Raw genomic sequence first — 57671 nt, forward strand, 5'->3', positions numbered from 1 at the left:
ATAATCTACGCCTGAGTAGATAGTAAAGAATAGACAGATATACAACATGATAGCAGCCATTGGCAAGCCGATACCTTCAAATGGTAGATTATCAACTAGCAGTAAAATAATTGCAACCATTTGAGTGGCCGTTTTAATTTTTCCTGGCCATGCAGCGGCTAAAACTGTTCCGCCTTGTTCCACTAATAGTAACCTTAATCCAGTAACTGCCAATTCTCTACATACAATAATAGAAACGACCCAAGAAGGAGCTAAATTTTGTCCAACTAAAATAATTAAAGCAGTCATAACTAGCATTTTATCAGCTAAAGGATCGGCAAACTTACCAAAATTTGTTACTAGTCCTTGCTTACGTGCAATTTTTCCATCTAGCCAGTCTGTGAAACTTGCTAAAGCAAATAAAACAGCACCTATCAGTTGGGTGACTTCAATCGTAGAACCTAAAAGATGAATAACTCCCCAATCAAATGGTGCTAATACGATAATAACAAATAGTGGAATCATAAAAATTCTCAGTACTGTAAGTTTATTCGGTAAGTTCAATTTTTTTGCTTCCTCTCTTGATCAATAAACATCAACTATTTATAAAAACTCTTCCCGCAAAAAGTTCTTGCTAGATAAAGCTCTCTTTTACGAGTTTACTCAAATTTAAATTCAATTTCTTGTCGGACTGAATTCTCTGCTTCGGGAGCATAAGGAACATCTTTGCCATTAAAATTAACTTTTGTTGCAGGTGCGTTTCCAATTATAACGACTAAAGACGAAGTTCCGTCTGGAATTTCTGTTTCTAAATTAGAGCCATCCGTTATTAACTGAGCATCAATCGTAGTTCCGTCTCCTTCAACACTGACCCATGAATCTCCACCTGAAGCTGTTAGTATCAATGAACTTCCTTCAAAAATTCCTGTAACAGAATAAGTTGTTGTCGATCCATTAGAAGATAACAGCTCTATTCCTTGAGCTTCTTCACTCTCTTCAGACACTGCTGACTCTGAAGATTCCTTTACTGATTCTTCTTCTGAAATAGAATCAGCACTAGAGACAGTTATTTCATCAGACTCTTTTGTAATCATGTCTTCATTTCCTTGATTATTTGTTTTAATTACAGCAAAATAGATAGCCGCTACAATAGCTACCGCTAAGAGGCCAATTAAAATTGTAGGCAAATACTCTTGAACTTTTGTCAAAAAGACATTTTCAGTATTCTTTCCAGAACGTGTTTGATCCGTAGAGACTTTTTCTACATATTCCTCATCATGAGTATGCGGCACTGCATCCGTATATTCTTCTAGTAGTTGATCTCCATTTAAACCAACAGTATCTGCGTATTGTTTAATAAATGCACGCGCATAAAATTTTCCAGGCATGACATCATAATTACCTTCTTCAATCGCAATCAGGTAACGTTTTTGGATTTTTGTCATTTGTTGCAAATCATCTAACGTGTATCCTTTTGCTTTTCTTGCTTCTTTTAATTTTTCACCAATTTCATTCAACTGTCTCACCTACCTGTTCTCTTTATTAGAGAGAAAATCTCATATCATTTGCATTATAACATACCTTTTACACTAGAAACATTAATTTTTCCTTATACCGTATAAGAATAGTATCTTTCTACTTTAACCAGCCACCACTGACAACAATTGATTGTCCCGTCATATACGCACTTCTTTTATCGACTAATTGAGTGACCCAAAAACTGATTTCAGAGACATTTCCTAGTCGACCTAATGGAATTTCACTTTCCAATTCTTCTACTTCAGCTGGAGTAAAGTCTTGATTCATTTTAGTGGCAATAGCTCCAGGAGAAATAGCGTTCACTGTTATCCCTAAGCTGGCCACTTCTTTACTATAAGCTTTAACAAAGGCTAATTGAGCACCTTTTGTTGTGCTGTAAAAAACTTCCATTGCGCTCCCTATTTCCCCATAGATAGAACTGATAAAAATAATTCTGCCATGTGTTGAATGAGCTAGCTTATCTTGCAAGTGTTGAACCAATAAAACGGGCGTTTTAACGTGTACTCTCCACATACGATCCATATCCGTTGAAGAAATCTCTGTCAATAATTGATAGGTAGTAAAACCACTAGCAAAAACAACTACATCTAACTGATAGATGGATTGAAGAAAAAGAGAAATCCCTTCTTCTTCAGTCATATCTAGAGGCAACGCAAAAAAATCTTGTTTGGGATAATCCATTTGATAGTTGCGTATTTGTTCCTCTACACTCTTAGGATTGGAATGATAGTGCAAATAAAGTGACCAACCTTTTTCAGCCATTTCTTGTGCAATGCCTTTACCAATATCGCCGCTTGCTCCCATAATCAACGCAAATTTCACGCCTCATTCTCTCCTTTTGGCAAAATATGGAATGTGGTCATATGATCTTCAACCATAAATTCATCAGCTGCTTTTTTTATCTCTGTCAATGTAACACTTTCAATGATAGGAACAACATCAAATAAAGTTGCCTCGCCATATGAAGGTTGACTAAATTGATTAGCAATATATTCTAAAGAATTTAAAGACTGCAATTCTTGACCAATCATTCGTTTTTTTACAATCGTTAGATTTTCTTCTGTTAGCTCTGAGCTATTTTTAGCATCTAGCAATATTTTTTTAATTTCATCACTAAAAACAACAGAATCTTTCGTATCTCCACCAATGTCAACAAAATGGAAAGTACGGTCTAAATTAAATTCATAAGAGAAACTATCATCTATTATTCCTTTATCATATAGATTCAAATAATTCGCTGATGTAGGACCAAACAATAATGTCAATAATAGATCCATTGTCGTTTTGTATGCTAAAGCTTTTACACCACTCGGTATCTCAGTTACCCCTTTTACGCCAACAATACTTTTTGGACGATTAACTGACATTTGAATAAAGTCATATGGTTTAATATCTTGTATGGTTTCTTCGGGAAAAATACGTTCAATTGGTTCAACTGGCAAAAATTCTTTCTTTGATTGGTTTTCTCGAATCAACTGCATCGTTTCTTCAGGATCTAATTTTCCTACTACAAATAAGCTCATATTACTTGGATGATAAAAAGTTGCGTGATTTTCGTATAATAATTCAGGCGTAATGTCCATGATACTATCTACTGTTCCAGCAATATCGATATGCAATGGGTGTTTAGGATACATATTGCCTAAAACGCCAAAATACAAACGCCAGTCTGGTTCGTCTTCATACATTTGAATTTCTTGAGCAATAATACCTTTTTCTTTATTGACCGTTGCATCTGTAAAATAAGGCTCTTGAACAAAATCTAATAAAGTATTCAAACTTTCTGAAACATGGTTCGTACTAGAAAATAGATAAGCTGTTTTAGTGAAACTTGTAAAAGCATTAGCTGACGCACCTAGTCGACCAAAAGTATTAAATACATCTCCATCTTCTTTTTCAAACAGTTTGTGTTCTAAAAAATGAGCGATGCCATCTGGAACTGTAATCATTTCTGTTTTCCCACGAGGAACGAATTGATTGTCGATTGAACCAAAATTCGTAGAAAATAAGCCATATGTCTTATGAAAGTCATTTTTTGGTAATAAAGTTACTCGTAAGCCGTTCTCAAGCGTTTCTGTATAAATCGTTTCTTGTAATTGTTCATAAATTTTTTTATCCATTATTTCGCCTCCGCTGTTAAAAAGAATGTTGCTTTTAATTTCACTTTGTTGGCCACTTCAATAATATCTTCTTTTGTAACTTTTTCAATTCTAGCTACCCACTCGTCGATTGAAAGAATCGTTTCTTTAGCTAATTCTAACGCATAGATACGCTCAATAACGGCACCAGCATTATCTTCTGATTGAAATAGTTGATTTTTCAACATTTCTTTCGTTTGAGAAATAGCTTCATCTGTAAAGTTACCAGCCTGCATCTCTTTCAATTGTAGAGCAATTATTTCTCTAACTTGATCAACTTTTTGACCATCAATACCAGTTTGAACAGTCATCATGCCTCTGAATGTGTCCATAGAGCTAGAAGCATAATAAGCTAAACTTTCTTTCTCACGCACGTTCATAAACAATTTCGAATGCGGAAAACCACCGAATAAACCATTGAAGACTTGTGCAGCATAATACAGTGGATCGTGGTAAAAAATCGCTGTTGTATAACCCAAATTAAATTTAGCTTGGGTTATTTCTTGTTGCTCCGTCTTATTTTCAACTTCGTTAGCTGCTGGTTCATTGTAGAAACTACTTGATTTCAATACTTTGCGAGGAGCAAACTCAAATTGCTCAAAAGCAGACCGAATTTCATTTTCATCAACATCACCTAGGACATAAATATCCACCTTATCATGATTTAATACATCTTGATAATACTCATATAGCGATGCAGCTGATATTTCTTCCAAATCTTCTTTCGAACCTACACTTGGCGTTTGTTGATCCACATTTTCAAAAAAGAGCTCTTGCAATGCAAGACTAGCATAAGTTTGTTTGTCATCAAAAAGTGAATCATAATAATCGACTAAATTCGCTTTTTCTCTCTTAAAGGTTTTATCATTAAACTGTCCATCTGTTACATTTGGTTGGAAAATTATTTCTTTCAAAAAGTCGATACTTTCTTGCAAAACATTGTCTCCTTTTGAAAGATACTTTTCATTGACTAAATTTATACTCATTGATAGGATATGCGTATTTCCTTTTTTGCTTACGCCTGTTCCAAAGCTAGCTCCATACATATTGGAAAGAGCACTTCTTAATGCTGTTTGAGTCGGGTACTTTTTACTATTTGTTTCTAATAAATTTGCTAACATAGCTCGCTTTGTAACGGTTTTCTTATTTAACGGTGCACGAAATTTCAACATTATTCGAATTGTTTTGTATTTCTTGGTGGGGAGTACATGCAAATGGACCCCTTCATTTAATTGAATGGACATAATTTATTCCTCCTCTAACTTAAAAAAACGTTCAGTATCTATCTTAAAATAAAAAGTAAAAAAAAGAAAGCAACAACGGACATAGAAGTCCGTTGTTGCCAAAATGTGGCTTATTTTGATTTAATATATGTTTTACCGCCTGCTGCTGGTCCTTCAGATTTACCAATTACTCCGACCAATACAATAATAGTGATCACGTATGGTGCGATTTGTAGCCATACACTTGGAATATCTTGGATGATTGGTATATAGTTTCCAATAACCCCTAGACTTTGAGCAAAACCAAAGAATATAGCTGCTCCCATTGCACCAAGAGGATTCCATTTACCAAATATCATTGCTGCCATTGCGATAAACCCTTGTCCCGCAATCGTTGAAGCTTGGAAACTTAATGAGATAGACTGAGCTTGAATCGCTCCTCCCATACCACCTAGTAAACCAGATAGCATTACACCTGCATATTTCATTAAGTAAACATTAATTCCTAATGTATCCGCTGCTTGAGGATGTTCTCCCACAGATCTTAGGCGTAAGCCAAAACGTGTTTTAAAGAGCACTACCCAGCAAATAATTGCAATTAAAATACCTGCAAAAGCTGGAGCTGAAGTTCCTTTAAAGAAGATATCGCCAATGATTGGAATACGATTTAATAAAGGAATCGTTACTTTACCAAAACTTTCTGTAATTCGGTCTGTTTGTCCAGCTCCACTATACAATACTCGTGTAAAGAAGATGGCTAAAGCTGGAGCCATTAAGTTGATAACTGTACCAGAAATAATGTGATCTGCTCTTAAATTAACTGTCGCTACTGCATGGATTAATGAAAAAACCACACCCACTAATCCACCAATTAGAGCTGAAATCCAAGGAGTCATATCCCCAAAAGCACTCGCAAAGGTTAAGTTAAATACAATAGAACTAAAGGCACCCATAACCATTATTCCTTCTAGACCTACGTTAACAACACCACTACGCTCAGAGAATGTTCCACCAAGGGCTGTTAACACAATAGGAGCTGAATAAACAAGTGATGATGAAACAATAAGTTGAAGCAATTGTACGATATCCATCTTATTTCACTCCTCCTTTGTTTACTCTTGCTCGTTTATCAATAAAATAGCGAATTAAGTAATTAGCCCCTACGAAGAAAATAATAGATGCGATTACAATATCTACAACTTCAGTTGGTACTCCTGAAATCATTGGCATACTATTTCCACCAATTTTCAATGCCCCAAACAAAATAGCTGAGAAGATAATCCCTACAGGATTACTTAATCCTAGCAAAGCTACAGCCATCCCATCAAATCCAATGGTTGGCATTGCACCTTGAGTAAAAATGTTTTGGAAATTCCCAAGACCTTCCATTACGCCGCCTAAACCAGCTAAACCACCACTGATTAGCATTGAAATGATAATTGTTCGTTTAGAACTCATACCAGCATATTCAGCAGCACTAGGATTTAATCCAACGGTTCTGATTTCAAACCCAGATGTTGTCTTTTTCATTAAGAACCATACAATAATAGCCATAGCTAATGAAATAAAGATACCAGCATGAAGAGTAGAGTTACTCGTTAGCTCGGTTAACCATCCTGCTCTTAAACTAGCACCCTCTGAAATACGAGGAGTTGCGTCTGCTGAATCAGTTAATACGTTACGGATCAAGTAATTTGTTGTATATAGAGCCGTATAGTTCAACATAATTGTGACAATAACTTCACTAGTGTTAAAATAGGCTCTTAAAAAACCAGCAATTCCGGCCCAAAGTGCACCAGCTAATACTCCTCCTAATATGCTTAAAGGAAGTAAAATTAAACCAGGTAGATCTGAGAAGATATTAGCTACCCAGACAGAACATAACCATCCTAGCAAAGCTTGTCCTGCAACCCCAATGTTAAAGAATCCCGCATTGTACGCCACAGAAAAACCCAAGGCTGTTAGAATAAGCGGTGTCGCTTGTCTTAATGTTTCACCAATATAAAATGATGATCCAAAAGCACCGTTTATCATTGCTGAATAACCATCAATTGGATTGTATCCAAAGATAACCATGATAATAGCACCCAATACAAATCCCATAACCACAGATAGTAGTGGCACTAATAAATTATTTAGCGTATCTTTTCTATTAGTCAATTCGAACACTCTCCTTTCCTTTTCCTTGTTTGATCAAAGAGCGAGCTTGTTCTAAAGAAGTACCTGCCATTAATAAGCCAAGTTCTTGTTGAGTTGTTTCTTTAGGATCTACAATGGCTACAATATTGCCTTCGTACATAACAGCGATTCGATCGGAGACGTTTAAAATTTCATCCAATTCAAAACTCATTAACAAGACCGCTTTACCATTGTCGCGTTGTTCAATTAAACGTGAGTGAATGTATTCAATTGCTCCTACATCAAGTCCACGAGTTGGTTGAGCAGCAATCAGTAATGACGGATCACGACTGATTTCTCTAGCAATAATCGCTTTTTGTTGGTTACCACCAGACAACGATCCAGCAGGAGTTGTTTCATTTTGTGTCCGTACATCAAATTCTTCAATTAATTTTAATGCAAATTTTTTGATTTCTTTTTGATTTAAAATACCATTTTTACTTAAAGGTTTTTTATAATAAGTTTGTAATGCGATATTCTCTTCTAATGACATCGGTAAAACTAAACCATATTTATGACGGTCTTCAGGAATATGCCCTAAGCCTAATTCGGTAATTTTACGAGGTGTTTTATTTTGAATTTCTTGCTCATTTAAAGTGATTTTTCCACTTTCAACCTTAGTTAATCCTGTTATCGCATGAATCAATTCACTTTGACCATTTCCGTCGATTCCGGCTATACCTACAACTTCACCAGCTCGTACTTCTAAGTTCAATCCTTTAACTGCATCTAATCCACGATTTTCTTTAACAGTAAGGTTCTCGATAGACAAAACAGTTTCTTTTGGTTGTGAAGCCTTTTTTTGTGTTTTAAAGGAAACAGAACGTCCAACCATCATATCTGCTAATTCTTGAGGAGAAGTTACTGAGACATCGACTGTATCAATACTTTTCCCACGGCGTATAACCGTACAACGGTCAGCAACAGCTTTAATTTCGTCAAGTTTATGTGTGATTAAGATGATTGATTTCCCTTCTTTTGTTAGGGCTCTCATTATACTTATCAGTTCATCAATTTCTTGAGGAGTCAATACTGCAGTTGGTTCATCAAATATTAAAATGTCTGCTCCGCGATAAAGTGTTTTTAAGATCTCTACCCTTTGCTCCATGCCAATTGAAATAGATTCTACTTTTGCACTAGGATCAACAAGCAAGCCATATTTTTCAGATAACTCTTTTATATCTTTTTTAGCCGTTTCTCTATCTAAAAAACCATTTTTTGTTTGTTCCATTCCTAAAATGATATTTTCAGTTACGGTAAATTTTTTCACTAACATAAAATGTTGGTGAACCATTCCAATACCTAATTTGTTTGCTACACTAGGTGAACTTATGTTTACCACCTGTCCGTTCACTAAAATTTCTCCAGAAGAAGGTTCTAATAACCCTGAAAGAATATTCATTAAAGTGGACTTCCCTGCACCATTTTCTCCTAAAAGAGCATGTATTTCTCCCTTTTTAAGTTGCAAATTAATATTGTCATTCGCTTTGAAAGTACCAAACTGTTTCGTAATGCCCTTCATTTCAATGACGTTTACTGATTCTGCCACGATGGTTTCACTCCTTTTATATTACTGAATTCATTATCTATTATAGTTGTTAGACAGACAAGTAGTTATCAACTTTTCTTTTTTAATTTTAATTGAATAATATAAATGCAAATACAAAAAAGTATTAGATAACTCAAAAGATAGGAAAAGACCGGAATATAAATATCCGGCCCTTTCACCTTATCCTATCTCTTAAACAACTGTTTAATGCAGAATATACTTATGGTGCTTCTGGAACTGTGATGTCTCCATCAATAATTTGTTGTTTGTAATCTTCTACTGATTTGATTACGTCTTCTGATAATGCTCCATCAGTAATCCCAACACTATCTTCAGCTAAACCAAAGTTGCTGACTTCTCCGCCTGGGAAGTTGCCTTCCATTGATGCATTTGCGATATCTTGAACAGCTTGACCTACACCTTTAAGTGTTGAAGTAAGTGTTAAGTTTCCGCCATCGTATTCACCTTCAGCAGTTTGATCACGGTCAACTCCGATTACCCAAAGTTTTTGATCTGGATTAGAATTCATGCGGTCAATAGCTTCTGAGAATACACCATTACCTGTATCACCAGATGCATGATAAATAATATCTGCTCCTGAACTATACATTGCAGCTGCTAATTGTTTACCAAGAGCAGCATCTCCAAATGAGCCTGCATATTCAACATCAATTTTAATGTCTGGATTAACTTGTTTAACACCGGCTACGAAACCAGCTTCAAAACGGTCAATAACAGCACTTTCTTGTCCACCAATAAATCCAACATGGTCTGTTTCAGTTGTTTCAGCAGCAGCAACACCTGCTAAAAATGCAGCTTCATGATCTTTAAACAATACAGATGCAACATTATCTGCTTTAATTTGGTCATCAATAATTACAAATTTTTGATCAGGTTTTTGTGCAGCGACATCTGTCATTGCTGGTTGTAACTTGAATCCAATCCCAAAAATCAAATCAAAATTGTTATTTACAGCTGTATTTAAGTTTGTAACAAATTGAGAATCTTCATCTGATTGAATGTAGTTGTATCCATCTGGTCCTTTTTCAAGTCCGTGTTCTTCTCCCCAAGCTTCCATGCCTTCCCAAGCAGATTGGTTAAAAGATTTATCATCAACTCCACCTACGTCAGTAACCATAATAATTGAATAATCTTCTTTTGAACCTGATGATGAAGCAGTATCACTTCCTTCATCAGCTCCACATGCAGCCAACGTTAAACTTGATAATAGACCTAGAGTCAATAGACTCTTAAAATTTCTACTCTTCACTCAAAAAACCCCCAATATTTTTTTAGTACGAATCAATGTGTCATTAATTCATCCTCGCATTTATAGTACCATCTTTATTTAAAAAGATAAACACTAAATGTGATTATTGAAAACGTTTTAGTTAAATATTGTTCAGTTTTTAATCTATCTTTAATATGTTGCAATCAATTTTGTTTGGCTTTAAGCATAAAGCTTGACTTAAAGAATGATTAGTAAAAAAAGCATCTATTAAGAAATCAACTTAATAGATGCTTTTTTTACTACTGTTCTATTTCTGTATCAGCCAAATGATCTTCACTAGCAAGTTGAGTAATATTTACCTTACGAGGTTTGCTTCCTTCAGATGGACCAACAATACCACGCATTTCCATCTCATCAATTAGACGAGCAGCTCGGTTGTATCCAATTCTAAATCGACGTTGCAACAGCGAAATACTAGCTGTCTGCATTTCAACGATTAATGCTACAGCATCTTCATAAACTTCGTCTTGGACCTCGTTTTGCGTCGTTTTAGGCTCTTCAGTCGGCATCATTTCTTCTACATAATTTGCTCCCTGTTGATCCGTTACGAATGTTACAATATGTTCAACTTCTTCATCTGAAATAAACGCACCTTGCACACGAACTGGTTTATTTTCACCCATTGGTAAGAATAACATATCTCCCCTACCTAATAATTTTTCTGCTCCACTGCCATCTATGATTGTTCTAGAATCGACACCACTAGAAACTGCAAATGCAATTCGTGAAGGTACATTAGCTTTAATAATACCCGTGATAACATCTACACTGGGTCTTTGAGTTGCTAAAATCATATGAATTCCTGCAGCCCGAGCCATTTGAGCTAACCGAATGATTGCATCTTCAACTTCATTGCTAGCTACCATCATTAAGTCGGCTAACTCATCGACAATTACCACTATAAAAGGCAATGTCGGATAATTTTCGCCATTTTCTTCATTATGTGTTTTTAAATGCTGATTGTATCCAGTGATATTACGCATTCCACTGGCAGCAAATAGTTCGTATCTTCTTTCCATTTCAGTAACGACTTTTTGTAATGCTTGAGCTGCTTTTTTAGGATTGGTTACGACTGGTGTCAACAAATGTGGAATCCCATTATAAACATTCAATTCAACCATTTTAGGATCTATCATCATTAATTTCACTTCATTTGGTTTAGCTTTCATCAATAAGCTAGTAATAATACCGTTAATACAAACCGATTTCCCGCTACCGGTAGACCCTGCAACAAGCAAGTGAGGCATTTTAGATAGATCAGCCATCGTAATATTGCCGGAGATATCTCTGCCAAGCGGTACTTCTAACATTTTTTCTTTATTGTTAACTTGCCCTTCAATTACATCTCTAAAAGAAACTAAACTTACTTCACTATTTGGAACCTCAATCCCTATAAAAGATTTCCCCGGAATAGGAGCTTCGATTCGAATATCTTTCGCAGCTAGTGCTAATGCAATGTCATCACTAAGGCTGACAATTTTGCTTACCTTCACACCAATGGCTGGCTGAACTTCATATTTTGTTACAGCTGGACCTAAATTGGCTTTGGTAACTTTTGCATCGACTCCAAAACTTTTAAATGTTTTTTCTAATTTTTGAACATTTTTTTGTATAAGAGCATACTCATTAGTTTGGTCATTTTGTGGTATTTCATTTAATAAATACGAAGGCGGCAACTTATAATCTTTGTTTTCTCTTTCAGCTCCTATTTCAAAATCGATTGTTTCTCCTTCACTATCTTCTAGAACATCCCCCGCTGTTTTTTCTGGGATAGGTTTCTCAACACGACTCTGATAATTGTCGATTTCTAGCTGCAACTGTTCATTCTTACCCTTATTAACTGGCTCTTCTTGTGCATCATTAGTTGATCCTATTTTTACTTTATTTTTCTTTTCTTTCGTCTCTTTTTTATCCTTTTTTGGATCTGTTATTTCAGCTGATTTTTTTATATTATTTATCCTCTGCAGCATAAAGTTTTTTAACTTTATCATTGTTGTCCATAATCTTTGCCAAATACTCGCTAACAACTGACCACTATTTTTCAAAAATGATTTAAATGATAACTGAAACAGTAAAAATATACCGAAGAAAAAACCTAGTCCTGCTATAAAATAGGTACCCCATTGTGAGAATAAGAAATAGCTAGCTGAATAAAAAACGGCACCAATCATTCCTCCTCCAAGTGATTGAGTGATTTCATTATTCGCCATATCGGTTATAAAAAAACGGAACGTAGCAGAAATCACATTCATATCTCCATGGATAATAGGAGCAAATAACCGGGCATGCAAAACTAATAATAGGCTACTGTAAATAAGTAAAAAACCCATGATTCGTTTATTTTTAAAATAAGGCTCTTTACCTTTAAAAACCAAGTACGCGCCATAAACGCCTACTAAAATAGCCGCTACTGTATAAGTATTGCCTACAAAGAAACGAAAAAGATTTGCACTAAATATTCCCGCAAAACCTGTTTGTGAAGCTGAAAAAACACTTAGAATAATAAAAATCAAGCCGATAATTTCAAAAGAAAGACGATAATTTGCGTTCTTATTAGTAGTATTGTTCTTTTTTTTCACTGCCACGATTTTCTTCCCTCCTTACACCTCTCTTTAATTATACACAAAATTTGATTTAAACGGAATGCAGTAAAGGATGAAATCATTATTGCCTGATTTCATCCTTTACTGGGACTATTTTTTAATTGCCTTTTCTTTCCATAGCAGCTTTCATAGCCAAAGCTAGTGGACTTTCAACTTCTTCTTGTTTATTTATTTTTTTCATCAACTTACTTGTTTCATGCTTACTAGGCTTCTTACTGCTCTTACCTTCTATTTTTTCAGTAATGTTACAGTATTTGCATTTAAAATAATTTCCATTTTTCCCTTCATGGATTTCCATTTTACGATGACATTGTGCACATCGATGATTCGATACTTTTGGGTCTTTTCTTCGTTTATATGAACACGTTGTACTACTACAAATAAGCATTTTCCCATCACGGCCACTACGTTCTTTCAATAGTTCACCACAATCCGGGCAAATTTTAGTTGTTAATGCATGGTCCTTATATGTTTCTGTGCTATTTTTTATTTCAGTTACTAATCGAGCCGTCTCATTTTTTATTTGTTTTAAGAACACTTCTTTCTTTAACGTTCCTTTTGCAATTTCCTCTAATGCTTCCTCCCATTTCCTTGTGAGCTCTGGAGTCACCAATGCGGGATTGACTAACGTTAATAATTGTTGCCCTTTAGGTGTTGTACTTAATTTGTTTTGATTCCGTTCCATTAAGTCGCTTTTAATCAACTTTTCAATAATTTCAGCACGCGTAGCCGGTGTTCCTAATCCGTTTTTCTCCATATTCTGAAGAAGTGTACCTTCTGATAAGCGAGCTGGAGCTTCTGTCAATTGCATTTGAATTGTATAAGTTGGCTGAGTTAGTTGTTCATTTAATTGATAACCCTTTTCTGATTGTTTTTGGACTTCTTTTTTCCATCCCTTTTCAATCACTTCTTCTTGTTGCAGACTAAATAAGGTAGTAGCCGCGGAGAACACTATGGTTGTTTTAGAAACGTTATAAGCGGGTAAAAAGAGTCCTATAAATCGTTCGACAACCATGCGATAAATTTTCAACTCATCTGCTTCCATTTTTTCTGGACGTGGACGTTCTTCAGTAGGAATAATCCCATGATGATCGGTTACTTTTGCAGTATTGAATACGCCTTTTTGAGTTACCTGAGCCCCTCTTTTCAGAATACCTTTTACTTCATCAGGTGCAAAATTTTGAATGGCCGCTACTCTTTCTTTCATCGTTCCAATCATGTCTTGCGTTAAATATTTTGAGTCTGTTCTTGGATAAGAAAGTACTTTATGGCGTTCATATAATGTTTGCATTAAACTAAGTGTTTTCTTAGCTGAAAATTGATAACGTAAATTCGCTTCACGTTGAAGTTCAGTCAAATCATAAGGCAATGGGGCCTGTTGAATAGATTGTTTTTCTTTTATTTCCTTAACGATTACTGATTTATTTTTTAAAGAAGCTACTAGATCTTCCGCTTTTTGTCGTTCACTAAATTTACGGAGCGCACTATCTTGTATTGTTGCTTTTTTTCCATCAATCACTAGCTGAACAGTATAGAAAGTTTCAGGTACAAACGATTGTATTTTAGCCTCTTGTTTGCGTACCATGGCTAGCGTTGGGGTTTGGACGCGTCCAGCAGATAAACTATCTTGATACTTTACTGTCAATGCTCTAGTAACATTCAAACCTATCAACCAATCGGCCTCTGAACGTGCAACAGCAGAATCATATAATGTATCGTATTTTTTACTTGGTTGTAATTGATTAAAACCTTCTTTTATCGCCTTATCGGTTTGCGAAGAAATCCATAATCTTTTTATCGGTTTATTAAAGTGGACATACTCTAATATCCATCGTGCAACTAATTCTCCCTCTCGTCCAGCATCGGTAGCAATAACTGCTGAACCAATGTCTTTTCGATCAGCTAGCTGCTTGATGGCTTTTAATTGACTTCTTGTATTTTTTAACGGTGTAGTTAACATTTTTTCTGGGATAAGTGGCAGTGTATTTAAATCCCAAGTCGCCCATTCTTTTTTATACTCTTCTGGCATTTTCAATCCTAATAAATGTCCCAATGCCCAAGTTACAATGACGTCTTTTCCTTCAATATGGGTCTTGCTTTTTTGAGTGGCTCCGAGTACTCGTGCAATTTCTTTTCCTACACTTGGTTTTTCGGCAATAATTAATGTTTTCATGATCGTTCCTTTCTTAAAACAGCTCATCATTCCTCTTTTTTCACTATATGAAATGCTGTGCATTCATTGTAAATTATCTTTATACTCAATGCAACAATACCAAAAGTCTGCTCTTTTTTCTTATACTCAGACTAAAGAATGATTGACCCCATTAAACACAATCGTTAAAATAAACTAAACAAGTAACTTTTTTGGAAGAGGAAGTGCTAATATGACCATTTTTTTCCGATTGCTTAAACAGTTTCTTTTTCCACAAAACAAAACAATCGAGTCTTCTATTGAAGATTCCACTAATGGAGGGATTTCTATGAAAAAAGTTTCTATTCATGTATTTGGGTTGGTACAAGGTGTTGGCTTCCGTTACTCAACTAAATTAGTAGCGGATCAGATCGGTGTCTATGGAATTGTTCGAAATGAATCAGATGGAAGCGTCTATATAGAAGCTAACGGAGAGCCAGATAAAATCGACCAATTTATAGAAAAAATAAGAAATTCACCTTCCCCAAGCGGCAATGTTGATTCTATCGCAATAGAAGAACTTGCTTCAATTCCAACTAGAGACAAGTTCACAATAAGCAATTGAAAAACGGATACTAATCCTGTATAGTAAGTAATGTTACTTAATTTAATAAAAATGAAGGATTGTGAACAATGAAAAATTTCAAAAAATTACTTTTATCAGGAACGCTTTTAAGCGTAGTGGTTTTCTTGTCTGGTTGTATGGGTCATGACTCAGATGGTAATCCTAGTGGTATAATCTATCAGTTTTTAGTCGTTCCAACACAACAAGTTATCATCCAATTGGCTGATTTTTTTGGAGGTAGTTATGGACTGTCTATTATCGCTATTACGTTAGCTGTTCGTTTAATTATTATGCCTTTAAATTTAAGTCAATCTAAAAAATCAATTATTCAACAAGAGAAAATGGCTTTAATCAAACCAGAAATGGACGAAGTTCAAAAGAAACAAAAAGCAGCTGTTACTGCTGAAGAAAAAGCTGCTGCTCAACAAGAACTTATGAGTTTATATAAAGATAATAACATGAGTATGCTGGGAGGAATCGGTTGTTTACCATTACTGATTCAAATGCCTGTTTTTACAGCCATGTTTCAAGCAATCAATTTATCTACCGAAATAAGCAATAGCACTTTCTTAGGCTTTAGTTTAGGAAATCAAAATATCGCTCTTGCTATTGCAGCTGGTGCCGTTTATTTTGTTCAATCGTATGTTTCTATGATTGGACTTCCAGATGAACAGAAGAAACAAATGCGTACAATGATGTACGTTAGTCCAATCATGATTTTAATGGTTTCCTTTACTTCTCCTGCTGGATTAGGATTGTATTGGTTTGTCGGAGGAATTTTTGCAGTTTTCCAAACGATTATTACCAACTTTATCTTCAAACCAAGAATAAAAGCTCAACTTGAAGAAGAAGCTAGAAATCGTCCTGCTAAACCTAAACGGACGATTAAACAAGCTGAACCTGTTGAACAACAGACGAAAGTTTTAACTCATTCTTCTAATAGAAAGAATGCAAATGGAAGAAATGCTGGCAAACAACAAAAAAAACGTTAAACTAACAAAAAAAATGAGGCTGGGACAAAACCTCCCAGTAACTAAAAAAACGTTAATTGCATTTTTGCAATTAACGTTTTTTTAGTTTTTTCAACTGATTAAGTAAATTCTTTAGGCTAAATCGCCTTTGTTTTTCTATATTTTTTGAAGTTATTAGCCATAAAAGCCAAACCTATATCGACTTTAATTTTCTCTTTCCCACGCAAATGGAAGCGAGTGAAACCTAAATTAGCTTTTACCTGCCCGAAAACTGGCTCTACCTCGATTTTGCGTCTCGCAAAAATCTTGGAGCCTTCAGGTGATAAAAGCTTAGTCGCTTCTATTTCTTTTAAAGCTTCATAATGCCAATTGTAATAGAAGGCTTTTTGTTCTGCCTCCTCTGGATTATCCGGTCTATAAACATGACTATCCTGATGAAATCCACTACTGTTTTTCTTGTGACTTATATAGTTAAAATAATAATTTGTACCATCTGGATGTATAAAGTAATTTCCTTCGGAATGATAAGTCCAGTTTTTTCTATTTCTTGAAGAGCTACTATAGGATCGTGTTTGTTCTTTATCAAAGAGGTTATATTTTATGAGATGATTTACTCCGATATCATTCAGAAAATTTAGGTTCTCTTCACTGCCATAACCAGCATCTGCAATAATCATTTTTGGCAAGTAATCTAATGATTCAACAAACGGAATGAGTGTCCGTGTATCCGTTGGATTTGGAAAAGCATCATAAGCTAATACAAATTGATTTTCAGTACCGATTTGAATATTGTACGCCGCTTTTAACTGGCCGTTCATCATATGATCGTCTTTCATTCTCATAAAAGTAGCCTCTAAATCAATCTTAGAAAAGCTATTACGACCATTAAACACTTTATCATGGGCTTCATAATTTCTTTTGCGTAGGATGAAATCATTTTTCAATTTACGTAAATGTTTTTTTAATCTTCGTCTCTTTTGTTTCTTGGGGTTCTTTCCATGAACAGGATGATCTTCAATATCAGTAGTCAATTGATTGATTTCTTTTTCGATTAGGGTTGTCAAATCCTCAAGTTCGCCAATAGAAATATCCTCTAAATCATCTATCACCATAGATTCTTCAACCAGTGGTTGAATTTCGTCTACAAAATATTGTTTCGTCTTCATTCTGAGAGAAGTTGCATATCTGTCTATAGCTTTTTTCCATACAAAGGAATATTTATTGGCGTTAGCCTCTATTTTAGTTCCATCTATAAATAGTTCATTCATAGAGATAAGATTTTCTGTTTTGAGTTTAACCGTAAATTCAGTAAATAATTCAGGTAATAACTTTTGGCAATTTTCAGAAGAACGAAATCGGTTGATTGTTCGATAGGAGATAACTTCGTTACTAACTGCCCACATCATGGCTATGTTTTCCGTCATCATTTTTTCAATTTTCCGGCCAGAATAAATCCCTTCTGAATAAGCAAAGAGAAGTGCTTTTATTAGTAACCTTGGATGATAACCAGGTCTTCCCTCGGAAGAATCAAGTTGAGAAAACAACGTGTTGTCCATTGATTCAATAAATTCATGAATTTCAAAAATAATATGGTTTGGAGACAATAAACAAGACAATTCTATTGGCAAGCTTGTTTGATTCGTGGTATATTTTTTATACATTAGAAACCCCTCCGATAATTGTATTTGTGGTTATTTACATTATATCAAAGGGGTTTCTTTTTGTATTATAAAAAGCATCCAGAAAAGTCATTTAAACTTTTCTGGATGCTTTTTAGCTAGGTTTTGTCCCAGCCTCATTTTTTTAATTTTCTTCTCTATAGATAGGCAATGATATTCTAAATATCGTTCCATAGTCGAGAACACTTTCAACTGTAATATTTCCGTTATACCCATTTAACAATTCTTTTGCAATCGATAATCCAAGTCCGTTTCCGCCTTTATGCCGGCTACGCGCTTTATCGATACGATAAAAACGATTGAAAATCTTTTCTGTATCTTCATGAGTCATACCTTCACCAAAATCTTGAATGGCAATTTGAACTTCTCTATCATCGGTTGAAACGGAGATATGAACTTCTTTACGATCAGTAGAATATTTCACGGCATTATCTAATAGGATAACTAAAATTTGTTCCAAATGATTTCGGTAAATTGAAACATAAACATCATCGTAGATATCATCGTCTAAAATAAACGTAAAGTCCGGATGAATGAGGATAAAGTTATTGTATGTTTGATGAATAACAGGCTTGATAGCTGTTTTTTCGTTTTTATAATGGATTTCAACTTGTTCAGCTCTAGATAGATCAAGCATTTCTTGAACCAAACTTTTCATTCGGGTAATCTCTTGCAACGAAGCAGCAAGAGATTCATCAAGTATTTCTGGATCTTCTTTGCCCCATCGATTTAATAACTTCAAATGTCCTTCCATAACAGCGACTGGCGTTCTTAGTTCATGAGAAACATCTTCTACAAATTGTTTTTGCTGCTCAATGTATTTCTGCATCTTATCTAACATATCATTAAATACCATTGAAAGATGGTCTAATTCATCGTTTCCTTCATCCACTTCAATTCTGGAAGTGGATTGCGTATCTTGACGAAGATCATTCATAGTATTCGTAATATTTTTTATTGGTTTCAAAAAATTAGATGCCAATAAATAACCTAAAATACCACTAAAAATAAGTGCCGCAAAACCCATTGAAACCAAGCTGATGATTGTGACATCGATCATCTTATGATAATCCGTCATCCCATCGATAACTTGCACATACCCAATGATTTGATTCGTTTCATCAGAAACAACAGGCGTGACTCCATAATAACCTTCTTCACCGTTTACTTCTATCATCTTAATGACCGGTTCCGAACTCTTTTCAAAAGAAAAATCACCTAATTTAGACTCAAAAAGCAAACGAGATGTTGGAGTGTAGACTTTTACAATCACATCTTCTTCATTCATCTTAGCATATAAAGTATCTTGATAATTTCCAGAATCTTCAAAAGTTGTATTTCGTTGATCATACTTCTCTTTTAGCTCCATGAAATCAGGAGAATAGGAAGGATTAAACGCGGAGTAGACAGTTGCTTTTGACAAAGCTGTTGAGTCACTATCCGTTAGTTTATTTTCATCCACCAAACGACTGGACGCTCCAAAGAGAACTTCTCTGAAGTTCTCTTCTTCTTGGGTAAACATAATTTGTCTAAAACCTACAAAAATCGCAATAGAAAAAATCGAAAACGTTAGAAATATTGCAAGTGTAGCCCCAATAGTCCACTTCCATTTTAGTGAAAGCCGTTTTCTTTTTTTTCTATCCTTTTTTTTGTTATAAAACGGGAATTTCACGAACGCATCACGTAACCTGTACCACGAACAGTTTGAATATAACTGTCAACGTTAGGAACATCAATTTTATTACGCAAGTAACGAATGTAAACATCTACCACATTCGTTTCAACTTCTGTTTCGTATCCCCATACTTTATTTAACAATACATCACGTGCTAAAACGACATTTACGTTTTCCATTAATTCTAATAGCAATTCATACTCACGTTTTGTTAATTCAATAACTTCTTCTCCACGGCGTACAACACGGTTTTCTTTCTCAACCGTTAAATCTCTATACGTAACTGTCGTTTGCTTCGTGATATTTTGTTCACTTTCAATTTCAATACGACGGAATAAAGCACGTAATCTCGCTAATAATTCTTCAATAGCAAATGGTTTTACGATATAGTCATCTGCACCGTGATCTAGTCCAGATACTCGATCAATAACAGAATCTCTAGCCGTCATCATAATAATTGGTACATTGCTTACTTGTCTAATACGACGACAAACATCTATGCCATTTAATTCAGGTAACATTAAGTCTAATAAAATAACATCCCAATGTGCATCCTCTGCAACTGCTGCTTCTAATCCAGTACGCCCATTATAACGAACCTCTGTTGCATAGCCTTCGTGTTTCAGTTCTAGTTCTACAAAACGAGCTAGATTTTTTTCATCTTCAATAATTAAAATATTATTCATTTTATTGCACACCTGCTCCTCTAAAGTCACTATTTTTCTATTTCGCTCTTGTTACGATACCACGATAAAAAGTTTTTCACAATCAATTTTTAATGTGTCCGTTATCATCTTACCATAAATTAAAAATAAATGAGAACCTTGAAACTTACATTTAAGAAATATTTAAGCAATTAGACAGTTGTCTGTTATATTAAGTCATTTTAAAATTAATATTGACTTTTTGCATACAAAAAAAGAGACTAGATTAGTCTCTTTTTTTCCCATAAAAAATTATAAATTAAAGTTGTTCTTCTCCTTCATTTCCATACCAATCAAAATGGAATGTTCCTGCTTTATCTGTTCTTTCGTAAGTGTGTGCTCCAAAATAATCCCGCTGTGCTTGGATAATATTGGCAGGCAGATCTGCTGTACGGTAAGAATCATAATAAGCGATAGCTGAAGAAAATGTTGGAATAGGAACGCCTGATTTAACAGCAATACCAATAATATCACGAACAGAATCTTGATAGTTTTTAGTGATATCCATAAAGTACTCATCTAACATTAAGTTTTTAAGGTCTGATTTACGATTATAAGCATCCGTGATTTTTTGTAAGAAGCGAGCACGGATGATACAACCAGCACGGAAGATTTTAGCTATTTCGCCGTATTGCAAGTTCCAGTCATACTCTTCACTCGCTGTACGCATTTGTGCAAATCCTTGAGCATAGCTCATGATTTTACTGAAGTATAAGGCTTGTCTAATTTTTTCAACTAACTCAGCTTTATCTCCATCAAATGAGTAACTAGCTGGTTTTGGTAATACTTTACTTGCTTCAACACGTTCTTCTTTCAATGCTGAAATATAACGTGCAAAAACAGATTCTGTGATTAATGGAAGTGGAACACCTAAATCTAATGCACTTTGTGATGTCCATTTACCGGTACCTTTATTTCCAGCACGGTCTAAAATGATGTCGACCATAGGTTTACCAGTTTCCGGATCTTTTTTAGTTAAAGCAGTTGCGGTAATTTCGATTAAGAAACTATCCAATTCGCCTTTGTTCCATTCAGCAAATACTTCAGCTATTTCTTCAACTGATAAACCAGCAACATTGCGCAACAAGTGATAAGATTCAGCAATTAATTGCATATCCCCATATTCAATACCATTATGGACCATTTTAACATAATGTCCTGCTCCATTTGGTCCAATATACGTCACACATGCTTCGCCGTCTTCAGCTACTGCTGCGATTTGTTCAAGAATAGGAGCTACTAAATCGTATGCTTCTTTTTGTCCACCAGGCATAATTGCTGGCCCTTTTAAAGCTCCTTCTTCTCCACCAGAAACACCTGTACCAATAAAGTTTACGCCTGATTCAGCTAATTCTTCACTACGACGAATCGTATCTTTAAAGAACGTATTTCCTCCATCAATTAGCACATCTCCTTCATCAAGATGTGGCAGTAAAGATTGAATCGTTGCATCTGTTCCTTTACCTGCTTGCACCATTAACAAAATACGTCTTGGTTTTTCAAGTGAATCTACAAATTCTTCAACTGTACGAGTTAATACTAAGTTTTTATCAGGATTTTCTGCAATAACATCTTCTGTTTTAGAAGTTGTTCGATTATAAACCGATACGGAATATCCTCTGCTCTCAATATTTAAAGCTAAATTTTTCCCCATAACAGCCATTCCAACTACACCAATTTGTTGCTTACTCATATCTATTTAAACCCCTTTCAATTAAAAACTAATTTTATTTAAATGGTATTTCTTCGTTCCTTACTATCCTAGCAAAAAAAGAAGGAAATTAAAAGTCGTTTCCTTTAATATATCCATTTATAAAAAAATATACAACATTTAACTAAACTATCTCCCATTCTTGGTTATTAATCTCTCTTTTTTTCTTTTTTATTCCAAATTAGTGTAAACTAAGTAATAAGGTAGTCTCTACTTTTTACTTGTATTTTCTATTAATTTTATTTTAAGGAGCGTTTGCTATGATTCAGTCCTATTACACTACAAACCAAGGTAAAATTACTCATGACATTGATTTTACTCATGCAGAATGGCTACACCTTTCTGATCCAACAGATGATGAAATTGACAAAGTTGTTCATCATTTTGGTTTTCCAAGAGATTACCTTACAGGTGTGCTAGATCCAGATGAAGTGTCAAGATACGAAAATTTAGAAATGGAAGAAAGGGAAAGTTCTTCATTAGCTATGTTTCTTTACCCTTTAAAAGTGACTAACGGACTAAGCGACAGTGAATACGTTACTAGACCTTTAGCCGTAATCTTAACAGCACACACAATTATTACAGCTACTGTCCAAACACCCGATTTCATTTCAAATATGATTACAAATAAACCGAACTACCCAAGTGATAGTTCTGACCAAGAACGTTTTTTACTAGATATTGCTTGGCATATTTCTTCAGATTACATTTTCTATTTAAAAGAAATCAATTCCAAAATTGAAAGATTGGAAGATAATTTAACAAAAACAACCAATAATCGTCAGCTTTTTTCTTTAATGGCTCTACAAAAAAGTTTAGTTTATTTTGATTCTGCGATCGAAAGCAATCATCCCATCTTTAAACATCTCAAAAATATTGAGCGTTTCAATCAAAATAAAAAAAGTCTTTCATTTTTGCATGATGTAGTTGTTGAAAACCAACAAGCAGAAGCTATGATACGTCAATCTAATCGAATGTTAGAACAAATTAGTGCCATTTTTTCTTCTGTTATCTCAAACAACTTAAATAACATTATGAAAGTTCTAACTTCAATTACAATCGTTTTAACAATACCAAATATTATTGGAGCAATCTGGGGGATGAATGTTTCTTTACCATTCGAGAACACACCTGGTGCTTTTTGGATACTTAATTTAATTATTATCGTTATTTGTATCCTTACTGTTTGGATATTAAGAAAAAAAGATTATTTTTGATACACTCTTGCTTCCTTCCTATTATTTGTTGTAAACTATAATAAATATACGTTTGAAAGTGGGGGTCACATCGTGGCTACAAAAGATAAAAAGAAAGTTTCTAAAACTCAACGGTTTACAAAAGTATTTGTCTGGGTCATGCTTATTGCTATACTAGGTTCAGGCTTTGTAACAGCTCTTTATACACTCATTACGATGAATTAAAGTTCACCATATGAACCAATTTGGCTAAAATTGGTTCATATGGTTTTTATTTTTACATTTGGAGGTTCAATCTATGACTAATTTCAACAGACGATCACATAACATTCAAACTGCTACTTTTAGTATGGGGTGTTTTTGGGGGCCAGACAGTCGCTTTGGTCATCTACCAGGAGTCATCCGAACGCGTGTTGGTTACGCTGGTGGAACCACACCAAACCCTACCTATAAATTGTTGGGAGATCATACTGAAACTGTAGAAATTGATTTTGATCCCGAAGTTATTTCTTACTCAGAAATTTTGACTATATTTTGGGATAACCATGATGCTGCTAAAGATCGCAACTATAAAGGTCGTCAGTATCTCTCTCTTTTATTTTATCATAATGTTGAACAACACCAGACACTCCAACAAGTCAAAAAAGATTGGGAAAATACTAACTATAAGAATATACAAACAGAAATCCAACCCTATTCTACCTTTTATCGAGCCGAAGATCGTCATCAAAAATATTTTTTGAAACGCTACCCTAAAGCACTTGAAGCTATCACTAGTCTCTTTCCAACCTATTCTGACTACGTTGATTCTACTATCGCGGCACGTCTAAATGGTTTTGTTAGAGAATACGGTCTATTAGCAGAGATCAAAAAAGAATTAGCCTTTTGGGGACTAACTGAAAATGAAAAAAACAGTTTAATGGACTTACTTCATATTATTCGTTGGTAAAAAGAATGGTGAATGGTTCTCAAACAAAAAATGAGCCAGTAATTGATTAGACGTCTAATCAATTGCTGGCTCATTTTTTTCAACTCATTTGTTTCTGCTTTTGTCTTTCTGTTTTAGCTAACACTGTTAATTCTTTTGCATGCTCTAAAGTTAATTTTGTGATTTCAGTTCCAGCTAGCATACGTGCAATTTCATCTATCTTTTCTGCAGATTCCAAAGCATTTACATGCGTTTTTGTTCGATCGTTTTCAACACTTTTAGAAATATACAAATGATTATCTGCCATCGCTGCGACTTGAGGCAAATGAGTGATACATAAAACCTGCGAGTGAACAGCTACTAGATAAATTTTATTTGCAATAGCTTGTGCAACTCGCCCACTGACACCTGTATCTACCTCATCAAATATTATGCTCGTGATTCCCTGAGATTTAGAGAAGATAGTCTTCATAGCTAACATCATACGAGACAATTCTCCACCCGAAGCTACTTTAGCTAACGGCTTTAACGGCTCCCCCATATTGGTGGCAATATAAAACTCCACGATATCAAAACCTGATTCGTGTGCTTCTTCACTTAAAAATTCATTAACAGGTTTAAAGAATTGAACTTCAAAGACTACTTTTTCCATATAAAGTTCTTGTAATTGCTCATGAATAGACCGTTCAATATCCTTGGCTACTTCTCTACGTTTTTCAGAAAGTCGTTTGCCTTGTTTTACCAATTCTTTGGATAAAACAGCTAATTCTTTAGTCATATTCGTTAAATGATTTTCTCGATTCATTATTTGATCTAGTTCAGCTGTAATTTTTTCATAATAAGCCTTGATGTCCACAATAGAATCACCATATTTACGTTTTAATTGTTTAATAATCTCCAACCTTTTTTCAATTTCATTTAGTCGGTCCTCATCATATGCCATTTGATCTATTTCTCTTAAAATATCACTAGCTGCTTCTTGGAGCTGAAAATAACTACTTGAAATGGCCTCTGACAACGTTTTGTATTTTTCATCTATCTCTTCTAGAGAGCTCATATCCGTCATGGCATTTCCAACTAAATCGATACCATTGACCTCATCTCCTTGTAGCGCATCATAGCTCAAAGATAAAGCAGACATGATTTTTTGGTAATTGGCTAAAAGATTTTTTTCTTCTAGTAATTCTTCTTCTTCTCCATCAAGAAGTTCTGCCATTTCGATTTCATTTGTTTGGTACTGTAACATATCCAAACGTTGTGCTAATTGTTGCTCACCATTTTGCCATTTATGAAAGGCTTTTTCCACTTTTTTATACTGAGTATAGGTTTCTTTAAAATCATTTTTTAATACGATCAATTCTTTATCACCAAAATGATCTAACATATTTAAATGGCGATCAGGATTCATCAATTCTTGGTGCTCATTTTGTCCATGAATATCGATGATAGATTCACCTATTAAACGCAATGTTGCTATCGTTACTAAGCGACCATTGATGCGGCAAACATTTTTTCCACTGCGATGAATATCTCGTTGAATAATAACAGTCTCTTCATCACTGTCAATATCATAAGCTTTTAATAATTCATAAGTAAGCGTATTTCCTTCCAATGAAAACAAAGCTTCTAATACACATTTAGTCGCACCATGACGAATAAATTCGCTAGATCCTCTTCCACCCGCAAGTAATCCAACAGCATCAATAATGATTGATTTTCCTGCTCCTGTTTCTCCGGTTAAAACAGTCATACCTTGATTAAAACTAAGATTTAAATTTTGTATGATTGCAAAATCTTTGATCGTTAATTCCTGAAGCACTGTTTTCCGCCTCCAATACTTCTTTCTTAAAAGTTAGATTAATTGTATAAAATGATTCTTCAACTGTAATGTTTCTTCGTGTGATCGACAAATAATTAGTACTGTATCATCTCCTGAAATAGCTCCAAAGACACTCTCAAAATTTGAAGAGTCAATTAAACTGCCTAGAGCAAATGCATTCCCAGGGATAGTTCGAATGAGTAGAAAACAGTCTTGCGTATCCATTGAAACAAAAGCATCTTTAAATAAACGCTCCAATTTTTTTGATGTATCGTATTGAATGTCCGGCGGCAAACTATATTGGTATCCTCCTGTTTGTGAAGGAACTTTTACTAATTGCAATTCTTTAATATCACGCGAAATAGTTGCTTGTGTGACTTCTATACCTCGTTCTTCTAATATACGCACAAATTCTTCTTGTTTTTCAATAACATTTTCTTTAATCAACTCTTGTAACAAATGGTGACGTTCTCTTTTTTTCATGTTTCCACCTCATTTTCATAACCACTATTATCCTTTAATACTCTTATCATAGCGTATTTATTTCAGTTAGAAAAGAAAAAACAAAATAAATTAGACTGAATGCTTTAAATAGTTGAAATAAAATACGAATGTGCTAAGTTAAATCAGCACATTCGTTATTTTATTTCTTTTCTTTTTTTAATGTGGTATAAGCTTCTGTTAAAACTGATTCAATATCCACAGTCTCTGCTACTTCACCTTGTATTTTATCATTCCATTTTAAATGAGCTAAAAATTCAATATTTCCTTCTCCACCAGTAATCGGTGAGAACGTCAAATTCAATACATCATACCCAATACTTATTGCAAATGAAAGCATGTCTGTCAAAACTTGTTCATGAACTCGCTGGTCACTTACGATCCCTTTTTCACCTACATCTTCACGGTGAGCTTCAAATTGAGGTTTTATTAAAGCCAATACGTCTCCACCAGAAGCAATAATGTTTTTTAAAACTGGTAAAATCAGGCGTAAAGAGATAAACGAAACATCAATTGAAGATAAATTCGGTCTGCCTTTTGAAAAATCTTCTGGTTTACAATACCTAAAATTGGTTTGTTCCATGACAACTACCCGCGAATCTTGACGAAGTTTCCATGCTAATTGGTTCGTCCCTACATCTAAAGCATAACTCAATTTAGCCCCATGTTGCAAAGCTGCATCTGTAAATCCTCCAGTAGAAGAGCCGATATCTAGCATGACTTTGTCTGTGATAGAAACATTGAACACTTTCATGGCTTTTTCTAATTTAAAACCACCACGACTCACGTACCGTGAATGTTTCCCTTTTAAGTGAAGCTGAGTATCACTAGATAATTTTTCCCCAACAGTATCGATTCGTTCTTCTTTTGATGTGTATACTTGACCAGCCATAACTGCACTTTTTGCTTTTTCGATAGACTCTACCAAGCCTTGTTCGACTAAGAGAATATCTACTCGTTCTTTTTTCATGTAAGGGCTCCTATCTTTTTAACCAATCACCAACAAATCAATCATTTCTGTTAATAAATTAATTTGAATTGGATTAACTGAATTCTGACTGATTTTTTCAACCGTATTTAAATTTGTTTTTGCTGCTGTTAGCTCTTTAGCCAAAGCTTTTTTAGCCCCTTCAAGTGTCAACAAACCAGGATACGTGCTTTTATTATGAGCTTCATCCATTCCAGTGTTTTTGCCTATTTCTGCTACATCACCAATGACATCTAAAATATCATCGCGGATTTGGTAAGCTAATCCGATATGTTCAGCATATCCCATCAATTGCTCTTCTATTTCTGTCGTCGTATCAGCAATTACACAAGCTGCGTAAATGGGGAACTTTAATAATTCGCCCGTTTTATTTCGATGGATAAATTGCAGTTCTTCCAAATTCAAACTTTTTTTCTCACCTTGAATATCAGCCATCTGGCCTAAAATCATCCCTTTTGGACCCGCTGATTTCGCCAATGCACTTATTAATTTAACCTTTTTTTCTGATGACTCATCTGAATCCGCAATTATTTCAAACGCCTGTGTCAGTAGCGCATCTCCTGCTAAAATCGCGATATCTTCACCATATACTATATGACTTGTTGGTTTTCCTCTGCGTAAATCATCATCATCCATAGCCGGCAAATCATCATGGATCAAAGAATACGTATGAATAAATTCTAACGCAGCACTAGCAGCATAGCCTTTTTTTATATCGCCACCCAATGATTGAATCGTTGCTAAAAGAAGTAAAGGTCTGATTCTTTTTCCGCCAGCCGCTATAGAATAAGACATCGCTTCATGCAATTTTTCTTTTTTTGTTAACTCTTTCCCTATATAGTCCAACATCTCTTTTTCAAAAGATGGAATTACATTTTCTTTGAATGATTTTAGATTCATTATTGCCCTTCTTTCTTATTCATTCTCACTAGTTTCTTCAAATAATTTTTCTTTCCCATTTTCATCTACAATTTTAGTTAAGGTTTGTTCTGCATTTTGTAAGGTTTCTTTACAAAACTTGCTTAGACTTACTCCTTTTTGAAATTGATCTAATGCTTCTTCCAAGGGAACATCACCACGTTCTAAATTTGTCACAATTTCTTCTAACTGTTGCATAGCTTCTTCAAACTTCATTTTTTTAGCTGTACTCATTTCGATTCCTCTTCTTTCTTTATCACTTTTGCTTCAAAGTTTCCTTTGTGCAAATGAATGTGTATCTTATCATCTACGTCAACTTGCTTACTGTCTTTGATAACTTTCCCATCTTTCGTTGCGTAACTATATCCTCGATTTAGGATTTTTAACGGGCTTAAATAATCCAGTGATTGAACAGCATAATGGAATCGCTTAGTTTGATTCTCCATGTACCATTCCATTTGGGTAGTCAACTGTCGGTCCATTACAGTTAAATCACTATACTTTTGTTTCACCAATTGCGCTGGATTTTGTGCATTTAACTGTAGCGTGTGTACGTTAAGTTCGTTTTTTAATTGCTGATTTTTTTCTTCCATAGATCGAATCAATCGTTCAGTTAATAAATCTAATTTTTGAGCATATCCTTCATACAATCGTTGCGGCTGATTGAATATATAAGAACTCAAATGACCAGCCAAACGTTGATTTAGGTTTTCTACTTTTCGCGCATAACTTTGAACTAGTCTCAATTTCAATTGATCAATTTTAATCAATTCATCAGACAATAATGGAACAGAAAGTTCTGCCGCTGCTGTTGGAGTTGCTGCTCGTACGTCTGCCACTAAATCGGCAATAGTCGTATCGGTTTCATGCCCTACAGAAGAAATGATTGGTGTTTGAGCTTCAAAGATTGCACGTGCAACTATTTCTTCATTAAAAGGCCATAGATCTTCAATCGAACCTCCACCACGCGCAATGATCATGGTATCAAAATCACCTTTTTCTTCTACCATACGAATACTTGATACAATTGCCTCCGCTGCTTTAGTTCCTTGGACAAGGGTCGGATAGATCACCAGTTGCACAATTGGAAAACGTCTTTTTATCGTAGTCATAATATCTCTAACAACAGCGCCGCTTGGACTCGTTATAACTGCGATTCTTTTAGGAAAAGTAGGAATTAATTGTTTTGGAGCATCAAAAAGTCCTTCATGCCTTAATTTTTTCTTCATCTCTTCTAAAGCTTGGTAGAGTGCTCCAACACCATCGGGCTCCATATGTTCAATCGTTATTTGATAATTTCCGCTTGCTTCATATAACGTTATTCGCCCAATAACCAATACTTTCATTCCCTCTTCGGGAGTGAACTTTAATTTTTGAAAAGCGGGCTTAAACATAATAGCAGAAATTTTCGCATGATCATCTTTTAAACTAAAGTACTGATGTGCATTTGGTCTATTTCTAAAATTCGAAATTTCTCCTGTCAAATAGATTCTATCTAAATAAGGATCCCGTTCAAATTTCCGTTTAATATATCTAGTCAATGCGGTAACCGTTAAGTAATCATTTGACAATTTATTCACTCCCTTAGCAGCATTGCCTATTAAAAAGCGTTATCCTTTTTAGGTAAAGATGACACTACTTTATAATTAGTCTTCTGATAATGCGGCTAGTTTATTCGCACTTTCAATCGTTTGATAAAGCAACATTGTAATCGTCATTGGACCGACACCTTTAGGAACGGGGGTTAAATAACCCGCTACTTCAGCTACCTCATCACTTTTTACATCGCCAATCAATTTGCCATTTTCATCACGATTCATTCCTACATCAATGACTGCAGCTCCTGGTTTAATAAATTCTTTAGTAACAAAGTGTCCTTTGCCAATTGCTACAACTAAAATATCAGCCGTACGAGCTACCGCCGCCAAATCTTTTGTTCTAGAATGTGCCATGGTAACAGTTGCATTTTTCATCATTAACAGCTGAGCTATCGGTTTTCCAACAATATTGCTACGCCCTATAACTACTGCTGTTTTCCCTTCAATTTCTACTTCGTAACGTTCAAGCATTTTCATAATACCATAAGGCGTGCATGGTATTTTATCCGGTTTACCTATAAACAATTTCCCCATATTTACAGGATGAAAACCATCCACATCTTTTTCAGAATCAATCGCATTTACTATTTTATCTGAATCGATGTGCTTTGGTAAAGGCAATTGAACCAATATCCCATGAAACAATGGATCTTCATTATACTGTTTGACCTCATTCAGTAATTGTTTTTCTGTTATATCTGCGGGATAGCGTTTTATAAGCGAGTGAAAGCCTAAAGCTAGTGCACGTTTTTCTTTATTTTTAACATACGTTTGACTTGCAGGATCTTCGCCAACTAATAATACAACTAAACCAGGAGTAATCCCTTTTTCTTTAAGTTTATTGACGTTATTCTGCATCTCGACTGTCATTTCATCGGCTAAAAGCTTGCCGCTCATAATTGTTGCACTCATAAAAATCCCATCCTTTTCATCCGAACTGAAGTGACTTGTTTTTATCATATCTATCTTATCATAAGAATTAGATCAGATATACCCTCAAATCTGCATTATAAGAGTTTCTAAAAAGATAGCCTATCCATAAAAAAACAGTGAAAACAAAGCTTATTCAGCTTCATTTTCACTGTTTTCATTTACTATATTTGCTAAAACACCGTTAACAAATTTTCTGGATTTTTCATCACTATACTTTTTAGTAATTTCGAGAGCTTCATTTAGTGCAACTCTGTCCGGTACATCTGAAACATACATCATTTCAAAAATTGCCACTCGAATAATAATTAAATCCGTTTTAGCAAGTCTATTTAATGACCAATTTTCTAAGTGCGTTTTGATTTTCTCATCTATTTCGTCTTGTTTTTCCATTACACCTGATACAAGCATATCTAAATAACTTGGTACCAAAACTGTTTCAACTTCATCAATTAAGTCATTTTCACTTATTAAAGCGTGTTGCATCGCTTCTTCTTTTGATAAATCCTCATTAACGGAAAGCTGAAAAAGCGATTGTAACGCTTTTTCTCTAATATCACGTCTTGTTAAACTCACTCTTCGTCACCATCTTCTTCTTCATTCAAATCTAACAATTCTTGTAATTCTGTTTTTTCTGGTACAATTCCAACAATGTGGACATTTACTTCAGCAAGTGTGATATCTGTCATTTGAAGCAATTGTTCTCTTACTTTTTCTTGAATTTCTAAAGCAACTTTGGGAACCGAAACACCATAAACAAGGTAACAGTAAATATCTACTTTTAAGCCTTCTTCGTCAGATGTTAAATGAACACCTTTTTTATGGTCAACTCGTCCAAATAATTCCGAAACACCAGAAGTCATTTTCCCTTGCATTGAATAGACTCCGTCTACTTTATTTGCAGCAATACCAGAGATTACTTCAATTACCTGAGGAGCTACTTCTATTTCTCCAAGAGTACCTTTAGTATCATTGATTGCAACTGTTGATTCTTCAGTCATTAGGTAAACCTCCTTTATTCACTAATTTCTTTTTTAAATCGAGATTAATTGATTATGCACGTGATACGTACGAACCGTCTTGAGTATTAACAATTAATACATCATCTACATTTATAAAGAAAGGAACGTTAACGGATGTTCCAGTTTCTAAAATTGCTGGTTTTGTTCCACCTGAAGAAGTGTCTCCACGAATACCAGGTTCTGTTTCAGCAACACGCAATTGTACTGTATTTGGTAATTCAACACCTAATACTTCTGTATCATACATTAATACATGAACTTCCATATTTTCTTTCAAATATTTCAATTCTTCAACAATAGAATCGCCTGGTATTTCAATTTGTTCATATGTTTCGCTATCCATAAATACATATGAACCAGCACTTTCATATAAATATTGCATTTTATTATTATTGATTTGAGCTTTTGCTACTTTTTCGCCTGCACGGAAAGTTTTTTCTTGTACTGCACCAGAGCGTAGATTTTTTAATTTTGAACGTACAAAAGCTGCACCTTTACCTGGTTTTACATGTTGAAACTCGACAACACGCCAAATCGCACCTTCTACTTCAATGGTTAAACCTGTTTTAAATTCATTTACTGAAATCATTTAATTTCCTCCTATGAGTCCGTTCCTATTTTTCTGTATAAGTGTATCATTTTTTCACTGTTCTGCCTAATAAATTGTTGATTTAAATCCTCTTATAAAATGATAAGTTCTTTTGGCGAATGAGTAATGACTTCATTTCCATTTTCAGTAATCACCAAATCGTCTTCAATTCTCACTCCGCCCAAACCTGGAAGATAAATCCCAGGCTCATTAGTAATGACATTCCCAGGAATAAATCGTTTTTCTGCCAACTTAGAAACATTAGGGCCTTCATGAATCTCTAATCCTATTCCATGACCCGTTGAATGACCAAAAGCTGCTCCATAACCATAACTTGCAATATGATCACGTGCAACAGCGTCTAATTGGACACCTGACATACCCGGTTTAGCTGCATCAATCACTTTTAATTGTGCTTCAAGCGTAATAGCATAGATTTCTTTCAACTTTTCACTAGGTTCGCCTACTGCAATTGTTCTAGTCATATCCGAAACATACCCTTCATAATAACAACCAAAATCAATCGTTACAAAGTCACCTGTCTCAATTTTCTTATGACTAGCTACTCCGTGAGGCATTGCTGAACGAACGCCACTAGCTACAATCGTTTCAAATGATACACCTGTTGCTCCTAGGCCACGCATATGAAAATCGAGCAAATTGGCTACTTCAATTTCTGACATGCCTGGTTTTATTTCTCCCAAGATAAACTTAAATGCTGAATCCGAAATAGAACAAGCTTTTTTGATGGTTTCAATTTCCGTTTCATCTTTAACTTCTCTTAATTCTTCCATTAAGCCTTTTACTGGAATCAATTCACTTGAAATAATTTCTTCTAATAATTCAAATGTACTAAAAGTGACAAAATCCTGTTCAAAGCCTAAATTTTCAATCTTATCTTCAGCTACTAATCTTGCCACTTCATCAAATATAGGACCACTATTTGTAACGATTTCAAACCCTACAGCTTGAATAGCTACTTGTTCAGTGTATCTAAAATCAGTCACAAAATAAGCTTTATCTAACGTAATAACACTTAATCCAGTTGTACCTGTAAAGTTTGAAATATACCGTAAATTATAAGGACTAGTTACCAATAATGCATCAATCTTTCTTTCTTTCATACTTTCACGTAATTTAGCTAGTTTAGTCACTATTCCTCACTCCTATCCATATATGTATCTAACTACTTTTTTGAATTTGCTGCTTCTATTCAAATATTATATCAAATAGAACAACAAAAAGAAATAACTTCACATAAGCTTGCAATGAAGTTACTTCTCATTTATTCGAGGTTACTTTGCTTTAAAAGTGGTTATTTCTTCAACAGGTTCCTGATTTTTGGAATTTTCAATCGACTGTTGTTTCAGTTGAACTTCTAGTTGTTTTGAAAAGATAGTTTTCAGTGTTCCATTTAAACTAAATAGTCTCTCGTCTTTTTTGTGAATAGCTACTGTTCCATCAGAAAAAACAACTCGTCCATTTTTGAACTCTTTATTTAATTCATAATGATCCTTAAGTTCCATTTCAGATAGTATTAGCATGCTTTCAACTTCATAATAATGTTTTGTCATTCTTAATTGGTGCATTTGGTTTTCAAAAATTCGATTCGTTCCTAAAAGCATCATCAACAATAATAAAACAAATACTAGTACTGAAGGCAAAATAGCTCCTCTTTCATTCATTCTGAATACCGGCTAAGTTTTTCTCAATAGATAGTTGCGCATGATAAGTTTCCTGATTTAAGAAAGTTACTGTGATTTCTAAAAACGACTTATTTTGAACAAAATTTAGGTTTTTTACTTTCATCAGCATGGGTTGATGTCCTCCAGCTCCCGTTCGACGTCTCAGTACTTCGAAGTGTCTTTCATAATAAATGGTTTCTTTTAAATTGCCTTTTTCATCAAGTAACTTGAACTCTAATTCACTAGGTTTAGCATTTACAAATACAAGTCCTTCTATAGTGTATTCAAACTGATTTAAAAACATATGCCATTCAAGCTGACGGTCTTCAAAAGTCTCTTTGCGTATCGTACGGTATTGCGTGGTTGCAAAATTTAAAAGTGAAACACATAAAACTAAAATAAATAGCGCTGCTAAAGCTTCAACGAGTGTAAACCCTTTTTGGTCAAGGAGTGGACGTTTGAAAAGAAAGGATTTCAATGGAGATTTCTTCTTTTTCATATTTTACCCTGACTCCTTTTTGAATTGTATTGGCTATTGGTTCGATTGTAAAAATTTTCCCACCAGTTTTCCAAGTCTGATCAATTGGTTGATGCTGTTCAATTTTCTGCACTTGTTCATACTGAATACGATGCATTTCAACGGCTGTTTTTTCGGCTTCCACTTTTTTTAACATGCTTACGACAAATGGAAGATAAAAAGCCATACATAAGCTCAAAATAGAAAACGCTACTAGACTTTCTATTAATAAATACCCTTTTTGATTTAATTTTTTATTGCCAATTATATCGACCACTTCCCAACTGAAAAGCCATAGTATGTCTTTCTTTATTGATAAAAAAAACAAGCGTATTAAATTCCCGTAAATTCCCACTATATCCATTAAAATAGTACGTTTTACGTTCAGGCGTGGTGATTGTTTCCGGCAAATGAATCAATTGGTTCAATTCATTTGATTCGTCACCGATAACTTGAAATTGAATTGTCTTATATTCAGAGGATACAATCATTCTAGTTGCATTGCCTGATAAAATAGCATAATTTTGAATAGTTGTCACATGACTTTGTAAGTCTTCAGTGAACAGCTGATTTTCTAAAGTAATTTTAGTTTGTTTTGTGTAGATAGTTGGAATAAGTAATAAACCAACTGCAATTAATAAAACTAATAGCAACTCAAAAAGCAGCAGCCCATTTTCATTTAGCGATTTCATTAATTTGGACTCGAGCTCACTACGCCATTCGTAATAGTAATGGATTTTGCACTTGCTTGCTTAACTTGTTTGGCCGATAGATAGCCCTGCTCTTGCAAGGATACTAAGGATGCTGCTCCTTTTGCACCATCTAGTTCATAGAGCTCTACTTGCGTTTGAATAACCGTAACCAATGCTTCTGTTCCTTGTTCATCAATAGAATCTTTTTGTTTTACTACGTTTGGTACAATAAGCAACATCAATATTGAAATAATGAATAACACCATCACCATTTCAATGAAGAATAGTTAATATATTTGATTGCACAAAAAAAGAAGCTACCTATAAAAATAGGTAGGTTCTAAACCTTAGCGAGTAGGATTATAAAATAATATTAACATAAATAAATCAATTGAGATCGTTTGCTTATATTATAAGTAACCCTGATTCACTTACCCTCACCCTTCATCCAGTGAGGGTATTTTATTCTTTACAAACCGAACATTAGTTCGTACAATAAACACGAGGTGAAAGATATGAAGAAATGCACAATACAAGAATTTAATCACAACTATATGATGATAGATGAAAAGGAAATGATCTTTGAAGAAGAATATCCAGATAGAGAACAATCCTATTACATACTCGATAAGATTTCTCACCAAGAAGTTAAAGATTATAATATCGAGTACTCAGCTATGATACAGACAATTCGCATGGGCGAAATCGGAAAGTACAGATTGGATGGCGTACCTTTTGGATTCAATGCTTTTATTATTACTATAGAAAAGAGTGATAATTGTGGATGATGTTTGGGGTTTGGGCGAATCGTCACTGCTACTTATTGAGGATAAACTAGATGAACTACTAAATGAGGAGGATGAAGATCATGAACGCTGCTATGATGACCGGAAAAGTAGTTTCGGATGTAAAAGTGATTAATACTAAAAAAGGTTATCCATTTTGCTACATCGCTTTAGAAGTAAACGGTAAAAATCATAACTGTTTGATTGCTGGACGAAAAGCTTTCAAATTTGTTTACGAGGTTGAGAATGGTACTGGTTTAACTGTTGATTGTATTATTAATGATCGTAAGCAACTGATTATTCAAGAGTATAAAATAACCAGTCAACCTACTCTTTTGGGCCAGTTATGGGATTACAAAGGTAGACGGCTACCATTTAAGAAAACGATGTTTTAATGGTATTAATGCTGATAGTTCAAGTCATTTAATAGTTTATTTAAGATTTTTATATGGTCTTCTACAGTTTCAATCATCTTTTTAGGGTTGGGACCTTGTAATTCCACTATGTCTAAAAACCATTTTTCTAAAAGGAACGTAGCTGTAAAAGACTCTTGATAGATTTCAATCAAATCAGTAGGGAGTATGTTTATATTTAACTTACGCAATACTTCTAGCTGCGCAATAAGATATTCATAATCCATATTTTTTCTCTTTTCAATCAGGTCACCAATTTGTCTATAGGCGGTCCTAGACACTTCTTTCCAGTCGCCAGAAATTTTAAAATCCTCGTATTCTTCTTCTCCATCATAAGGATAAGGGAAGTCGTTTATTTTTTTATCTATGTATGTTGAGTAAATTTCCAATCTATTTAATATATTCATTAATGATAAGTTGATAATACTAGCTATTTTCTTGGATTTCTCTTTCTCCTGTCTTTCTCTATTTCTTGTTTCTTTTCCAGATAAGATTAAAGACACTATTACTGCTCCGATAGTTCCTACAGCAGTTGCGATATTTAGCCATGTATCCATAAATTAAACAAATCCCTTCTTTAATGTCTATTAATCATAATACCTTAAAAAACAAAAGAAGACCCTACTCAATTAAGAATAGGGTCTTTTTGTGTCTATTTATTTACTAGTGAACTCAATTTAGCACGTGTTTTTGGTCCAAATGTTCCATCTACTGTTAATCCATAGACAGATTGGAATCGTTCAACAGCGTCTACTGTTAGCGGACCATACCAACCATCAACTCCATTTTTTTCAGCACCCTTTTCAGGATAGTAATAAATAGATGCCATTGCTTGTTGCATGACTAGTACATCTGCTCCATGAGTTAATGGGCTAGTTAATCTCAAAGTCTTGTTAGCAAAAGAGTATTTTACTTTAGCAGGTAACGCTACTGGTGCTTTAGCAGGTTCTTTTTCTGTTACTGGAGTTAAATCCTTAGCACCTTTAAGAACTAGTTTCTGGTCAATGCTAATCGTATCAGATGTTAAGTTATTCCATGCTTTCAAGTCTTTAACGGTAACATTAAACTTACGTCCAATAGACCAAAGCGTATCGCCTTTTACTACCTTGTAAATGTTCTCAACTTTTACAGGTTCTTTAACGACTGTTTTAGCATTGATGATTGCTTCAACTAATTCTTTAGCATATTTATCAATATTTTTGATCATATAGTCCATCTCGTTTTTATTCGTTATGAAAGCTAGTTCAGCCAATCGATAAGAGATACCTCTTTCAGCAAATTTATTTAAGTTATAAAGGTTATTGCGCTTAGAAACTCCTCCATAACGAATACCCACATTGTTTTTAATCACTGTAACTGATCGGTTATCGATGTTATCTGGGTTAAATTTACTGTAAATGATAATATGGCCATCTTCTGCTGAACTAACTCCAGCATCTAAATGTAGCTCAATCACTTCATCTGCTTTGATTGTTTTAGCATCACGCCAAGCAAACACATCACGCCCTGTATGGAACCTCATATTTGAAGGTGCGTATTTCTTCATTGCTGGAACAAATACTTCTCGCAGAAATTTAGCTTCAGTTGTTCCATTTCCTACTGCTCCTGGATCGTAACTGTTTGGCCCTTGTCCATGTCCTGTAATTACTAAGATGTCTTTTGCCATACTATTTTTCCTCCTCTTTCAATTCAATTACTCCAACTTTAGTGCTGTTAAATGCATCATTCATAGATTTTACTGATGCTTCAATTAAGTTCTGTAATTCTGCATCAGTAATATTAATTTTATTTTCATTCAATAATTTAATTGCCTCTTTTCGAGCATTGGCCAACTTGATTGCACCATCTTCATTCTGCCAAATCTGTTCAGCAGCATTAACAGCAATGTCCACTAGATACTGTTTCCGATTAAGTTTTTCATTGATTCCTTTTTCATCTAAAAAAGCCACTACCTTTTTGGTAATGACTCCGATTAGACTTACTATGATTGTTACTGTTGCTCCTAAAAGAGCCGTTTGTATTTGTTCCATTTTTATACTTCCTTTCTATATGTGAGTATCTCTGTTTTTAAACTTGCGTTTTCGATTGTTAGTACACTGTTTTCTTTTCTTAATTCGTAGTTCTCTACTTTTAACGTGCCGTTTTCAGTTTCTAATTTATCTAGCCTCGTCCTTACTATTCCGTTGTCTTTATCAATCCTCGCAATTTCTGCAAACAGTTTGTCAATTAACGCTTGTTCACCGGAACGACTATCTTTTTTACCTGTTAATCGGTTCGCATAGAAGCCCATGAAGCCACTTATTACAATTGCGAACAGTTCTCTGTATTCACTCAACGAAATCCCCCCTACGTGCTATACGTAGGCATAACACTAACGGTAAAAATGTAAAAATTAACCCTAAGAATTTAAGTTTGAACGCTTCAAGTACATACAAACTAAAGATAGCCGCCCATAACATTGTCATGAATACTATGCCTAAACGTTTCAGTCGCTTGTTACCTGTTTTTAACCCAATCAAATTGGCTAAAGCTACTAAGGCAAATATTAACCCAATCACATTCTCAACATTTGATGACATCATCCAAAATGAAAAACGTTCTATTAAATAACCATTCGAAAAAATAACATTCAATCCATATAGCAAAGTAACGATTGAAACTACACTTGCAATAAAATCATTATCTTTTTGTTTATCAATCATTTCTCACCTTCCTTTTCTCAATATAAAAAGACCTACTCGATTGAGCAGATCTTCATTTTTATTTATTTTCAGTTAACCGACAGTTTGGTTATTATTTATTAATCTTCTACAAAGGGTATATCAGAAAATCTCCATTTGTTACAAACATCGCATACAAAAGTCGTGGTTTCATTTTCTGGTTTTTCACCAACTTTTCTGACCCTACACAAATTTTTATCCCTATCCCAACAAACACCACAGTAAACTTCTTTATCTTTTGTATAAACTCCGTTACGATATTTTAAATTGTTTTCTAATATTTGGATATTTTTGTATTTGTGTAGTTCCTCTCTTAACTCTCTGTTCTCATCGATAAGCTCATAAAACTGATTATGAAGATCTAATATCTTACCTCTCAATTCCATATCGCTGATACCATTAGCTAACTTCATAACATCCTTTATAATCTCTTTTCCATCACCGTAAACTGACATGTGAAAACCCCTTTATTTTTATTATATCAAACAGAGGTTGTTAAGTTAGATAATTTTCAGTTTAATTACAGTTTGGTTCTAAGATATTTCATTTAAAGTCCCACATTCTCCACATCGCCCTTGTTCTAATATACTAACATTTGGCCCAACGTAAACAGTACGTTCTCCGCATTGTTTACACGGAATATCAGACAATAATTTTTCTCCTTTTTCATTAAATAATTCTGGTTCGTGATCATAAATGGTCAGTAATTGTCCTTCTCTCGGTGTTGCATCGTCAATAAATTTTGAGATGTCATCGAGTGACATTTTGTCAAAATTATATCTCCCCATAAAATACACTTCCTCTTTTTATTCAGTATAACAATACTTAGATAAAAGAGGTAGAAAAATAAATACCAGCTTATTAGATAATCATTCGTTAGTATTTTCAGTTACCGCACAGTTTGGTTCAACTCAATTCAATTTTTCTTAAAATAACTTTGAAAGAACTATTCTAAAAAAATTTTAATTTTTTTAGAATAGTATATTTTCCCAGAGTTGTCTTTTACAAAAACCCGTATATGTTTAGATGGTGAGTAGCCTTTTTTATCCATTGCTAGCTTAATCTTGTTTACGTGACTTCTATAATTCGCATCATCGTGTTCGTCTATAAAAAAAGGAGGTGTACATAAATTATTAATGAACAAATCTCGAGTAATTTTTTCTTGACCTTTTTGTATAATTCCAACCTCAACGATTTTTATCCTCACACTTCCGGTATTCAGTAAACTTACATGTAAATGATTTGTTTCTATGTTATTAGGGTTAATGGGAATAACTTTGGCTTGAAGTCTCAGTTCTTTTTTCTCATCTCTTAGAGCGAGCCATAAAGATACAACAACAGCAAAAAGAGTTCCTAATGCACCCAACATTTCCCACAAATTTCCTAAATCTATAATTATATTCACTTAAAAAAACACTCCTACTTTTTTACTAAGTATATCAATACTTAGATGAAATAGACAGCGTCCTTTTAACTCGCAGTTTGGTTCATTTATCCAATAAATTTTTTATCAATTTTTCCTCTTCTTCAATATATTTATCAATTAATAACCATATTTCCCATGTAGCTTTTTCTGTGGTATCTAAATATTGTTTTAGTTGTTCTTCTCCTGGATCTTCTAAAAAGTTAGAAAGAAATGTAGCTAATATACTGCATTCATCTTTCAAACTATTTTGGTGTTTATTATCACGATTTAAGTTTATCCAAACATTAATTTTGTGATTATGGGCATCGCTAATAGCATTTCTCATTTCTTCTCTTGTAAAAGTTGCTGTTACTGCTTTCCTATCAATATTTAGAAGTGAACTCACGTGATTAAAAAGTTCGCGTTGCATTTTCCTTTTTTCTTCTACAGTTACAGATATACGTCTATCAATTTTTATTTGATCTTTCATATTCATAGAATCATAAATCAATTTTCCTAGTGTAACTCCCGAGATACCTAAAGTTCCTAATTGTATCCAATCCATTATTTTCCCCCTAATAACTTTATTATTAAAGGTATTATAGCAAATTAGCGGTTAACAAAAAGTTTGGTTCTAAAAAAACTACTCATTAAATTGAGTAGCTTTTCCGTATATTCTCTTCAAATAAACTTTAATAAACACCTTCATTATTTCTCCACATTACATTAATCCAAGTATCTTTAAAATGAAACGACCCATACTCCTCTAAATTAGCGTAAATTCTTTCACCTGAAAACTGATCGTTTACACCAAGTACTGTATAAAAATTGCTATCATCTAAAAAAACAGAATCTGATTTTCTTAATTCAGATGGTAACACTCTTACTAAAATATAATTATCATTATGTTTGTTTGAAATTTTAATTATTACTCTATTACCACAACGGGGGCATTTCCAATTTTCGATTTCATCTCTATCTAAAGAGCAATTACAATTTCTACATGAATAAGTTTCTTTTTCGAATTCTTTATGTGTTATAAATTCTTCCATCAATGCACCTCTTTTTAATAAATATACCAATAATTATTTAAAAAACAAATTATAAATTACTTTACTCATGTACCCTCAGCTTCCTAACCAACCTTCGTGTACATTAAAAGAGCAACCATTTCTGGCTACTCTTTCGTTTAAATTCTTTTATTACTATTACTCTTCATAAAAAGTCTATCTAATTTAAGTCATTTTTAAGTGAAGTCTCTAAAATACTCCTAACGAATGTACACTTTTGTGTTCTCTCTCTTAGAAAACCTGCAAAGGCTAAAATTACACTGGAGACAATACCTATCATTATTAAAGGTGATAGGGCCATTCCTAGTAACATATCTCCTTTAATTTCAGTATCATTGAGAAGAGAATAAATACTATTTGAGAAAGTTGCAACTAATGCTAAAAGTAGAGTGACATAATAACCTAGATTACTGGTAACATCATAAACTTTTTCTAATGACTTCATTCTCGCGATGCCATAATTTAATATTTCGTCATCAACTCCGCTTAAAATCTTTAATTTTAGTTTTACTTGTTCTGTTTTATTAATTTTCTGATGTTTCAAGTGTTTTTTAAAATAATTTAAAACAAACCCACTATTTTTAGTAACCAAAAAGTATTCAATAGTTTTTTTATCAAAATTTTTATTTTTAAATTTTGATTTTTTATCATATAGCTCGACGTTACCTCCTATTCTTATAGCGACAACGTTTGCTGTCTGTTTGTTATCATATTTCATAGCTTGTCTTTTTGAATCAATCTTATTATCTAAAATAAAAGTTATTTTAGATTCGTCTTCTTCTAAAAAGTACCCATTTCCAACTTTTATTAACCATTTCTTCATTTTCTTCTTCCTGCAAATTATTTTTATATTTTTATAAATTTCCAATCTATGTTCCTCCTAATTATACATTATCTAATATCGGAGGATTTATGAAAAAGTTTAGTTATTCCTATTCTATAGCTTCTAATTCTGCACCCATTTCATCTTCAACTTCATAAACTAAAGCAGTAAATTCAGCAACGTCACGTCTTACTTGCGCTTTGTTTGCATCATATAACTCTGCATTTTGCGTAAATTGATTAATATTACCCACTCCTGTTTCACTAGGGATGTTCGCATTTAGAGTCACCACCACTTGATCATTGATTGTTGATTGCCCATTTAAAGTGATTTGTTTAGTTGTTTTTAACATATTAGTTTTCCTTCTTTCTATTTTGTTATTTCATTAGTTATTCTTTAGTGAGATAATCTCCTTAGAGGAGGTGTTTTTTTGTTAACATATATATATTATTTGTATTATGTTGTCTCTATTTTGTTAGTTTTATTTTTTGTTATAACATGTTTTAAAAAAATGCGTTATTTAAGAGATGGATTGGTAAAAATACTTAAAAAATACAGAATTATTAGTATTTTAGCATTTTCTATCTTTATGATTTTACCCACATACGATTTAATTCAACCATTTTACGTTTTTAATAATCAAAATCCTATGATTAATGAATTTTTAAATTTAGATATAAAAGGTTTCTTAAGCGGTGTATACACTTTGACTACATTTGTCTTAATGTTTTGGTTTGCTGTTTCTTTAGCGATGATGCGTCTGGGTTTTAAATTCCATGTAATAGTTTCTACAGGATCTTTGTTCTTAATATTTGGTTTTGTTTTAAGTGTTATTATTTCTATGCTTTTTACTTTTAGTAACGAACAATTTAATATAGCGACAACAATTGTTTCGTTTGTTGCTCTATTTAGTTTTCTTTTTTCTAAAAAGTTTGTTGGTAATATTTTGTCTACTATTCTTGAATATATCCCAAAGAATTTTGAGGAACAAATCGAAGAAAAAGAAAATCACAATAATGATAAATAGTTTAAAAGCTATGTTTATCACCCTGTTTCTGCAGTCCTTGATACTTACCTTCACGACTAATCCAATAGCTGTGAGGGTAAGTATTATCTTTCCTCCTCTTTTTTTTCTTCATTTGCTTCAAATGATTCTTCTAACAATTCCATTAGCGTTTCAAAATCTTCATCTCGCAAACTCTCTTTTCCAGTAAATTCATCTTTTTCAAGAGCATCAAAAAAGGACTTGATTTTGGATTCATGTTCCACCAAATCAATTCCTATTAATTCTTCGTTCAATTCTTTCGTTTGGTCATTTGCTTTCTTTTTAGCTTCTTGATCATCTTTATATTTGTCTAACCATACAAGATTGCCATTGTTTTCAGCAAATGTCCCATCTTCATTTTTCTTGAAGAAATCAGAACGAATATCGTTTAAATCTTCTGAGTATTCTTCATTTTTCTTCTTCAATACTTTTTGTAGCTTACCTTTTCCACGTCTTGGTTTTCTGCCCTGAACAATAATATTTTCCAAAGCTTGATAAACGGGTACAACTTCACTATTTTTTAATTTGATTGTTTTCATAAATTTAAGCAGCTCCCTTTAATGTTTTGATTTCTTTTTCTAACTCTATTATTTTGTTTTTCATTTGCTGAACTTCACCATCTATTTGAAGTGCTTTGTTCATAGCGTTATCTGCTATGGAATTAGCAGTTGTTGCCAAAGAATCGATTGCGATTACTTTTTGATCCAATTCTTGTACGCCTTTAACTAAATGAGCCGTTATATGACTGTCGTAAACGCCCTTTCCATCTGGTGTTGACACTCCAAAGCTATCTTCTGAAATAAATCCTTTTTCTAGTTCCACAATGCCTTGATTCAGCTTATCAATTTTATTATATGAAACAGGTTTTAAACGATTAAGAAGACTAAGTCCCTCAGCTAATGGAATTATATTTGTCTTTGTAGCTCTTGACGATTGTTTAACAAAATCACTTGCTACCATGTTGTATCGAACACCAGAAGCGTTACCTGAAACAACTGATCCAACTCCTTGTGGTGTAAGGTAGATATTTCGTGCTCCGTCTCTTGGTGTAGAAATGGAGTCCCCAGCAATTCTTAAAGAAACACCAGTTGAATGTCTAGTTTCGTATGCACCGGATAAAACAACTCCAGAATTAGGACCTTCTCCATATTTTGCAACATTAAATGATCCGGTTGAACCGTGGTACGCTGTCATGATTTGACCTTCAGCTTCTAAACGCATATCAATTCCATTAGTCTCTTGACTCACAAATTGGATATATTGATATGAACCACTACCACCACCGATTAAATGGAGGGCAGTATTCTTAGATGTTCCAGTATTGCTCGCATACGGCAGTAACCTTAATCCTTCACTTTGATACCTTAGGTAACGACCTTGCGCTCCATTTTGGAAACTAATTTGACCTTGATCTAAAATCATGATGTCTCCACTTGAAGGATTGGAAACACTAATAATTCCGGTATTAAGATTCCAAGATGAGTTCGCACCGGCTATTGTACCCGTTGATATTCTATTTGCGTTAAGGTTAATAATATTAACTAATGACGCGTTTAATGTTCCGGCGGTGATTCTATCTGCTGCTATATCTATTGCTTTTACTGAATTAATAAAAGCTGTTTTAGCGGTCAATACATTCACGTTCGCATCGGTAGCAAACAACTTAGTGATAATCGCTGTATCTGATTTGATATAAGTTGATGTTATAAGATCAGCCGTTAGGAATTTCGTTCTTAAAGTAGCGATGTCGGCATAAATTGCAGTTAAAGCTTTAGCTTCCACCTGACTTATAACAGCCGTCTTAGAAAAGAATCTATCTACATCTATTGTTCTGGCTGTTAATTTATCTATCAAAGCATAATCTACTAACAAATTCGCTGCTGTGATTACATTAGCAGTCAATACATTAGCTTTAAGAGTGGCAATATCAGCATAAACCGCTGTTAAAGTTAAAGCATCTAACCTTGTAACAAAAGCCGTTGTCATTGTAACGTCGCCATCTAATTGTATTCTTTTACCTTGTAGCAAAAGACCTTCAGTACTGATATTGATTTGACTAATTAACTTGCCAGCTTCCGCAACTTTGTCCCATGCAAGCCAGCTACCGCCTGTTCCCGAACTCACACGCTGATAGGTTCCGTCAGTTGATTCCGCAATTTGTACTGGATAACCTCCAGAAGAACCCGACCACGGAACTTTAGTAGTTAGTTGTACATACGTTGAATTACCGGGAACATCAACTACTGTTCTTGTTTTAAACTCTCTAACTTCTTGGTTAGGATAATTTTCGATATAAAACAAAGGAATGTCATTTCTACTTCTCGTATCTTTGATTTTTTTATCTGCAAGGATAGCAGCCGTTACATCGCCTTGAACAACTCTTAAATTGATTTGTTCTCCTAAATTACTAATTTGACCAGTATGACCATTAGCTAGTGCCGTTGTTTGGGTCCATTGATTAGCTAGTTGAGTAACTTCCGTTTTATCTGCTTTGTTACCTACAGTGGTTTTTAGACCTTTAACTGTTGCATCAATTGTAGTAAATTGTTCAAGCGTTGCCATATCTTCAGGGGCGGGACTAAAATCTGTTGCCGTATTCCCTTTTTCAAATTTCCACGTTCTTAAATCAGATCCATTCCCATGATCGCCTGACCACCTAACAAACTTTGCATTTGATGGTGTAGTTATTGTTTTTGATTTGTTTTGATTACCAGACCACAAAACACCACTTATATAATTTTTGTTTGCATCATAATAAACAACTCTTATTTGCCATAAACTTTTAGCTGAAACGGTATATTGTTGAGAACTTTCTACAGCTATAAAATCTGTTGCGGTATGAGATGCAGCAGCTCCTGTAGATCCTATGTTGTCTAATAAATATCTTCCAAACTCCAACGTCCCACTAACGATTAAATTTCTTCCGCCAATTTCAAGATTACTTAAATCTGTACTCACTTTTGTCAATGCCAAATTCCATTGTGAAGAGGTAGCTGTTAGTTGCGCTTGGTTTACATAACCTTTGCCAGTTATCAGATTATCAACTTGTGCCGAAGTAAGCCTTGCAGTAATGGCTTGTGCATTGGCGGATATTTTTAACTCATGCTGATCTATTACTCCACTAATGGCATTTACTTGTGTTCTCTCAGCTTTAAAACCAACTGTCTGAGTTAGAGCATCATAACTAGTTGTAAGATTGTTTACATTATCTGTGGCCGTCTGTGCCTTCGTTAATGCATCAATAGCGGTTACTTTAGTTGCATCTACATCTATTCTCATAAATCCAGCGTCTGTTATTGCTTTATTCGCTTTTGTAACAGCATCATTCGCTTTAAGAACGGTGCTAGCAACGTCTGCTTTAACTAAGTTCAATTGAGTGTTGAATTCAGCACTTTTATTGTCCGTATAGGTTTTTCCAGCCGTGATAGCATTGTTGTAGCCTGCCATTACTTCGTTGCGTATAGCGCCTGTTTCTGCTTCAAATTTCGTGTCAAATGCGATGACTTGAGCATCTGTATATGCCTTAGCCGTTTGTTTGGCAGCTTCAAAATCTTGTTCTGCTTTTGTACGGTCTTTGTCAGCTTGATCGAGCACTTCTTCTACTTCTTTTTTAGTCGCAAAAAAGTCAACCTTCACCCAGAATCCATCTTGATAAACTCTAAATTCCACATCATTTGGTCTGTCAAATTCATAGTAGTACCATTGGTCTCCATTTATTGGGTTAGGAACTGGATCAGGCCCATATGCATTTCTATTTTTCCCATTAGCTGACATAGCAATATAAGTTACGCTATTCTTCATTTGATTAAGCTGCTTGTTAGTATTATCAATAATATTGCTTGTTACTGTGTTTAAAAAAGAATCTTTCCAATCTCCTAAAGTAACGCTGTAGTAAGTGTTTTTAATAGGATCATAATCATAACCAACACATCGAATAATTTCATCGACATCATGCACCAAATATTTTAATACAAGATCATCACCATAATTAATTTCAGTACCGTCAATAATATTGGTTGAAACTGTTATAGAGCGGCTTGGTTTATCAACGTTTTCAGTACTATATTTTAATTTTGTCCAAGCAATTAATTCAGCTTCAGTTCTGCATTCGTTATTAACATAGGACTTTTCATATATTTGTGCATATTCATTAATCAACGGACTATCAACGGTAACAGATAAAGCAACTTCATCCTCTTTACCTTCAGGAGTGAACTTACTCGTTGCGTGAATTCTGGTAATCATTCCACTTACAGAAGAAGCATCTTCAAACTCACTAATGTTTTTTTTCTCATACAGTAACGCATCAGTTTTAGCACCTAAACGTTTAATCATTCGAATATCAAAACCGTTTAACATTAGTTCGCTGTCCCAGCGATTAGTAATTCGATTGAGAACCTCTAAAGCGTTATGGCTTGGAGTGTCATCGTCTTCATTATTTGTAGCGAAGTCGTGCGTTTCAGTAACAGATGAATCCATCGTGAATTGTCCTAATGTTGATTTAAAAGAACCTTTGAATCGACTTATCACTTGAGAACCGTTTGAATTCTTTAGTGAGAATGGATTAACTTCTTTGTTGTCAAAGTCATACATTAATTGAACTGCAGTTACTTCAACGACAGTACTTTTATTTTTGATATCATAAATTCTGAATTGATTTATTCCATCCGGAGTATCAGCACTGACAATCATTTCTTTTTTTATTTTTTTATATCCTTCTTCTTTGTCTAAAAGAAGATTAAAAGTTAAATAAAATCCATCATCTCTAATGACATGTTCGTCATATGAATGATGGATTGGATCACCGTTGTTAGTAAAATCAATTGTGTTTTTTGGATATAGATATAACAATTACAACCACCCCCAACGTTCAGTGATTTGGATGCTTGTTATTCCGGTTCCTTTTGTTACAACATTTGTTCCTGGTTCAATTTCAAAGAATGGACCTCTCACTTTGCTATTGATTGCATTTCCGCTTTTATCAAATACATTTTGCAATCCATGTTTGCATTCAATCGTTACTTTAGTATCCATTCCACTTGGAAAAGTCATACGTTGACTACCAATTTGTAAAAAAGTACTAGTTGCTACATTTCCAGTGATGACTACTTTTGGATACATAGGAGCAGTTGTATGGTTTGTTATTGAGCTTCCTAAAGTACTTACTTTTTCGGCTTCATATTCAAATGGTTCGCAAGTGAAAGTTACTGTAACAGTGTAGCCGTTAAATTCGTCCAATGGTTCAGAACTAAAAACGGCATTTACAAATACATAACGAATTTCAGGGTCATCAAAAGGCGTAAACCATCCACTGTATCCAATAAAAGCTTTTAACTTTCTAACATCAGCTTTTGTAGCATCATGTATATAAAACTGATACGTTTTAGATACGGAAGACCATGCTTCGATTGTTTGAACTGCAACACTATTTACCATATCCAAATCATGATATTTATTTTTTTTTTCGGCTCTCGTAGGAGCGCTATTTTCTTCTACCCCACAAAAAAACGGAAGGTCACCAGTGGACCGTCCGTTTACAATTAATTCATTATACTCCGGCATAGGTGCCTCCCCTTCCTTTATTAAATAAGTTTTTCAAACGTGTATCTAGCGTAATTTTATCTACTACTGCTGAAGATATTCTATCGATATCTTGTTCTTCACGAACCACCGGATCATTGATTTCAATTTTTATACTAACTTCAGGCTGAGAACCAACATTTTTGATAGATTTTTCATCATAACCGATACCTTTTTCATATTTCGGTATCAGTCGCTTAGTCAATGCAGCTTTCAGTACTTTAGTACCTCTGGGAGCATTTGGTATCAATATGTTTCTTCCTTCTGGCACAAAGGATCTACCGTTAGGAAATGTAACCAACTCTTTAAACAAAGAACCTTTTTGGTCATTGACGATCATTGAACCACCCGGATGATAATTAGTACCTTTAGCATATCCGGCACCAGCTGGACTACCTATCGTTTTAAATTGGGTTGTGATGTTTACGGTTTTACCTTGTACACTTCTTATTGCTCTTATTGCACTATCTGCTGTTGCCCATGCATTTGTTTTAGCTAAAATATCTACTTGTTTAAGGCCTGGTACTTTATTTAAAGCTCCAATTGATTGTTGAGATACTCCAGGTACATTTGATGTTGCTTTTATTTTTTTGAGAGTATCTGGGAGATTTCTCCAATCATTATAGGATTTTTGAGAAGAAAAGACTTTTGTCATTAAGTCTGCATTATTTGCCAAAAGTCTTTTTTCATTATCTGGCATCGAAACCCAGTTATTATAATTTGTTTTTGATTGTAGTACGGTACTCATTAAGTCAGAGTTTTCACCTAAGAAAACTTTTTCTTCATCTGATAATAATTTAAAGTTGTTATAAGCATCTTCAGATTGAAAGATAGTTGTTAATAAGTCATAATTTTCTCCCATGATTTCTTTTACATCATCTGGAATACTTCTCCAATAGTTCATTTTTTCTTCTGAATCCATAATTGATTGAATGAAACCTTGGTTATCTGCATCCACCTTTTTTATTTCAGGTTCAAATTCTTCCCATAGATTTAAATAGGCTAATGTCTCTGTCATTTTTTCTGGTGTGTTAGAATACATAATCGCAGTTTTTTCTTCTATCGACATTTCGTTCCATTTACCAGACTGTTCTAAAGCTTTATAAGTTGTTTGAGAAAACTCGTCTTCTAGAATAACAGCTTTATCATCCCAAGCCATACCATCCCACCAGCCATTGACAATAGCTGATTCTCCAATGATAGATTTAGCATTTGAACTTAGATCAGCGTTATGGAGTTGAAATCTCATCTCATTCCAAGAAGTAACATCTTCTCCAGCTTTAATAACTTCTTCTCGTACATTTGTTTTTACTTCACCAGTTTTTGGATCTAAAATAATATTATTCCAAGTTTTAGCCCCTGCTTCACTTTCGTCAGCAACCCAAGAAAGTTTTTTAGCATTCTCTTCAGCATTTCCTGCTAATTGTTTTGATAAAGAGCCTGCACGTTGAATAATCTTTTCGTTCTCTTTAATTTGTTGCTCACCAAGTTCCCCCATAGAATCAATGGTTTGTCCGTTTGTTAAAGATATCTCTTTAGCAATTTCAGGGTATTTAGCAGCAATTGTTGCTAGTTGTTGATCAATTCCATTAGTAGTAGCCTCATTAGCTTTATCCCAAATTTTTTCTTGTTCTTCAATAGCTTTTGGACTATAACCAAGTTCTTTTAGAGAGCTTAAATATGTTTCTTTTTGTTCATTGTAATGGGTTTTCATATCTTGACGTTGCTCTGCTAAACTTTTAGCCCAAGAAGTTGCTTGTTCCTTAGTGGATTTTTCGACATCGCCATTCATAGCATTCAAAATATTATTTCTTTCTTCCTGAGAAACCTGCAGTGTATTAACATATGCTTCAGCTGATTCTCTGTTTAAATCTAAAATGATTTGATTTTCTGAAATTGTAGCACTTCTATTTTCTTTGGCGGCCCTAGAATTAATCTCTTGGATACGTTTATTATTGTCTGAAACAATTTTCAAAGACTCTTCAGCTTTCTTTTTGTCTTCAGATAATAATTCCGTTAATGTTGTACGAACTGTTTCGGGAAGGTTAGCCATCAATTCGTCTAATTTAGTAATGCGTTCATTCAAACTAGATTCAATAGTTTGACCTAATTCTACAAAATCACTAGACATTTGATTTTTATTTGTGCTCATTCCTGAAGTCATATTTTCAAATTGACCCGATGTTTTTTGAGTCAATTCTTGCATTTTGCTTAAATGACCATCAACTGTTTCTCCTACATCAGTACCCCACTGCTTAGTTCGTTCGGACGCATTCCAAGCATCTTCACCCCAGACTTTCCAAGCGGTCCACCCAAGTAAAGCAGCACCAGCAATTCCAAGAACAAGTGGAAGCCCTCCAATCGTGCCAATTAAACCCGCAACATTAGTAGAAGCACCAGTTGCTCCACCGGCTACAGCAGTAAACGAAGTAGCCATATCGCTAGCCAGTTTAGGAGTTGTCAGTTTTCCGTAAATTCTAATTAGCTCACTTGCACCTTTGCTTGCAACACCAAAACCACTTGTAATATTCCCTAGCATTGATAATACTGGACCACCTGCCATTGCAAGAGCAGCCCATTTAATAATATTTCGTTGCGTTTCATCATCTAATTCACTGAAACTTCCTACTAGTTCAGTAATATCTTCAGCTAAATCTCTGATAACTGGGGCTAATAATTGAGTAATTTCGATACCTGCAGTTTCTAAAGCGCCCATCATTTCATCAATAGCACCGGCCGCGTTGTCTTGCATAACTTTAGCCATTTCATCAGCAGCACCAGCAGAGTTTTCAAGACTAGTAGACAATTCGTTTACTTTATCTGGTCCAGCTTCAACTAATGTCATCATTCCGGACATCGCTTCTTGACCAAAAATAGTTGCCAATGTAGAAGCTTTCTGTTCGCTAGTCATTCCAACTAGTCCATCTTGTAGCTCTGTAATGATTCCAGACATAGGAAGGATATTTCCTTGCGCGTCAAACATCTTTATGCCTAATTCTGCCATCGAATCAGAAGCTGCTTTAGTAGGTTTGGCTAATCTTGTAAATGCACCACGCAATGTTGTTCCGGCCTGGCTACCTTTGATCCCAGCATCACTCATTATTCCGATTGCTGCAGCAGTATCTTCAATACTCATTCCTAAAGTATTGGCCATAGGTGCTGCATATTTCATTGCTTCAGCCATGTCTGCCACTTCTGCATTTGTGTCTGCAGCAGCTCTTGCAAAGACGTCTGCTACATGACCTGTGTCGCTTGCTTCTAAATTAAATGCTCGAACGGCTGTTGCTGCAGCTTCAGAGGCTAGAGCGACGTCTCCTCCCGATACAGCAGCTAAATCCAGAACTCCTGGCATAGCTGCAAGTATTTCAGTGGTTGCAAAACCGGCCGAAGCCATGTTTTCCATTCCAGCTGCTACTTCACTTGCACTGAAAGCCGTCGAAGCTCCTAATTCTTTTGCTTGATCAGTTAGTTGTTTTAATTCATCAGCAGTAGCTCCAGCGATTGCTCCAACACGACTCATTTGTTTCTCAAAAGCAATTCCGACAGTTAATGCTGCAGCAGTTAAACCAGCAAGAGGAAGTGTAATTCCTGTTGTTAATTTACCACCGATGCTTTGCATTTGGCCGCCTACGTTGGTCATTGTGTTTCCGAACTTCTGATAATTTTCAGCAGTTTCAGCTAATCTTCCACCAGCATTACGATATTCCTCATGTAATTTTTGAGCTTCATTGCGAAGTTTTTGAGTGGCTAGTTCTGCTTTGCTTAGATTTAACGGCATATCAGCAAGTTCTTTTTTATTACTGCTATATATTTTTTCTAAATCTTTAACTTCTACCCCAAGCGCCTTTGTTTCTTCCTTAGATGCTTGATAAGCTGCTTTAGCTTTTTGAGTCTCTTCATGATTACTACCTAAAGACTTTCGCATTTGATCATAATTATTCTTCAGACGTTCAGTTTCTTTTGATGAATCACGAAAAGCTTCATTTGTATTTTTAATACTGGTACTTAATTTATTTTGAACACCAGGCAGTTCTTTTTGACGTCTCACAAGCGTTTGGACTTTGCCGGAAGCTGATTCAATTTGTTTCCCATAGCTGTCCATTTGCGTACTATAAATTTGCTGACGACTAGCTTGCGTTCCCAACTGAGCTACTGCTAACTTAGATTGCTCTGCCATTAGACGTTGTTCTCGGTTAATTTCTGCCAACCCTGCTTTATAAGCTGCTTGACCTTCTAACGTTAAACTAATTCCTGCTTTTCTTAATGCCAAATATTTTCACCTCCTTGCATACGAAAAAAGAGAATTCTATAAAAAGAATTCTCTCGGGTTTGATACTTTTGTTTTTTCTTCTTTCTTCTCTCCTAGACCATGAAACTCCATGTGTCTATTCAATAAATCAACGATAGTAGAATGATCATGATCATACATAAATTCAGTGGAAGTCATGTGGAAAAACTCTTTAGATAAAAAGTAGAGGAAGTCCCAATCGGGCTCCTCTACTTCCCCTCTTCGTCTTCCTCTTCGTCTTCATTATTATTTTCATCAGGCATCATAGCAGTTTGATATGCAACAATGAAATTCATAATATCAACAGCATCTGTATTTTCTAACACTTCTTTTTCAGTAGTATCTAGACCATTTGCCTTCAGTACACAAACAATAAATCGTGCTCCAAAAAGGACCTCTTCTTTGCCGTAACCGACAGCCCACTCTTTTTGAGTGAGCTTGTATTTTGATTTCAGTAATAACCAGACAGCATTGTTGATTTTGTAATCTTTTGTTTCTCCTGTAATAGCCGATTCGAACGTTCTAAGGCTTTTAACAAAAACGGACATCTTTCATTCTCCTATCTATTATCCTGCGGGGATAGTATCTTTTTCATTTAAAGCTAATGACGTATCGTCATACCAGCCGTTGATCAATAACAAATCACGATCGTATTTTGTCTTATTTTCTGGATCAGCTAAGTCAAGTTTGTGGTAAACAAATTCTTTTTCTAAATCTCCTTTATAATCTGGAGCAACTGACTTAATAACAAATTGCGGAATTTGTTCAGTGGTGTCTTCTTTTTTCGTTTCTCCACTAATATCCAGTGGACTAAGCGTGCATTTAGGGAAATTAAGAATCAGTTCCTCCCCATTTTCATCACTAAATGGAACAGCTAAACGGAATGGTTTTCTATTTGGAGTTGTCGGCATAGACCAACCACCACCAACTTTAACCATACCTTGTGCTTCTTCTGCAAACCCACGAGGGAAATAACCGGCTGCTACTGTAATAGTTGCCAAACGAACATTGGACAAATCACTATGCATCTTGTTTGATAACCACACTTGTTTTTCATTTAATTCTAAAGACATGCTCAAATTATCTAAAGATGGAGTTTCAAATACCTCTTCGTCATAAAGTGGTGGAGTAGAAGGTGTTTCTTCAGTTGTAATCATTTGCAAGTAGAGACTACCTGCTCCGTTCAGTAAAGCTTGCTTTGTATAAGTTGACGTTTTTGCCATTTAAATCTACACTCCTTTTTCTAATGTGTTTTGTATTGTGTTATAAAATTCTGGTTCTAATTGATCAAAAGCTGGTCGCATGTGTGGTTTAGGACCTACATACGTTGCTTTAGCAGAACCGTAGATACGAGATCGATTGTTATTATTTCTTCTAACTCGTATCTTCCCTCTGCGATTATCCAATGCATGGAAACCCAACTCATGAAAGTACAAGTGAAAATTTGGGCGCTGACTCCACCCGACAAGGACTTCATTTATTTTATCTTCTACTTCAATACCCGAAACCCCAGCTCCGGATTTTGCCAAGCCTTTTGACTTTGCAATTGAACGTGCCTGATCACGCATTTTAATAGCATACTTTTTAACTTCTGGTTGAACTTGATTTGCGTTTTCCTCAAACTGCCTAAAATCTTGTACAATACCATCAAATCCAAAAGAGTTCATTAAATCACCTCAATCAAATAATCGAAATAGCCGAGTTCGGAATCCGAATCAATATCGGATATTTCCATCCAGTCTGTAGTAAGCAATCCTGCCTCTTCTAGAGCGTTTTCGATTGCTAATAAGTTAACATCCGTTTCAACGTCTAAAGCTTGCTGTGCGTAATACATGAGTTGGTAGCGTACATGTTTATCGTGTTTTTTATTGCTCAATCTTGTTGATCGGCTGGATACAAAGGAGTAAACAATTTTTGGTAAAGTATCAGAAGTGGATTGATTATAACTAATTTCAATACCTAGACTTTTAACAGTATCAAATATCAATTTCTTTTTACTCATCAATCCACCTCCACCAAACTGATTTCTATTTCATCATTTTTGTAATTGTAAAAAGAACGAAAAATCTCAAATTCTTTATCTCCGATAAAAGCACGCCACCGAGAATCAATTTCTTGATTACCAGTAACGCCTATTTTTTTAGTTAACTCACGATCAATACTTTTAGCATCAATAACTTCTTGACTAGTTATCCCAAGTGTTCTCCACCAAAATTTAAGTTTAGTTTCAAAGGTGTATTTACCTGGTAATGGAGTTCCATATTCATCTTTTTCTGGCACTTTTGATTTGAATTCGACTATTCCATCGTTATAGACTATTTCTACTAATTCATTATCCTTCAGAAATCGCATCATCAGATGGCACCTCCATCAAAGAAAAACCAAAACTTTGAATTTGTGACTCAAAGTTTTTATAAAAATACTCACTTGCTCCGGCTCTCATATAGCGTACATAATCGAAAATAAGCTGCTTTCCTTCATCGTTATCTAAACCAAACGACCCACACCATCTTTTTAAAGTGGAATGAGCCGTTTTAGATAGGGCTATTAAATTTTTGTCGTCATCATCTGTAACGACATGTAAATAAGCTTTCATTTCTTTTAGAACAAGAGTTTCCATTTAATCCACCCCTATTATTTATCTTCTGGATCTTCTTTATCAAGACGAGTCATGACCTTTTCAATGTCCTTGTGTTCCTTTTTGATATTAGCCTCGAGTTCTTCAGCACGTTTGACTGTCATTTCGAACTCTTCATTTTTTTCAAATTCTTTATTTTCCTTGATACCTCTGAATTTGATATCTGCTTTGAATTTAGCCATTGTCATTTCCTCCTATTATCTTTTTATTATCCTGCTGGAACTACTGGTGTTTCAGTTGTTACGCCTTCAACTGGAATGGCGATATCATAAACTTTAGCAGCATCATTATTTGCTGGTTGTCCGTTACCTAAAAGATCAACTGCATAAAGAGTTGCACGTTTTACAGCGAATGTTTCTTTGTAAACATATACTTTTTCAGCACGAGATTGAGTTGCATCGTATTGACCGTCAACAAAGGCAATCAATTTATTTGCTGGGACTTCTAAAGATTCCACGATATTATCTTGCGAAATAAACGGAAGGTTGCTTACAAAAGCACCGTTTGCGTTTTGAGTAGTCACACGAGCTAGAATGTCATAGTAATTTACTGGATTTACAATTAAATGAACTTTTCCAGCTACTTTACGATATTTCTTTTTACCAACGTCATCCTTACCAATTTTTTGAGTAAATTCTGAAGCTGTTTTTAATACTAACGCCAATTCTTTGACCATGGTTGGTGCATCTGCAAAAGTTAATGTACCTGCAGAAGTTTTATCTGGATAAACCCCGCCAACTACAGAACCATCTAAATCTTTTAACAAACCAATAGGAGATTCATTTCCATCACCAGAAACGATTGCTGCTTCCCAAGCTTCGGCAATTGCTTCTTGAAGACATAAACGAACAAAACGGTCTACCCAACGTGGTCCAAGATCTAATGTATCATTTGAGATTAGGAAATAAGCTGTCAAAGCAAGTTGAGTAAATTCAGTTGCTCCAAACTCTGCATCCAATTGTCCTTCTAAATCTTTGTGGAGACTTCCCCAAACTGCAACCCCTTTACGACGAGCGCGGATAACTTTTGTTTTAGCAGTTGATGGAGAAAAAGTGATCATTTTTAATAATGGACGGTCTTCCTGAATGTCGTCAAATACACGTTCTAGAATTGTTTCTGGCCAAACCTCATCCTCTTGGAATCCACCCGCTTTTGTTACTTCGTTATAAAATTGGTTTTCTTCAGCAGTCAGAACGTGAATGCCGCGTGCTTGTAAAATGTTATTGTCGTTTACGTTTTTCAGTTCTTCGTATTCATCACGAACTTGCTTTCCAGCGTCTTCAGCGATAGCAGTCATATAAGCTTCCATTGCAGCATTTACTTGTTCAGGTGTTGCATCCTCTTTTGTAGAAACGTTGTTAAACGCTAAACGAGCATCCGCAGTTTTATCAGTAATTTTTAATGGCATATTATTGTTCCCCTTTTCTCAACTTATTTAAAAGTGATTTCTGTTTTGGTTTTTCATTTTTTAGTTCGTTTAGTTTTTCAATACTATGTTTTTTGCTAGTAGCTTGTGCGCTAAACT

65 protein-coding genes (1 of these 65 running past the window's edge) are annotated in these 57671 nt (G+C 34.6%); 8 read left to right on the forward strand and 57 right to left on the reverse strand.

Annotated features, from left to right (window positions below; genetic code table 11):
* The 11 genes from pgsA to CAT7_RS04000 all read right to left on the reverse strand — a co-directional run.
* The coding region (pgsA, locus tag CAT7_RS03950; RefSeq protein ID WP_007722205.1) for a CDP-diacylglycerol--glycerol-3-phosphate 3-phosphatidyltransferase at positions 1-543 on the reverse strand (543 nt) is incomplete at its 3' end.
* Positions 544-638: 95 nt separating this feature from the next.
* Positions 639-1496, reverse strand: a complete 858-nt coding sequence (locus CAT7_RS03955; protein WP_007722206.1) for a helix-turn-helix domain-containing protein — start codon at positions 1494-1496, stop codon at positions 639-641.
* 118 nt (positions 1497-1614) lie between these two features.
* Positions 1615-2340, reverse strand: coding sequence for an elongation factor P 5-aminopentanone reductase (gene ymfI, locus CAT7_RS03960; RefSeq protein WP_007722209.1), 726 nt, complete (start codon positions 2338-2340; stop codon positions 1615-1617).
* Positions 2337-3638, reverse strand: coding sequence for an EF-P 5-aminopentanol modification-associated protein YfmH (yfmH, locus tag CAT7_RS03965; protein ID WP_007722211.1), 1302 nt, complete (start codon positions 3636-3638; stop codon positions 2337-2339). The genes ymfI and yfmH overlap by 4 nt, the downstream gene beginning before the upstream one ends.
* Positions 3638-4900, reverse strand: coding sequence for an EF-P 5-aminopentanol modification-associated protein YfmF (yfmF, locus tag CAT7_RS03970; protein WP_007722213.1), 1263 nt, complete (start codon positions 4898-4900; stop codon positions 3638-3640). The genes yfmH and yfmF overlap by 1 nt, the downstream gene beginning before the upstream one ends.
* A 110-nt stretch (positions 4901-5010) precedes the next feature.
* Positions 5011-5970 carry an ABC transporter permease gene (locus CAT7_RS03975; protein WP_007722215.1) on the reverse strand — a complete coding sequence of 320 codons (960 nt, stop codon included), beginning with the start codon at positions 5968-5970 and terminating at the stop codon, positions 5011-5013.
* 1 nt (position 5971) lies between these two features.
* Positions 5972-7039, reverse strand: coding sequence for an ABC transporter permease (locus tag CAT7_RS03980; RefSeq protein WP_007722217.1), 1068 nt, complete (start codon positions 7037-7039; stop codon positions 5972-5974).
* Positions 7032-8579, reverse strand: coding sequence for an ABC transporter ATP-binding protein (locus CAT7_RS03985; protein ID WP_035019391.1), 1548 nt, complete (start codon positions 8577-8579; stop codon positions 7032-7034). Before CAT7_RS03985 ends, CAT7_RS03980 begins: the two co-directional genes overlap by 8 nt.
* A gap of 247 nt (positions 8580-8826) precedes the next feature.
* The gene (locus tag CAT7_RS03990) at positions 8827-9876 is read right to left on the reverse strand and encodes a BMP family lipoprotein (RefSeq protein ID WP_029278207.1); all 1050 of its coding nucleotides are present in this window, start codon (positions 9874-9876) and stop codon (positions 8827-8829) included.
* 260 nt (positions 9877-10136) lie between these two features.
* The gene (locus tag CAT7_RS03995; RefSeq protein WP_007722223.1) at positions 10137-12482 is read right to left on the reverse strand and encodes a DNA translocase FtsK; all 2346 of its coding nucleotides are present in this window, start codon (positions 12480-12482) and stop codon (positions 10137-10139) included.
* A gap of 115 nt (positions 12483-12597) precedes the next feature.
* Complete coding sequence (locus CAT7_RS04000) at positions 12598-14673, reverse strand: DNA topoisomerase 3 (protein WP_029276362.1); 2076 nt, start codon at positions 14671-14673, stop codon at positions 12598-12600.
* A 307-nt stretch (positions 14674-14980) separates the two neighbouring features.
* Here CAT7_RS04000 and CAT7_RS04005 point away from each other — a divergent pair, with 307 nt between their 5' ends.
* Both CAT7_RS04005 and yidC read left to right on the forward strand, forming a co-directional pair.
* On the forward strand, positions 14981-15256 hold the full coding sequence (locus tag CAT7_RS04005; RefSeq protein ID WP_029276360.1) for an acylphosphatase: 276 nt from the start codon (positions 14981-14983) through the stop codon (positions 15254-15256).
* Positions 15257-15324: 68 nt separating this feature from the next.
* Positions 15325-16248 carry a membrane protein insertase YidC gene (yidC, locus tag CAT7_RS04010; protein ID WP_007722229.1) on the forward strand — a complete coding sequence of 308 codons (924 nt, stop codon included), beginning with the start codon at positions 15325-15327 and terminating at the stop codon, positions 16246-16248.
* A gap of 116 nt (positions 16249-16364) precedes the next feature.
* Here yidC and CAT7_RS04015 read toward each other — a convergent pair whose 3' ends face one another.
* The 4 genes from CAT7_RS04015 to gndA form a co-directional block, all read right to left on the reverse strand.
* On the reverse strand, positions 16365-17888 hold the full coding sequence (locus tag CAT7_RS04015; RefSeq protein WP_007722232.1) for an IS1182 family transposase: 1524 nt from the start codon (positions 17886-17888) through the stop codon (positions 16365-16367).
* 142 nt (positions 17889-18030) lie between these two features.
* Positions 18031-19428, reverse strand: coding sequence for a sensor histidine kinase (locus CAT7_RS04020; RefSeq protein ID WP_007722234.1), 1398 nt, complete (start codon positions 19426-19428; stop codon positions 18031-18033).
* Between the two features lie 146 nt (positions 19429-19574).
* A complete protein-coding gene (locus CAT7_RS04025; protein WP_007722236.1) occupies positions 19575-20267 on the reverse strand; it encodes a response regulator transcription factor in 693 nt (230 codons plus the stop codon).
* A gap of 277 nt (positions 20268-20544) precedes the next feature.
* Positions 20545-21978, reverse strand: a complete 1434-nt coding sequence (gndA, locus tag CAT7_RS04030; RefSeq protein WP_007722238.1) for an NADP-dependent phosphogluconate dehydrogenase — start codon at positions 21976-21978, stop codon at positions 20545-20547.
* Positions 21979-22256: 278 nt separating this feature from the next.
* Between gndA and CAT7_RS04035 the strand changes: the two genes are divergently transcribed.
* The 3 genes from CAT7_RS04035 (at position 22257) to msrA (ending at position 24141) form a co-directional block, all read left to right on the forward strand.
* Positions 22257-23213 carry a magnesium transporter CorA family protein gene (locus CAT7_RS04035; RefSeq protein ID WP_007722240.1) on the forward strand — a complete coding sequence of 319 codons (957 nt, stop codon included), beginning with the start codon at positions 22257-22259 and terminating at the stop codon, positions 23211-23213.
* Positions 23214-23285: 72 nt separating this feature from the next.
* A complete protein-coding gene (locus CAT7_RS12140; RefSeq protein WP_007722242.1) occupies positions 23286-23417 on the forward strand; it encodes a DUF4044 domain-containing protein in 132 nt (43 codons plus the stop codon).
* A 73-nt stretch (positions 23418-23490) separates the two neighbouring features.
* Positions 23491-24141, forward strand: a complete 651-nt coding sequence (gene msrA / locus CAT7_RS04040) for a peptide-methionine (S)-S-oxide reductase MsrA (RefSeq protein WP_007722244.1) — start codon at positions 23491-23493, stop codon at positions 24139-24141.
* Between the two features lie 79 nt (positions 24142-24220).
* Here the strand turns inward: msrA and recN are convergent, their stop codons facing one another.
* From recN to comGC, 16 genes are all read right to left on the reverse strand, one after another.
* Entirely contained in the window at positions 24221-25939 is a 1719-nt protein-coding gene (gene recN / locus CAT7_RS04045; RefSeq protein ID WP_007722246.1) for a DNA repair protein RecN, read from the reverse strand.
* 33 nt (positions 25940-25972) lie between these two features.
* Positions 25973-26422 carry an arginine repressor gene (gene argR, locus CAT7_RS04050; RefSeq protein ID WP_007722247.1) on the reverse strand — a complete coding sequence of 150 codons (450 nt, stop codon included), beginning with the start codon at positions 26420-26422 and terminating at the stop codon, positions 25973-25975.
* Positions 26423-26582: 160 nt separating this feature from the next.
* Positions 26583-27410, reverse strand: a complete 828-nt coding sequence (locus CAT7_RS04055; protein ID WP_007722248.1) for a TlyA family RNA methyltransferase — start codon at positions 27408-27410, stop codon at positions 26583-26585.
* Positions 27411-27428: 18 nt separating this feature from the next.
* A complete protein-coding gene (locus tag CAT7_RS04060; protein WP_007722249.1) occupies positions 27429-28328 on the reverse strand; it encodes a polyprenyl synthetase family protein in 900 nt (299 codons plus the stop codon).
* A 15-nt stretch (positions 28329-28343) separates the two neighbouring features.
* Positions 28344-28580, reverse strand: coding sequence for an exodeoxyribonuclease VII small subunit (locus tag CAT7_RS04065; protein WP_007722250.1), 237 nt, complete (start codon positions 28578-28580; stop codon positions 28344-28346).
* On the reverse strand, positions 28577-29917 hold the full coding sequence (gene xseA / locus CAT7_RS04070; RefSeq protein WP_007722251.1) for an exodeoxyribonuclease VII large subunit: 1341 nt from the start codon (positions 29915-29917) through the stop codon (positions 28577-28579). The genes CAT7_RS04065 and xseA overlap by 4 nt, the downstream gene beginning before the upstream one ends.
* Before the next feature lie 75 nt (positions 29918-29992).
* A complete protein-coding gene (locus CAT7_RS04075) occupies positions 29993-30856 on the reverse strand; it encodes a bifunctional methylenetetrahydrofolate dehydrogenase/methenyltetrahydrofolate cyclohydrolase (protein ID WP_007722252.1) in 864 nt (287 codons plus the stop codon).
* Positions 30857-31006: 150 nt separating this feature from the next.
* Complete coding sequence (gene nusB / locus CAT7_RS04080; protein WP_007722253.1) at positions 31007-31450, reverse strand: transcription antitermination factor NusB; 444 nt, start codon at positions 31448-31450, stop codon at positions 31007-31009.
* Positions 31447-31875, reverse strand: a complete 429-nt coding sequence (locus CAT7_RS04085) for an Asp23/Gls24 family envelope stress response protein (RefSeq protein WP_007722255.1) — start codon at positions 31873-31875, stop codon at positions 31447-31449. The genes nusB and CAT7_RS04085 overlap by 4 nt, the downstream gene beginning before the upstream one ends.
* A gap of 52 nt (positions 31876-31927) precedes the next feature.
* The gene (gene efp / locus CAT7_RS04090; RefSeq protein WP_007722257.1) at positions 31928-32485 is read right to left on the reverse strand and encodes an elongation factor P; all 558 of its coding nucleotides are present in this window, start codon (positions 32483-32485) and stop codon (positions 31928-31930) included.
* A 92-nt stretch (positions 32486-32577) separates the two neighbouring features.
* Positions 32578-33639: a M24 family metallopeptidase gene (locus CAT7_RS04095; RefSeq protein ID WP_007722259.1), complete on the reverse strand. Its 1062-nt coding sequence runs from the start codon at positions 33637-33639 to the stop codon at positions 32578-32580.
* Between the two features lie 141 nt (positions 33640-33780).
* Positions 33781-34149: a hypothetical protein gene (locus tag CAT7_RS04100; RefSeq protein ID WP_232208107.1), complete on the reverse strand. Its 369-nt coding sequence runs from the start codon at positions 34147-34149 to the stop codon at positions 33781-33783.
* 13 nt (positions 34150-34162) lie between these two features.
* Positions 34163-34669 (reverse strand): competence type IV pilus minor pilin ComGF, encoded by a 507-nt coding sequence (gene comGF / locus CAT7_RS04105; protein WP_007722263.1) that lies wholly within the window; start codon positions 34667-34669, stop codon positions 34163-34165.
* On the reverse strand, positions 34614-34964 hold the full coding sequence (locus CAT7_RS04110; RefSeq protein ID WP_007722265.1) for a type II secretion system protein: 351 nt from the start codon (positions 34962-34964) through the stop codon (positions 34614-34616). The genes comGF and CAT7_RS04110 overlap by 56 nt, the downstream gene beginning before the upstream one ends.
* On the reverse strand, positions 34942-35379 hold the full coding sequence (gene comGD, locus CAT7_RS04115; RefSeq protein WP_007722267.1) for a competence type IV pilus minor pilin ComGD: 438 nt from the start codon (positions 35377-35379) through the stop codon (positions 34942-34944). Before comGD ends, CAT7_RS04110 begins: the two co-directional genes overlap by 23 nt.
* Complete coding sequence (gene comGC / locus CAT7_RS04120; RefSeq protein WP_232208108.1) at positions 35379-35645, reverse strand: competence type IV pilus major pilin ComGC; 267 nt, start codon at positions 35643-35645, stop codon at positions 35379-35381. Before comGC ends, comGD begins: the two co-directional genes overlap by 1 nt.
* 249 nt (positions 35646-35894) lie before the next feature.
* Here comGC and CAT7_RS04125 point away from each other — a divergent pair, with 249 nt between their 5' ends.
* The gene (locus CAT7_RS04125) at positions 35895-36167 is read left to right on the forward strand and encodes a hypothetical protein (protein ID WP_007722271.1); all 273 of its coding nucleotides are present in this window, start codon (positions 35895-35897) and stop codon (positions 36165-36167) included.
* Positions 36168-36247: 80 nt separating this feature from the next.
* Positions 36248-36559 carry a hypothetical protein gene (locus CAT7_RS04130; RefSeq protein WP_007722273.1) on the forward strand — a complete coding sequence of 104 codons (312 nt, stop codon included), beginning with the start codon at positions 36248-36250 and terminating at the stop codon, positions 36557-36559.
* Positions 36560-36564: 5 nt separating this feature from the next.
* Here CAT7_RS04130 and CAT7_RS04135 read toward each other — a convergent pair whose 3' ends face one another.
* The 12 genes from CAT7_RS04135 to CAT7_RS04190 all read right to left on the reverse strand — a co-directional run bounded on the left by CAT7_RS04135 (position 36565) and on the right by CAT7_RS04190 (position 42947).
* A complete protein-coding gene (locus tag CAT7_RS04135; RefSeq protein WP_007722274.1) occupies positions 36565-37134 on the reverse strand; it encodes a hypothetical protein in 570 nt (189 codons plus the stop codon).
* 95 nt (positions 37135-37229) lie between these two features.
* Complete coding sequence (locus tag CAT7_RS11980) at positions 37230-38243, reverse strand: LysM peptidoglycan-binding domain-containing protein (protein ID WP_007722277.1); 1014 nt, start codon at positions 38241-38243, stop codon at positions 37230-37232.
* Between the two features lies 1 nt (position 38244).
* A complete protein-coding gene (locus tag CAT7_RS04145) occupies positions 38245-38607 on the reverse strand; it encodes a phage holin, LLH family (RefSeq protein WP_007722279.1) in 363 nt (120 codons plus the stop codon).
* Between the two features lie 2 nt (positions 38608-38609).
* Entirely contained in the window at positions 38610-38912 is a 303-nt protein-coding gene (locus tag CAT7_RS04150) for a hypothetical protein (protein ID WP_007722281.1), read from the reverse strand.
* Positions 38905-39279 (reverse strand): hypothetical protein, encoded by a 375-nt coding sequence (locus CAT7_RS04155; RefSeq protein ID WP_007722291.1) that lies wholly within the window; start codon positions 39277-39279, stop codon positions 38905-38907. Before CAT7_RS04155 ends, CAT7_RS04150 begins: the two co-directional genes overlap by 8 nt.
* 98 nt (positions 39280-39377) lie before the next feature.
* On the reverse strand, positions 39378-39752 hold the full coding sequence (locus CAT7_RS04160; RefSeq protein ID WP_007722293.1) for a hypothetical protein: 375 nt from the start codon (positions 39750-39752) through the stop codon (positions 39378-39380).
* 78 nt (positions 39753-39830) lie between these two features.
* On the reverse strand, positions 39831-40085 hold the full coding sequence (locus CAT7_RS04165) for a hypothetical protein (protein ID WP_007722296.1): 255 nt from the start codon (positions 40083-40085) through the stop codon (positions 39831-39833).
* Positions 40086-40243: 158 nt separating this feature from the next.
* On the reverse strand, positions 40244-40702 hold the full coding sequence (locus CAT7_RS04170; RefSeq protein ID WP_007722298.1) for a hypothetical protein: 459 nt from the start codon (positions 40700-40702) through the stop codon (positions 40244-40246).
* 82 nt (positions 40703-40784) lie between these two features.
* The gene (locus CAT7_RS04175) at positions 40785-41267 is read right to left on the reverse strand and encodes a hypothetical protein (protein WP_007722299.1); all 483 of its coding nucleotides are present in this window, start codon (positions 41265-41267) and stop codon (positions 40785-40787) included.
* A 127-nt stretch (positions 41268-41394) separates the two neighbouring features.
* Positions 41395-41754, reverse strand: coding sequence for a hypothetical protein (locus tag CAT7_RS04180; protein WP_007722301.1), 360 nt, complete (start codon positions 41752-41754; stop codon positions 41395-41397).
* Positions 41755-41932: 178 nt separating this feature from the next.
* A complete protein-coding gene (locus tag CAT7_RS04185; protein ID WP_007722303.1) occupies positions 41933-42640 on the reverse strand; it encodes a hypothetical protein in 708 nt (235 codons plus the stop codon).
* Between the two features lie 64 nt (positions 42641-42704).
* Positions 42705-42947 (reverse strand): hypothetical protein, encoded by a 243-nt coding sequence (locus CAT7_RS04190; RefSeq protein ID WP_007722305.1) that lies wholly within the window; start codon positions 42945-42947, stop codon positions 42705-42707.
* Positions 42948-43025: 78 nt separating this feature from the next.
* On the opposite strand from CAT7_RS04190, the gene CAT7_RS04195 reads away from it, so the two are divergent.
* A complete protein-coding gene (locus tag CAT7_RS04195; RefSeq protein WP_007722308.1) occupies positions 43026-43622 on the forward strand; it encodes a hypothetical protein in 597 nt (198 codons plus the stop codon).
* A gap of 83 nt (positions 43623-43705) precedes the next feature.
* Here CAT7_RS04195 and CAT7_RS04200 read toward each other — a convergent pair whose 3' ends face one another.
* The 14 genes in view from CAT7_RS04200 to CAT7_RS04260 are tightly spaced (at most 50 nt apart) and all read right to left on the reverse strand, a layout consistent with a single transcriptional unit that may run on beyond the window.
* Complete coding sequence (locus CAT7_RS04200) at positions 43706-44179, reverse strand: DUF1617 family protein (RefSeq protein WP_007722309.1); 474 nt, start codon at positions 44177-44179, stop codon at positions 43706-43708.
* 4 nt (positions 44180-44183) lie between these two features.
* On the reverse strand, positions 44184-48491 hold the full coding sequence (locus tag CAT7_RS04205) for a hypothetical protein (protein ID WP_007722310.1): 4308 nt from the start codon (positions 48489-48491) through the stop codon (positions 44184-44186).
* The gene (locus CAT7_RS11985; RefSeq protein ID WP_007722312.1) at positions 48492-49202 is read right to left on the reverse strand and encodes a prophage LambdaSa04, tail protein, putative; all 711 of its coding nucleotides are present in this window, start codon (positions 49200-49202) and stop codon (positions 48492-48494) included.
* Entirely contained in the window at positions 49189-53490 is a 4302-nt protein-coding gene (locus CAT7_RS11990; protein WP_007722315.1) for a phage tail tape measure protein, read from the reverse strand. The genes CAT7_RS11985 and CAT7_RS11990 overlap by 14 nt, the downstream gene beginning before the upstream one ends.
* A 36-nt stretch (positions 53491-53526) precedes the next feature.
* Complete coding sequence (locus CAT7_RS12275) at positions 53527-53667, reverse strand: hypothetical protein (protein WP_007722318.1); 141 nt, start codon at positions 53665-53667, stop codon at positions 53527-53529.
* Between the two features lie 50 nt (positions 53668-53717).
* Positions 53718-54056, reverse strand: coding sequence for a hypothetical protein (locus CAT7_RS04220; protein WP_007722322.1), 339 nt, complete (start codon positions 54054-54056; stop codon positions 53718-53720).
* Between the two features lie 18 nt (positions 54057-54074).
* A complete protein-coding gene (locus CAT7_RS04225) occupies positions 54075-54731 on the reverse strand; it encodes a hypothetical protein (RefSeq protein ID WP_007722325.1) in 657 nt (218 codons plus the stop codon).
* Between the two features lie 6 nt (positions 54732-54737).
* Positions 54738-55175 carry a hypothetical protein gene (locus CAT7_RS04230; RefSeq protein WP_007722326.1) on the reverse strand — a complete coding sequence of 146 codons (438 nt, stop codon included), beginning with the start codon at positions 55173-55175 and terminating at the stop codon, positions 54738-54740.
* The gene (locus CAT7_RS04235; RefSeq protein WP_007722327.1) at positions 55175-55510 is read right to left on the reverse strand and encodes a hypothetical protein; all 336 of its coding nucleotides are present in this window, start codon (positions 55508-55510) and stop codon (positions 55175-55177) included. The genes CAT7_RS04230 and CAT7_RS04235 overlap by 1 nt, the downstream gene beginning before the upstream one ends.
* A complete protein-coding gene (locus CAT7_RS04240; protein ID WP_007722328.1) occupies positions 55510-55863 on the reverse strand; it encodes a phage head closure protein in 354 nt (117 codons plus the stop codon). The genes CAT7_RS04235 and CAT7_RS04240 overlap by 1 nt, the downstream gene beginning before the upstream one ends.
* A complete protein-coding gene (locus CAT7_RS04245) occupies positions 55841-56128 on the reverse strand; it encodes a head-tail connector protein (RefSeq protein ID WP_007722329.1) in 288 nt (95 codons plus the stop codon). The genes CAT7_RS04240 and CAT7_RS04245 overlap by 23 nt, the downstream gene beginning before the upstream one ends.
* Before the next feature lie 14 nt (positions 56129-56142).
* A complete protein-coding gene (locus tag CAT7_RS04250) occupies positions 56143-56328 on the reverse strand; it encodes a hypothetical protein (protein ID WP_007722330.1) in 186 nt (61 codons plus the stop codon).
* A gap of 26 nt (positions 56329-56354) precedes the next feature.
* Positions 56355-57554, reverse strand: a complete 1200-nt coding sequence (locus tag CAT7_RS04255; RefSeq protein WP_007722331.1) for a phage major capsid protein — start codon at positions 57552-57554, stop codon at positions 56355-56357.
* A 1-nt stretch (position 57555) separates the two neighbouring features.
* On the reverse strand, positions 57556-57671 hold the 3' end of the coding sequence (locus tag CAT7_RS04260) for a head maturation protease, ClpP-related (RefSeq protein WP_007722332.1). 625 nt of this gene lie beyond the right edge of the window; only the last 116 of its 741 coding nucleotides appear in the window; its start codon lies beyond the right edge, outside the window — the gene reads right to left on this strand; it ends in the stop codon at positions 57556-57558.

Origin of the sequence: Carnobacterium sp. AT7 (genome assembly GCF_000171855.1) — a bacterium.
GTDB lineage: Bacteria > Bacillota > Bacilli > Lactobacillales > Carnobacteriaceae > Carnobacterium_B > Carnobacterium_B jeotgali.

Excerpts from the sequence above, each read along its gene's own strand:
- msrA (WP_007722244.1), top strand. The coding sequence starts at position 23,491 with ATGACTAATTTCAACAGACGATCACATAACATTCAAACTGCTACTTTT.
- CAT7_RS04235 (WP_007722327.1), bottom strand. The coding sequence starts at position 55,510 with ATGAGTAAAAAGAAATTGATATTTGATACTGTTAAAAGTCTAGGTATT.
- efp (WP_007722257.1), bottom strand. The coding sequence starts at position 32,485 with ATGATTTCAGTAAATGAATTTAAAACAGGTTTAACCATTGAAGTAGAA.
- CAT7_RS04255 (WP_007722331.1), bottom strand. The coding sequence starts at position 57,554 with ATGCCATTAAAAATTACTGATAAAACTGCGGATGCTCGTTTAGCGTTT.
- CAT7_RS04190 (WP_007722305.1), bottom strand. The coding sequence starts at position 42,947 with ATGTTAAAAACAACTAAACAAATCACTTTAAATGGGCAATCAACAATC.
- CAT7_RS04245 (WP_007722329.1), bottom strand. The coding sequence starts at position 56,128 with ATGGAAACTCTTGTTCTAAAAGAAATGAAAGCTTATTTACATGTCGTT.
- CAT7_RS04055 (WP_007722248.1), bottom strand. The coding sequence starts at position 27,410 with ATGAAAAAAGAACGAGTAGATATTCTCTTAGTCGAACAAGGCTTGGTA.
- CAT7_RS04020 (WP_007722234.1), bottom strand. The coding sequence starts at position 19,428 with ATGTTTACCCAAGAAGAAGAGAACTTCAGAGAAGTTCTCTTTGGAGCG.
- CAT7_RS04060 (WP_007722249.1), bottom strand. The coding sequence starts at position 28,328 with ATGAATCTAAAATCATTCAAAGAAAATGTAATTCCATCTTTTGAAAAA.
- CAT7_RS04155 (WP_007722291.1), bottom strand. The coding sequence starts at position 39,279 with ATGATTGATAAACAAAAAGATAATGATTTTATTGCAAGTGTAGTTTCA.
- yfmF (WP_007722213.1), bottom strand. The coding sequence starts at position 4,900 with ATGTCCATTCAATTAAATGAAGGGGTCCATTTGCATGTACTCCCCACC.
- CAT7_RS04130 (WP_007722273.1), top strand. The coding sequence starts at position 36,248 with ATGAACGCTGCTATGATGACCGGAAAAGTAGTTTCGGATGTAAAAGTG.
- CAT7_RS03975 (WP_007722215.1), bottom strand. The coding sequence starts at position 5,970 with ATGGATATCGTACAATTGCTTCAACTTATTGTTTCATCATCACTTGTT.
- CAT7_RS11985 (WP_007722312.1), bottom strand. The coding sequence starts at position 49,202 with ATGCCGGAGTATAATGAATTAATTGTAAACGGACGGTCCACTGGTGAC.
- gndA (WP_007722238.1), bottom strand. The coding sequence starts at position 21,978 with ATGAGTAAGCAACAAATTGGTGTAGTTGGAATGGCTGTTATGGGGAAA.
- CAT7_RS12275 (WP_007722318.1), bottom strand. The coding sequence starts at position 53,667 with ATGACTTCCACTGAATTTATGTATGATCATGATCATTCTACTATCGTT.
- CAT7_RS04000 (WP_029276362.1), bottom strand. The coding sequence starts at position 14,673 with ATGAAAACATTAATTATTGCCGAAAAACCAAGTGTAGGAAAAGAAATT.
- CAT7_RS04085 (WP_007722255.1), bottom strand. The coding sequence starts at position 31,875 with ATGACTGAAGAATCAACAGTTGCAATCAATGATACTAAAGGTACTCTT.
- yfmH (WP_007722211.1), bottom strand. The coding sequence starts at position 3,638 with ATGGATAAAAAAATTTATGAACAATTACAAGAAACGATTTATACAGAA.
- CAT7_RS04240 (WP_007722328.1), bottom strand. The coding sequence starts at position 55,863 with ATGATGCGATTTCTGAAGGATAATGAATTAGTAGAAATAGTCTATAAC.
- CAT7_RS04160 (WP_007722293.1), bottom strand. The coding sequence starts at position 39,752 with ATGTCAGTTTACGGTGATGGAAAAGAGATTATAAAGGATGTTATGAAG.
- CAT7_RS04250 (WP_007722330.1), bottom strand. The coding sequence starts at position 56,328 with ATGGCTAAATTCAAAGCAGATATCAAATTCAGAGGTATCAAGGAAAAT.
- argR (WP_007722247.1), bottom strand. The coding sequence starts at position 26,422 with ATGAAAAAAAGAGAACGTCACCATTTGTTACAAGAGTTGATTAAAGAA.
- comGF (WP_007722263.1), bottom strand. The coding sequence starts at position 34,669 with ATGAAAAAGAAGAAATCTCCATTGAAATCCTTTCTTTTCAAACGTCCA.
- CAT7_RS04145 (WP_007722279.1), bottom strand. The coding sequence starts at position 38,607 with ATGGAACAAATACAAACGGCTCTTTTAGGAGCAACAGTAACAATCATA.
- CAT7_RS04175 (WP_007722299.1), bottom strand. The coding sequence starts at position 41,267 with ATGGATTGGATACAATTAGGAACTTTAGGTATCTCGGGAGTTACACTA.
- comGC (WP_232208108.1), bottom strand. The coding sequence starts at position 35,645 with ATGGTGTTATTCATTATTTCAATATTGATGTTGCTTATTGTACCAAAC.
- CAT7_RS04015 (WP_007722232.1), bottom strand. The coding sequence starts at position 17,888 with ATGTATAAAAAATATACCACGAATCAAACAAGCTTGCCAATAGAATTG.
- CAT7_RS04065 (WP_007722250.1), bottom strand. The coding sequence starts at position 28,580 with ATGAGTACAGCTAAAAAAATGAAGTTTGAAGAAGCTATGCAACAGTTA.
- CAT7_RS04220 (WP_007722322.1), bottom strand. The coding sequence starts at position 54,056 with ATGTCCGTTTTTGTTAAAAGCCTTAGAACGTTCGAATCGGCTATTACA.
- comGD (WP_007722267.1), bottom strand. The coding sequence starts at position 35,379 with ATGAAATCGCTAAATGAAAATGGGCTGCTGCTTTTTGAGTTGCTATTA.
- CAT7_RS04200 (WP_007722309.1), bottom strand. The coding sequence starts at position 44,179 with ATGAAAACAATCAAATTAAAAAATAGTGAAGTTGTACCCGTTTATCAA.
- CAT7_RS03985 (WP_035019391.1), bottom strand. The coding sequence starts at position 8,579 with ATGAAGGGCATTACGAAACAGTTTGGTACTTTCAAAGCGAATGACAAT.
- CAT7_RS04225 (WP_007722325.1), bottom strand. The coding sequence starts at position 54,731 with ATGGCAAAAACGTCAACTTATACAAAGCAAGCTTTACTGAACGGAGCA.
- CAT7_RS04035 (WP_007722240.1), top strand. The coding sequence starts at position 22,257 with ATGATTCAGTCCTATTACACTACAAACCAAGGTAAAATTACTCATGAC.
- CAT7_RS04230 (WP_007722326.1), bottom strand. The coding sequence starts at position 55,175 with ATGAACTCTTTTGGATTTGATGGTATTGTACAAGATTTTAGGCAGTTT.
- CAT7_RS04180 (WP_007722301.1), bottom strand. The coding sequence starts at position 41,754 with ATGGAAGAATTTATAACACATAAAGAATTCGAAAAAGAAACTTATTCA.
- CAT7_RS04165 (WP_007722296.1), bottom strand. The coding sequence starts at position 40,085 with ATGGGGAGATATAATTTTGACAAAATGTCACTCGATGACATCTCAAAA.
- CAT7_RS04125 (WP_007722271.1), top strand. The coding sequence starts at position 35,895 with ATGAAGAAATGCACAATACAAGAATTTAATCACAACTATATGATGATA.
- yidC (WP_007722229.1), top strand. The coding sequence starts at position 15,325 with ATGAAAAATTTCAAAAAATTACTTTTATCAGGAACGCTTTTAAGCGTA.
- CAT7_RS04005 (WP_029276360.1), top strand. The coding sequence starts at position 14,981 with ATGAAAAAAGTTTCTATTCATGTATTTGGGTTGGTACAAGGTGTTGGC.
- CAT7_RS04025 (WP_007722236.1), bottom strand. The coding sequence starts at position 20,267 with ATGAATAATATTTTAATTATTGAAGATGAAAAAAATCTAGCTCGTTTT.
- CAT7_RS04075 (WP_007722252.1), bottom strand. The coding sequence starts at position 30,856 with ATGAGTGCAACAATTATGAGCGGCAAGCTTTTAGCCGATGAAATGACA.
- CAT7_RS04135 (WP_007722274.1), bottom strand. The coding sequence starts at position 37,134 with ATGGATACATGGCTAAATATCGCAACTGCTGTAGGAACTATCGGAGCA.
- CAT7_RS11980 (WP_007722277.1), bottom strand. The coding sequence starts at position 38,243 with ATGGCAAAAGACATCTTAGTAATTACAGGACATGGACAAGGGCCAAAC.